The sequence below is a fragment of the Gottfriedia sp. NPDC056225 genome (assembly GCF_042267765.1).
In the GTDB taxonomy this organism is placed as follows: domain Bacteria; phylum Bacillota; class Bacilli; order Bacillales; family Bacillaceae_G; genus Gottfriedia.
This window is the reverse complement of the sequence record NZ_JBHJTJ010000017.1, coordinates 1-57,671: the sequence shown is the minus strand read 5'-3', so window position 1 is coordinate 57,671 and position 57,671 is coordinate 1. Positions and strand designations below refer to the sequence as shown.

Below are 57,671 nucleotides of genomic sequence, written 5' to 3'. Positions count from 1 at the left end.
AAAATTAATTGGCTTAATAAATCGACATCTTTCATCTATATGGGAGTTAGCTACATTATTCTTCATTTTCTTCTTTGTTGGTGTTGTTGGCATATTCCCAAGGGTTGCATATTATTACGGAGTTCCTTTATTAGTTCCTGGTAGTGTAGCGATGATTTTTTTAGCTGTTAGGGGATCGTTTTATACCTTTCAGCAATATGGAGGAAATAGAAGTAAGTTATTTCTAATTTTATATGGTGCTACAAGTTTACTAATCCCTGTTACTCTATCTACTGTATTAACAATATCTGAGGGTGGATTTATTATCGAAAATGGTACGGATATACGATTTTATCCATTTAAATTGATAACGAATTCCTATTCTTTATCCGTTATGCTTTTGGCAGTATGTTCAGTTTTATTTATAAGTGCAATGTTTTTAATCTACTCTGCAAAACTAATAAATGATTCTGAGTCAGAAGTAAAATTAAGAAAGTATGTACTAGTTTGGTCGGCTCCGACAATCATATCGAGTATTATTGTTTTTGCTTCAATGAAGTTACATAATAATGTTCATTTTGATCGAATGCATAATGTGTGGGAGTTTTTCCTTATCTCGTTCATTTGCTTTTGTATAGCTATTTATTTTGTTATAAAAGGAAAGAGATACGGATTAGCATTCATACTTGTATTATTACAATATTTCTTCGCATTTTTTGGATATGGAATCAGCCATTTACCATTTATTTTATATCCTTATTTAAGAATCGAAACAAGTTTTGCTAAGAGTACTTTGGCGATTGTATTGATTATCCTTTTTGTCATATTCTTTGTCGTATTTACAGTGTATTTTATATTTTTAGTTCTTAATAAACCTTTTTTTATAAAAGTTTTTTTAAAAAATAATGATAAAAATGATTTTCTAGATTGATATGAATCTTAGTGACCTAATATCAAAAAAGAAGAACATAGAATTCCACTACAGGTGCTCGATTTCCATGGGGCGGAACCTGAGATTCCTCTTTGGTGCAGGGTCTCAGGATTCGCGCATTCCCCAAAGGAGTCGAGTTCTCTTTTTTTTATAAACTATGGTAAATATTGCTCTGCCACACATTTACTTTCGGAAAATGAAGAAAAGGTGAAAGATGTACTAAAACGTTTAATCAGTAATTTGATGTTAAAAAGTTAATAATTGAGTGGGATAAAGGAAATTTATAGGAGTAACTTTATCTAACGTATAAATTTGTTCAATAAGAAATAGAGGATCATCATTAGATTCTCCTCTATTTTGTTATTTGGTCGTTTAATTCAATAAAGTAAATTAGAAGTGATATCTTTTCGCAAAATTAAAATCTCGGCAATTTACGATAAAATAAAAATAAGTAATTTAGTATTTATTAGGGGCACTAGAATTTTACGATTATAGAAATTCAGATACATAATTGGAGGAGTTGTATTGAAAAAAAAAGTTGGTGTAGTCACAAGTATCGCAGCAATCATCCTTTTTGTATGTGCATTGGTTATGCAAAAAATTATTTTATCATCCTATGGATTTATTTTTTTGGGGTTAACATTTTTGCTAGGATTTAATTTGAAGGGAAAAAAGAGAATTCCAGCTTTAATAATAATCGTTGTCCATGGAGTTGTAATTCTGTTATTTACGTTCTCTAACTGACGAATTGCATTAGTTGAACAATTTTTAAATTTCATCATTAGTTATTAGTAATGACAGTTTAGTAGCATAAGGATAAATTTAATTTCTAAGAAAGAATGAGTAATTAGCTTTGTTTAGAGTAATGGATTGTACCTGTATAATGTTAATTGTGGAAGTTACTGGAAGTAAAGGTCTACCAAAAAACAAAATAATAGGAGTAAAATTTATGAAAAACAAGAAAATCTTTTTACCTCTTTTTTTATTATTAGTTGCTGGAGTATTCATTCTAATCTATCAGCGCCAAACAGATGCTAATACTAATTCAAATTCAAATTCTAGTACGTATACGTATATGGATGCTGACAAAGTAAAAATAAAAATAGGACAATCTAAGCAGTACTCTAAAGATGAACTAAATGCAGCGGTTAAAACTGTAAAGAAAGAATTCAAGGATTATGAAGGGTGTACACTGACAGATATATGGTATTCAGAAAAAGAATCTCATTCAATTAGCAAAGATTATATGCAATATGGTTCGGGGATGGATAATGGTGTAAACGAAAAAAATGTACTTGTTTTACTTTCTACATTCAAAGTCGATTCTACTGGGGGTGATGGAAGTTGGGAACCAAATTCAACTCAGTCTGATTTTAGTTGGACTCTGATTAGAGATAGTAAAAAGGGTAAATGGAGAGTTGATGATTCTGGATATTGATGAACTAGAATCACCCATGCAACTAACGCATACGAAGGTTGACTAAATTAAATTTAACAGAGTATACATAAGGATTAAATGATATGTAGTGGAGTGAAATAAGTGGAATATCTTGAAAAATAAACGGAAAAAGGAGCTACCTTAGAAGTGATTTCACTTTTGTGGCAGCTCCTTTAAATTATGTCATTATACTTCCATGATAATTGGAAGTATCATTGGTTTACGTTTTGTTTTTTCGTATAAGAAAGGAGATAAAGTATCTGTAATCTCATTTTTAATTTCAGACCATTGAGACGTTTTACGCTCCATGATTTTGTTTAAATGAGTAGAAATCATTGCTTGTGCTTCATTTATTAAATCGCCGCTTTCTCTCATGTAAACAAATCCACGTGAAATAATATCTGGACCAGCAGAGATTTTAAATTCCTTCATATCGATGCTTACGACAACAATTACAAGGCCTTCTTCAGATAAAATTCTACGATCTCTTAATACGATATTACCAATATCACCGATACCGCTTCCATCAATATAAACATTGCCAGAAGGTACTTTTCCTGCAACCATCGCTTCATCCGAACGAAGAGCTAATACTTCACCATTATCCATGATAAAGCAGTTTTCTTCCGGAACTCCACAATCCATTGCAAGTTTAGCGTGCATACGTTGCATTCTATATTCACCGTGAATTGGCATAAAATACTTAGGCTTCATTAGTCGAAGCATTAATTTTTGCTCTTCCTGACCACCATGACCGCTAGTGTGAATGTCATTTAATGATCCGTGAATTACTTCTGCGCCAGCACGATACAATAAGTTGATCGTACGATTTACACTCATTGTATTACCTGGAATTGGTGAAGAAGAGAATACTACTGTATCTCCAGGGATAATTTGGATCTGACGGTGTGTACCATTAGCAATACGTGATAATGCAGCCATCGGTTCACCTTGACTACCTGTACATAAAATAACAAGTTGATTTGCAGGTATACGGTTAATTTGAGAAGCTTCAATAAATGTATCTTTAGGACATTTAATATAACCTAAGTCATGTCCAATCTCGATATTTGCTTCCATACTTCTTCCGAAAACAGCAATTTTACGTCCAGTTGCAATAGCAGACTCAACTACTTGCTGAAGACGATGAATATTTGAAGCAAATGTTGCAAATATAATTCGACCGTCTACTTTACGGAAAATTTCATTAATCGTATCGCCGACTTTTCTCTCAGACATTGTAAAATGTGATACTTCACTATTTGTACTATCTGAAAGTAAGCATAAAACGCCTTCTTTACCAATTTCAGCCATTTTTGTTAAATTAGCTGTTTCTCCAACTGGTGTAAAGTCGAATTTAAAGTCTCCTGTATGAACAACTTGTCCTTGAGGAGTTTTTACAACGATTCCGTAACAGTCTGGAATACTATGTGTAGTACGGTAGAATGTTACGCTTGTTTTTCTGAATTTGATGATATCGTCTTCTTTAATTTCAATTAATTTAGCTTTTCTTAGAAGACCATGCTCTTCAAGTTTGTTTTTAATTAAACCAAGAGCAAGCTTACCACCATAGATTGGAATATTTAATTCTCTTAATAAATATGGAATACCACCAATGTGGTCTTCATGTCCGTGAGTGATAAATAAACCTTTAATTTTTTCCTCATTTCGAACTAAATAAGAATAATCAGGTATTACATAGTCTATTCCTAATAGTTCATCTTCAGGGAATTTGATTCCGGCATCGATTAATATAATTTCATCTTGATATTGTACTGCGTATGTATTTTTTCCAATTTCCCCTAAGCCACCTAGTGCGAATACGGCAGCTTGATCATTTTTAAGAAATTTCATATGTTTACGCTAGCTCCAGAACTTTAAAGCTTTCACTTTGTTTTTCGAATTCAAGATGAGCACCAGTTAAAGCTTGAACAAGCTCAATATTATAATTGAAAGGTAATAATTTCGCACGAACTTCTCTTTCACTTTCAGCTTCTACATAAACTGTTTTAGTTTTTTCTCTTACAGGTACCTCTAAAGGTAATTCCTGATAGTATACTTTAAAAATCATTTAAATCTCTCCTTGTCAATTCACTATCTTCTCAATATTATAAGTGATTTTTTATATATTTTCATTCTTTTTATTGAAGATTACCTAAAATACGGTTTAATTTAAAAATATATTTGAAATTATTGAGATGTATTTTTTCTTTTTTAATAATAGTTTTAGCCGTTTTTTTAATTTTTTTCTAAGTTTACGTAACATTAGTTTTACCTCCTATACAAGAAATTAAACTTGCTTATAAACAACACGGACATGGTATATTTATGTGTAGTATTGATCGAAAAGGCATTTTCATACAATATATTCAGAAAAGACGTTAAAATAGAGGGAATCTTTTAAGGGATAGGGGAGAAATATGTGAAAAAATTATACACAGCCTTGTTTTTATTAAGTATTATTTGGAGTACATCGTTTTTATTTATTAAACTCCTTTTAAATGACATTGGCCCTGAAGCAATAGTGTTTTATCGTTGTTTCTTTGGTGCGGTTACTTTATTAATCATTATGCTAATAAAAAAGGTGAAAATTGATTTTAAAAATTTACCGAAAATGAGTCTAATTATTATCATCTCATTATTTAATCACGCAATTCCGTGGTTATTTCTTTCTTTTAGTGAAACACATCTACAAAGTAATGAAGCTGCAATTTTAAATGCGTTTACTCCAATAGCTACACTTCTAATCGGTTATTTTTTCTTTTCTCAAAGGATTAAAAGGATGCAAGGGATCGGGCTTTTTATTGGGATTATCGGACTTATGATTATGATGAATATTAACCCATCAACAATTTTCTCCAATAATATAATTTATTCATTATTAATGTTATTTGTTACATTTTGTTATGGGCTTGGTTCACATTTAACGAAAAAGTATTTACAAAAAATTGATGTTTTAACAATTTCGTTTTTAACGCTTGCTATATCTGGTGTTTTCAGTTTTATTTATATGTGTTTTGTAGGAAAGGGAACGGTAAAACCTTTTGTAAATTTAGAAGTTTTTAGTGGTGTATTTGGACTTGGTGTTTTATGTTCGGGGTTGGCATATTTACTATTTTATTATATGGTTAAAGAAGGTAGTGCAGAATTTGCAACTATGGTTACTTATATAGTTCCTGTTTTTGCTTCAGTTTGGGGATTTTTCTTTTTAGACGAACCTTTAACATATAAAATGGTTATCGGATTATTAATCGTACTACTAGGTGTATTTATTACAAATAGCAAGAAGAAGTCAAAAATTAGTAACTCAAAAGCAAATGCAGCATCTTAGTGAGTGAGGAGAGTAAAATATGACTAAACCAATTGTTTTTTTCGATATAGATGGAACGATATTAAATCATGATAAAGAAATTCCAGAAAGTACAAAGAAAGCTATTTCAGAACTACAAAATAAAGATATTCATGTTGGGATCGCAACTGGTCGTGCACCATTTATGTTTAAAGAAATTCGTGAAGAATTAAACATAAATACTTTTGTTAGTTTAAATGGACAATATGCTGAATTTGAAGGTGAAAGAATTCACAGCCATGCATTAAATGAAGAACAACTTCATCTATTTACTCAAAAAGCAAAAGAGCTTGATATTCCGCTTATTTATTTAAACAATGAGACGATGAGAGCATCGACAGATACAAATCTCCATATTAAAGAGGCGATGGCTACAATTAAAATGGTTCATCCTGAAATACAACATGATTTTTATCAAAATCGTGAAATTTATCAAGTGTTATTATTTTGCGAAGAGCATAAAGAGTCTTTATTAACAGATGGTTTTAATCAGTTTAATTTCATTCGTTGGCATGATTACTCATCAGATGTCTTACCAATCGGGGGATCAAAAGCAAATGGAATTTTACAAATGGTAAATCATCTAGGGTTTGATATGCAAAATGTATTCGCATTTGGTGATGGATTAAACGACTTAGAAATGATTGAAAAGGTCGGTACTGGTATTGCTATGGGGAACGCAGTAGAACCTCTTAAAAAGCTAGCAAATCATATTACAACGAATGTTGATGAAGATGGTATTTTAAACGGTTTAAAATGGGCAGGGTTACTTTAATAAAAATGGGATGTCTTAATGGCATCCTCATTTTTTTTTGAAAAACCCGCACGAATGTCTTTACTAAGCTTTAACAATATTTCTTATACATAAATAGGGGCGACCTAATTGTCAGTTAGCTGACTTTTAGGACGACCCCTGTTTTTTTTATGAATTTCTCTCTAAAGGTGCTGCACCTTCTGGAGGAGAGAATGGATTCGTTTTATTAATATGATCATAGAACATTACACCATTTAAATGATCAATTTCATGCTGGAAGCAAATTGCTGGTAAACCTTTTAATCGTATTTTCACTTCACCAAGTCTAGTGTCAAAACCACTAACTGTGATTCTTGCATAACGTGGAACATATCCAGGAACATCACGATCAACTGATAGACAACCTTCACCACCGGATAAGTAAACTTGTTCTACAGAGTGGCTTATAATTTTTGGATTTAATAAAGCATAACTAAATAAATTGCCTTGTTGGTCAGTTACATGAACACCAATCGCTCTTTTTAAAATGCCTATTTGTGGTGCTGCTAAACCGATACCTGAACGTAATCCGTATTCTGTAGCAATTTCTGGGTTTTGGCTATTAATAACATACTCTAATAATGAATTAGCTAAATTTATATCATCAACCGATGGTGGTAAAATTACTTCCCTCGATACTTCCCTTAATCTAGGGTCGCCCTCTCGAATTATATTTGTCATTGTAATCAAATGAACTTCACTCCTTCATTTTTTCAAAAAATAAATATGTACTATTGACTAGTATTATTAGTTTAGTCTAACAAATCTTTTTTAAATTGTCAGTAAAGGGGCGATGATTGAAATTGAAAAAGGAGCGATATAAAATCGCTCCTAAAGTTTGTGGTTATACATTTAATAATAGAGGCTGTGTCAGTGTGAATTATAAAACGAAAGCTGCACCAACGATAATTAATAAAATGAATAGAACAACGATTAATGCGAAACCACCGTAACCGCATCCGCATCCGCCGCCATAACCAGGGTATCCACCTTTTCCGTATCCGTAACCGTACATATAATAACCTCCCTTTAAACTGTTTCCGCATATAGCGGATACTACAAATTATGAAAAAGTACATAAAGTGTGTGGGTATGTGACCATATTATTTTTGAGGACGTATAAAAAGTATGAAAAGATGCAATATGAAACTAATCATGACAAAAATTTGGGTGGAATTATGTATAAAAAAATCTATTCTTTATTTCTTATAGTAAGTCTTTTATTAATCTTTTGTATGGGCTGTACTTCTCAAGCAAATCAAAGAAAATTAGTTATAAATAAATTAAGTGAAATTGCGAAAAAGGAGCAAAAATTTCAAAAAGCTGGTGAGAAAATCCAAAAATTAGAAATTAAAGAGCTGGAGTATTATGAAAAAATTTATTTATATAAAATTAATGAAGTAAATAAAAGACAAGAGTCGGCTAAACTTGCGATTAATTTATTAAATGAACGGAAAGAAGGCGTAAAAGAGGAGTCAAAATTAATTCACGATATAGACATAAAAATTGAAGAACTTCAAACAATAAACATTGAAACAAAAGATGAAAAGTTTCGCAATGAAGTAAATAACTTCATTAAAACCTGGAGAGAGAGAACAAATTTATACGATAAATTGAATTTGAAATATAAAGAAGCGATTGAAACAGATCTTTCAATTTATCAGTTATTATCTCAGAAAAAAGTTGATTTAAAAAATGTTAAGAGTAAGACAAAGAATACAAATAAGAACTATAAAGATGTCATTAAATATAATGATCAATTAAATCTTTATACTCAAAAATTAAATGATCTACAAAAAGACATATATGAAAAATATGGTAAATAAATGGAATTACCTAGATATATTCAATAAAAATCGTTGTAGTACAGTTTGGGAATTTATATTAAAAAATTTAAGTTATTAGCTATTTAAGTATAATTTTAAAGAGTTTCTATTATTGTATAACAGATTGCTGTTTCAAAGGTAGTACAGGGTGAGAAAAATGAGAAAAGTTTTCCGAAAAATCATGAATAAAATAATACAACAAAATATTTGACGTGTTTGTGAACGTGTTATAAACTGTACTAGTGTTCAATGTTGTACTAGTGTAATACACAAAACGTATAAGTACAGTTTTTAATTACAAGTTTTCATTACTTGTAATTATTCCTAAGAAAATACACATGATGGATATAGTAAATAAATCCTCGATAATTAAAGAAGGGTGTGGGTTAAGTGGCAACTACTACTAAGAAAGTAGATGGAAAGGAAACAAAAGAAATGAAGAATACACAAACTGTTTCTGAATTAATGAATCATATGCTTCAATTTGGTGATTCAGTTGGAACTCTTCAAATTTTAAACGAAGAGGGCGAAATCGTTAACGAAGCAGCGATGCCAGAATTATCTGATGAAAAATTAAAAGAATTAATGAAGCGTATGGTATGGACTCGTGTCCTTGATCAACGTTCTATTTCATTAAACAGACAAGGACGTTTAGGTTTCTACGCTCCTACGGCTGGACAAGAAGCTTCTCAATTAGCAAGTCAATTTGCTCTTGAAAAAGAAGACTTTATCCTACCTGGTTACCGTGATGTACCTCAAATGATTTGGCACGGTTTACCTTTATATAAAGCATTTTTATGGTCACGTGGACATTTCGTTGGAAGTCAAATTCCTCAAGATGTTAACGTAATCTTCCCACAAATTATTATTGGTGCTCAAATTATTCAAGCTGCTGGTGTTGCGCTTGGTATGAAATTAAAAGGTAAAAACTCTGTTGCTATTACATATACAGGTGACGGTGGTTCTTCTCAAGGTGATTTCTACGAAGGATTAAACTTTGCTGGTGCTTACAACGCTCCTGCAATTTTCATTGTACAAAACAACAGATACGCAATCTCAACTCCAGTTTCTAAGCAATCAAAAGCTAGAACAATTGCTCAAAAAGCAATCGCAGTAGGTATTGCAGGTATTCAAGTTGATGGTATGGATCCTTTAGCAGTTTATGCAGCTACTTCTGAAGCTCGTAAACGTGCAGTAAATGGTGAAGGTCCAACATTAATCGAAACTTTAACATTCCGTTATGGTCCACATACAATGGCTGGTGATGATCCAACTCGTTACCGTACAAAAGATACTGAAAATGAGTGGGAAGCAAAAGATCCAATCGTTCGTTTCCGTAAGTTCTTAGAGAAAAAAGGTCTATGGACTGAAGAAGAAGAAAATGCAATTATCGAAGAAGCAAAAGAAGCGATTAAAGATGGCATTAAACTTGCTGACCAAGAACCAAAACAAAAAGTTACTGATTTAATGGAAAATATGTTCGAAACTAAAACAAGTAATATTGAAGAGCAATATGCAATTTTCAAAGAGAAGGAGTCGAAGTAAGTCATGGCGCAAATGACAATGATTCAAGCTATCACAGATGCATTACGCGTTGAAATGAAAAACGATCCTACAGTAATCGTATTCGGTGAGGACGTTGGAGTAAACGGTGGTGTATTCCGTGCAACTGAAGGTTTACAAGCAGATTTCGGCGAAGAGCGTGTATTCGATACACCACTTGCTGAATCAGGAATTGGTGGACTAGCAATCGGTCTTGGTATTGAAGGCTTCCGTCCAGTAGCAGAAATTCAATTCTTCGGATTCTTATTCGAAATTATGGACTCAATCGCAGGCCAAGCTGCTCGTATGCGTTACCGTACAAGTGGTCGTTTTACTTCTCCAATTACTTTCCGTTCACCATTTGGTGGTGGGGTTCATACTCCAGAAATGCACGCGGATAGTTTAGAAGGATTAATGGCTCAAACTCCAGGATTAAAAGTAGTTATTCCATCAACACCTAAAGATGCAAAAGGTCTTTTAATTTCATCTATTCGTGATAATGATCCAGTTATCTATTTAGAGCACATGAAATTATATCGTTCATTCCGTGAAGATGTACCTGAAGGTGAGTACACAATCGAATTAGGTAAAGCTGATGTTAAACGTGAAGGTAAAGACGTTTCTGTATTTGCTTACGGTGCAATGGTTCACACTGCATTAAAAGCTGCAGAAGAATTAGAAAAAGAAGGTGTATCAGTAGAAGTTGTTGACTTACGTACTATTCACCCATTAGATACTGCTGCAATCGTTGCGTCTGTTGAGAAAACTGGCCGTGCAGTTGTTGTACAAGAAGCACAAAAACAAGCTGGTATTGCTGCAAATATTGTTGCTGAAATTAATGATCGTTGTATCCTTTCATTAGAAGCACCAGTTGTACGTATTACTGCAGCTGACACTGTATACCCATTCTCAGAAGCAGAAACTGTTTGGTTGCCAAACCATAAAGATGTAGTTGAAGGTATTCAAAAAGTTTTAAACTTCTAATTATTTAACAAAAATAGAGAAAGGTATTTGATGAATTCATCAATACCTTTCTTACATTATAGATAGATAAAATTTAAAAATTAATTTAATTTTGTTCGGAGGTAGAAATCTGTGTCAAACTCAGTGGCAAGTCTATTTGAATTTAGATTACCAGATATCGGTGAAGGTATTCACGAAGGTGAAATTGTAAAATGGTTTATTAAAGCAGGCGACGAAGTAAATGAAGATGATATCATTTGTGAAGTACAAAACGATAAATCAGTAGTAGAAATTCCATCACCTGTTAAAGGTAAAGTTTTAGAAGTGTTAGTATCAGAAGGAACAGTTGCAGTTGTTGGTGACGTATTAGTACGTTTAGATGCTCCTGGTTATGAAAACATTAGCTTTAAAGGTCAACATGCTGAAGAAGCTCCAACTACTACTCCAGTACCGGAAGCTGCTGAAGCAGTTCAAGCAAAAGTACAAGAATCTTATGAGCAAGCAGAACCAAAAACAGATGCTGCACCACTATCACCAGTTGCTGCAATTGAGCCAAAAGCACATGTAATTGCAATGCCATCTGTACGTAAATATGCTCGTGAGAAAAACGTTGATTTACGCATTGTACCAGGTTCAGGTAAAAATGGCCGTGTTACTAAAAATGACGTAGATGCATTCTTATTAGGTGGAGTAGCACCAGTTGCTCAAGCACAAAATGAGGTTGCTGTTGAGGTTGTTTCTGAGGCACCAGCTGCTAAAGAAGCTCCAAAAGCAATGCCAATCCCTGAAGGTGCATACCCTGAAACTCGTGAAAAAATGAGTGGAATTCGTAAAGCAATTGCTAAAGCAATGGTTAACTCTAAACACACTGCTCCACACGTTACATTAATGGATGAAGTAGATGTGACTAAGCTTGTTGCTAGCCGTAAAAAGTATAAAGAAGTTGCTGCTGCACAAGGTATTAAGTTAACATTCTTACCTTATGTTGTTAAAGCTTTAACTTCTGCATTACGTAAATTCCCAGCTTTAAATACATCAATCGATGATGCTACTAGCGAAATCATCCACAAGCATTATTATAATATTGGTATTGCTGCAGATACTGATAAAGGTTTATTAGTACCAGTTGTTAAAGATGCTGATCGTAAAGCTATCTTCTCTATTTCTGCTGAAATTAATGAGTTAGCTACAAAAGCTCGTGATGGTAAATTAGCTCCTGCAGAAATGAAAGGTGCTTCATGTACAATCTCAAATATCGGTTCAGCTGGTGGACAATGGTTTACACCAGTAATTAACCACCCTGAGGTAGCTATTTTAGGTATTGGTCGTATTGCTGAAAAACCTGTTGTATTAAATGGAGAAATCGTTGTTGCTCCAGTATTAGCGTTATCTTTAAGCTTTGACCACAGAATGATTGATGGTGCTACAGCTCAAAACGCATTAAACCACATTAAACGATTATTAAATGATCCAGAATTATTATTAATGGAGGCGTAAGATAAATGGTAGTAGGAGATTTTGCAATTGAACTAGATACGGTCGTTATCGGTGCTGGTCCTGGTGGATATGTTGCAGCAATTCGTGCAGCACAACTAGGACAAAAAGTTGCGGTAGTTGAAAGAGGTAATCTTGGAGGAGTATGTTTAAACGTAGGTTGTATTCCTTCAAAAGCATTAATTACAGCTGGTCACCGTTATGAGACTGCTATGCATTCTGAAGATATCGGTATTACAGCTGAAAATGTAAAAGTTGATTTTACAAAAGTTCAAGCTTGGAAAAGCAGTGTTGTTAATAAATTAACTGGCGGTGTAGCTGGTTTATTAAAAGGAAACAAAGTTGAAGTTATTAAAGGTGAAGCTTACTTTAATGATGCAAACACACTTCGTGTTATTACAGAAGACTCAGCTCAAACATATACATTTAACAATGCGATCATCGCAACAGGTTCAACTCCAATCGAAATCCCAGGATTTAAATGGAGTAACCGTGTAATCGATTCAACTGGTGCATTAAACTTACCAGAAATTCCAAAGAAATTAGTTGTTATTGGTGGCGGCTATATCGGTATGGAATTAGGTACAGCTTATGCTAACTTCGGTACTCACGTAACAATTCTTGAAGCTGGTGATGAAATCTTAAATGGTTTCGAAAAATCAATGAGCTCAATTGTTAAACGTGGATTAAAGAAAAAAGGCAATGTTGATATCGAAACAAAAGCTTTCGGTAAAGGTGTTGTAGAAACTGCTGATGGCGTTACTGTTAAATTTGAATCAAATGGCGAAATGAAAGAAATCGAAGCTGATTACGTATTAGTAACAGTTGGACGTTTCCCTAACTCTCGCGATATGGGCTTAGAAAATGTTGGTGTTGAAATTAACGAACGTGGTGTAATTACAACTGACAAACAAGCTCGTACAACAGTTAAAAACATTTTTGCAATTGGTGATGTAATTGCTGGACCTCCATTAGCTCACAAAGCTTCTTATGAAGGTAAAGTGGCTGCTGAAGCAATTAGCGGTATGCCTAGTCAAATTGAATACTTAGCAATCCCTGCAGTAGTATTCACTGATCCAGAACTAGCAACTGTTGGTTATACTAAAAAACAAGCGGATGAAGAAGGATTAGCTGTAAATGTTGCAAAATTCCCATTCGGTGGAAATGGTCGCGCATTATCACTAAATTCAACTGACGGATTCGTACAATTAGTTTCTCGTAAAGAAGATGGAGTACTAGTTGGTGCTCAAGTTGCAGGTGTAAATGCATCAGATATTATTTCTGAGTTAGGCCTTGCAATTGAAGCTTGCATGAGTGTTGAAGATATTGCTCAAACAATTCATGCTCACCCAACATTAGGTGAAATCTCAATGGAAGCTGCAGAATTAGCGATGGGTCATCCAATCCACGTTCTAAAATAATATTAATAAAAAAGCTGTCTCAAAAGAGGCAGCTTTTTTTTTGATAGATGTTTGTATATGAATTTTAAACACGAACACTTTGTTTATTTTGTTGATAAAGCTGTGAACTTTATTGATTTAACAGTATTTTTGTTTATAAAGTAGTTATTTTTATTGATAAAAGACAAAGTTTTGTGGATATAAAATAGATTTTCGTAGATAAATGCTTTTTGTTTAGTGTTTATTTTGACTTTAATGCCCTTTTTTAGCGTGTGTAAGGTAAGAATATCTTGGAGTGTTAAAAAGGATGATAGCAAGCAAGGAAGGAAGGGAAATGAGGTTTTTTGTGGCAAGATGAAAGCTTTTTGTACAAGTTTTTTTGCATGATTAAAGCATGTTTCGCATAACTTTTAAGAAACACATATTCTAGTATTGGATAGACGATTGGTGGGAATATAAATGCGAAAACAATTAATAGTATTAATGATCCATCAATTTTTTTGGGTAGGTTTTTCATTTGTATTGTTATTGTCTAAAAGAGATCAAGTTTATTCGAAAGTCATTTTGTTTTTAGTCTTTTTCTACCAGCTGTATTTAATTGCAAAATATGTTGGAAATACAAGAAAAGCAAGTATTGTTATTACTTGCTTTTATGCTTCGATCTTTTTCTTTTGTCAAGTAATTGTTAAATTATTTTAAATTATCTTTTATAAAAATACATGATTCGTTTGTTAAATAGTTCAAGCTTTGCTTCAATTTTTTGAGCTAAATATCTACAAAGTTCATTTGCTTTACCTTTATCTCCATAAGTTGAGTTTGGTAATAGTGTAATCACTATGTTTTTATAGTCTTGAATTGAAACAACAAAATGTTTATATCGTGAATCTTCACTTTGTAAATAAAGAGCATCTTGGTCATCTAATTTTTTATTTGAAATAGAATAAGGAAATGAAGCCCTTTCATAATTCCAGTCAACTTGTTGACCGATTTTAGTAGAAGATTGTATGTAATCATTTATTAAAGTATTTAATAATTCTAAGTTTGCTTCTTCATATTTTGATTTATCCACTAATTGAATAGTAGCTTGCTGAACCATTTTTATATTTCCCCCTAAGACGTTTTTTTGAGAAAAACATCACTTTTAATCATTTTTATCATAACACTATTTCAAATTTTTAGACAAGTATTCGGTATTAATTTAATTTTTTCTTCATATGTATTAATTTACAACACTTAAGAAGAGGAGTGGGTGATACTATGTTTGAAAAATTATATGACGATCATGAAAATGCAAGAGTGAGATTTGTAGGGTTTGTCGCTCATGATGTAAGATACGATATTGGCATTGTATATACGAACATGTTCTTTGGGAAGCCACTCGTCATTTGTATGCAATCAAGGCAATGTATCGTATTAGATCGCCAAGATGTATCGTTTCCTAATCAATTAAAATTTTTGTGTAAACTAAAAACAGAGGAAGAAGCAATGCAGCTTGCAGATTATTTAGCCGACTGGCTTCCGTCACCAAGTATAGAGGAGAGTTATGAATAAAAAATAAATGTGTTATACTAATTAAAACATTTTCACGTTCCTAAACCTTTTGAATAATGTGGTACTAGAAAAATAAAGTTATACTTATTTGCCTGTTGCGTAAATAAGTATAACACTTTATAATGAAATCAGTTGATTAATACAACATTATGAAAGGGGTTACATCATGGGGACGTTCGTGTGCAAATGTTGTGATAAAACAGTAGGACATTTTGAGGATGAAAAAGTAACAACACTTTATGTAAAAGATTGCGAAGAGTGTCAATCAGCAGAAAATGAAGGTTGATCAATAATAATATAAAATTAATGTCTAAGAATGGAACTAAAAAGGCGTTTATATAATGAAGTAAAACTCACAAGGAAGTATTTTTTTCTTGTGGGTTTTTTGTATTTATCTTCTTAATAATAGGCAATTACTATTAATCTTTTAAAATTCAGTAAAGTTTTATGTTATTTTAATGAGACATACTGATTTACCAATGAAATTAATCATTGTTTCATCGTAATTAGGCTTTTATCAACGGAATTTATCAAGATATCAACGAGAATTATGCTTTTATCAACGAGAAACATGCTTTTATCAACGAGAATTATGCTTTTATCAACGAGAATTATGTTTTTATCAACGAGAATTATGTTTTTATCAACGAGAAACATGCTTTTATCAACGAGAAACATGCTTTTATCAACGAAGTTCACAACTTTATCAACGAAGTTCACAACTTTATCAATAAAGTTCACAATGTGTTCGTTTGTCCATGGCGTAGTTTTATAAACGTAAATAAAAAAGGCTACTCAAAAGTCCTTTGACTTAAGAGTCGCCATAATTTTTAATTATGCAATTTGAGTTTGATCTCCAATTCTTGCTGTTACTACATCAGATGAAACTTCTCGCGTTTTTACTGGTATTAATTTTGAATTATCTTTTAAATATTGAGCCATTTCATTAGAGTCAATTCTTGTATTCAAATTTGTTAAATAAGCAGAAACCATTGCAAAAGGATATCTATGCATATTTAAATGGTAAATGATCTCTTGAAGCCCCCGTATGCCGATTCCGTGGCCATAATAATAATTACTTCCCATACAAACTGTGTTTTCCCCTTGCCATTCTGGAGTCATTGGATCGACTTCTGGATTTTTTATATAAACTACATCGCCTGGTGCTGGGCGATCAACTTCTGCCGTTAATATGGCTAATTTAGGGTCATAATTCCAAGTGTATAAGTAAAAACCGTTATCGAAAATTTGGTCAAAAATTTCATAGCCGTATAAATCTAATAGGGCTTTATAAAAGACCATTATGATTGCAGTAGCACATTCAGTTGCATAAAATTGTCCGTTTCGAAATATATCATAAATTCCCATTGAAGCTCTTATGCCTGGCCTAAGTCTGAATCCTCCCATTGGTGTGCGAATCCAAAACATTGGATTACAATAAGCTCTTCTAAAAACTCTAAATTGCATACCACTTGTTAAGAGTTCTTTAGACGCCTTTAGGACATAAGTTCGAAGTGTTACATCAAATGATAATTCTCGCTCTGATTTATAAATATGTGATTTTTTACTAGTCGTTAAATTAGACAATATTTCTTGGTAAAGCTTATTATTTGAATCTTCGCTATTTTTTAATGAAGCATGAACAATTTTATTATTCACGACTATCAATGAGTCCACATCCTAACATAAAAACAATTTTTAATACGCATCAGTATAATTACCTTACCTATCATATGCCTATATGAGTTAGATGTGATTTATAATACAAAAAAACTAGGTTTCATTTCCTAGTTTTAGTGTGAAGTCATATTATAAAAATACTTAATTTCTTTTTGTGAGTTTATTTATTTTAATACTTTTAAAGTTAATAATTCTTCATCTTCTGGACCTTGGACAGGTAGTCCTGCTTCAATATTCTTTTTAATATAAACGAGATTTTCAAGTGTAATCTCTTCACCAGGTAAGAAGATTGGAATTCCAGGTGGATAAACCATTACAAACTCAGCGATAATTCTACCTACAGAATCCTCTAATGGAACAGACTCTGTTTCTGAATAGAATGCATCTCTTGGTGAGACTGCTAAATTTGGAATAGTAGGAATCTCAACGTTTAAATTTGTATTACGCTCTGAAATTTCAAATTCAGTTCCTAATATTTCAAGTGCGTGTATTAACTTCTGAATATCTTCTTCGCTGTCTCCAGGAGTTAAAATGCAAAGAACATTATACAAATCAGACATTTCTACTTCAATATTAAAACGCTCTCTTAACCAAACTTCAACATCATGACCAGTTACACCTAATTTTTTTACACTTATTAATAATTTGGTAGGATCAAAATTGAATGTTGCTTCATTACCTACTAAGTCATAACCAGGACAATAAAGACCATTTATTGAATTAATTTTATTTCGTGCATTATTTGCTAGTCTAATAGTGTTTGTAAGTAATTCTTCACCGACAGTCGCTAATCTTTTTCTTGCAACATCTAATGAAGCAAGTAATAAATAGGAAGTGGACGTAGTTGTCAGCATACTTAAAACAGATTGTACTCTGTGAACATTTACAATGCCTTCTCTTACATTTAAAATGGAACTTTGAGTCATAGACCCTCCAAGCTTATGTACGCTCGTAGCGGCCATGTCAGCCCCTGCTTGCATCGCAGACATCGGTAATTCATTATGGAAATGAATATGTACACCGTGCGCTTCATCAACTAAAACGGCAAGGCCATGTGAATGTGCTAAGTCAACAATGCTTTTTAAGTCAGCTACAAATCCAAAGTATGTAGGGTTAATGACTAGAACTGCTTTAGCATCCGGGTTATTTAAAATAGCCTCTTTAACTGCATTTGTTGTAATACCGTGAGAAATACCTAATTCACTATCAATTTCAGGATGAACAAATATTGGTGTCGCTCCTGAGAAAATGATTGCGGATAAAACAGATTTATGAACATTTCTTGGTACGATTATTTTATCGCCAGGTCCACAAACACTCATTACCATTGTCATAATAGCACCGCTTGTGCCTTGTACCGAAAAGAAAGTGTGGTCTGCATCGAAAGCTTTAGCTGCAAGATCTTGTGCTTGTTTTATTTTACCTTTTGGATGATGCAAATCATCTAAAGGAGCAATGTTGATTAAATCGATTGATAATGCATTGTCACCAATAAACTCTCTAAAAGTAGGATCCATTCCATTTCCTTTTTTATGTCCAGGAATATGGAATTGAATAGGGTTCTTCTTTGCATGTTCTAATAAAGAAGAAAATAACGGTGTTTCATTTTGTTTCATTTAACATACACCCCATTTAATGAATAATAGTGTTTTTCGGAAGTGATATGTTTGTAAACAATTCAACTGTTTACTCTCATTAAGTTAAAAACTGTCTTATCTTCATTTGAAAAACAAAAAGATTATATCATTCTATGAATTTTCTGTATAGAAAAATATTACAAATTTATGAAATTTTATTCATTAAGATGGAATTATATCAATTTTTAAATAAAGAATGAAATTTGAAAAATGTGTTAAAATGGAATTAATTACATAAAAGTAGGAGTGAATTGAATGGATTACCAATACCCAATTTCATATGATTGGTCAACAAGTGAGACAATCGAAGTAATTGCGTTCTACACATCAGTAGAAAAAGCATATGAAAAGGGAGTAGAACGTGAAGAACTAATGACTGCGTATAAACAGTTTAAGTCAATCGTACCAAGCATTGCTGAAGAAAAAAAATTATGTAACGAATTAGAGGAGCTATCGGGCTATTCTGCATATCGAGTAATACAAAAAGCTAAAAAGGGTGCACCTGGCGATAAGATTAAAATGTAATCTAGATAAAACTAATATCTTAAAACAAAAATAAAAGCCCATTAAAGGTTTATTAGCTACCTTAAATGGGCTTTAAATGTACATCCCTAGACTTTTGAAATTAATTTCATAATTCGTCCTGTCGAAAAATGTGTAAAGAATGGGCATAGACTTTTGATTTTGACATATGTATAATTAAACAACACTTATATTAATTCATTTTACACTTATATTGTATAATGGAATTAAAGTATTATATGTTTCTATAATACGTTGGATTAGTTGATCCTTTGTAAGTGTAATTGCTTCATCTTTAGGAATCGTTATTCCACAAAGAAATTCAGCTTTTTTTACATCATGAAATCTTTTTATAACCGCACTGAAATCATCTTTTTTCATTTTACTTTTTTGAATTACATCAGGTTTCATGTGATCGTATGAAACAACAAAATCTTTTGGAATTATTTTGTAAAGTTTATTTTTATTTTTTTCAAAATTAATTGCAATCGATTGCTTATTTGGACTTTCGTAAATAATGCCAAAATAGACAAAAAGATGTGTACCCCACAGTCCAAATTGGAAATGAGGAAGCATTTTGTATCCACGATTATTTGTAGCAAACGCAATCCAAGTATCTTTTGGAGGATTCACAGTTCGACGAGCATGTTTAGCGATATGAGCAAAAAAGGTTTGATCAGATTGTACATTTAAAAATGGTAATATTTCTTCTTCAATTTCTTTAAACTTTGGTTGAATTTCATTTTGTATAGCACTCATTCTATTTTCTAAATTTGAGTCAGTTGTAAATATTTCAAAATCACTTTCTTTAAAAAAAGTTTGAACCATGTTGGAACCCCCTAGCTATATTTCTCTGATTAGTATACCATGTTTGTCCAAAACAAATGGGTAATATGTTTCTGTATAATTTAGTTACATTATAAGCTTAAATAACATATATTAGTAGCAAGATAAAAATCAGAAAATTTTGTTAATTAACTTTTACAATTTGTTTTGCAACTTATATTCTATGGAGGGATAACGATGAGACAAGTGATTAATGCGTTAAAAAGAACTGATGCTGAAAAGAGAATACCTGTACTTAGATTAGAATTAGATTACGAATTAGCTACTTTATTTGATGCTATGACAGTGAATGATAGTGATGCAATGATTGAATCAAAGAAGAAATTAGAATTATTAAGATTAGAATTAATTCGTCTAGAAGCTTAGCGAATTTTATTTACCGAACCTTTAAATAGGTTCGTTTTTCTGTGTGCTCATTCTTCTAAGCGCCCGCCCAATGATTTATCGTATGCCCACCCTCTAAAAAAGTTCCTCAATTAAATAAAAATCATTTCATTAGGTTTTTTTAGGATAAAATTGGTAAACTGATATACAGGACCATAATATAAATAGTTCAGCACGAGAGTTTGGAGTGTTAAAAATGAATGAAGACTGGAAAGAAATTGAACAATTCGCAAGAAAATTGCTTCAAGAGGCAGCTGAAAATATTAAAAGCTCTTTATACGACTCGATTACAATCAATACGAAATCGAATGAAAATGATTTAGTAACAAATAAAGATGAAGAAATTGAAAAATTCTTTTATGAAAAAATAAAAAAGAAGTTTCCGAATCATTACTTGCTAGGTGAAGAAGGCAAAGGCGATGAATTGAATCAAGTAGATGGAATTGTATGGATTCTTGATCCGATTGATGGAACAATGAATTTTGTCCATCAAAAACGTAATTTTGCAATTTCATTAGGTATTTATGACAACGGAATCGGTAAAATGGGATTTATTTTGGATGTAATACATAACGAACTATATTTCGCTAAAAAAGGTGAAGGTGCATTTTTAAACGATTTAGAAATAACTCCTTTGAAAAATATTGTAATCGAAGAGGCTATAGTAGCTGTAAATGCGATTTGGTTAACAAAAAATCGTTATTTAAACCATGAAAAATTAGGAGAGCTTGTTCGTAGAGTTAGGGGAAGTAGATCTTATGGAACTGCTGCGATCGAAATGGTCTATGTAGCAATGGGACGAATCGATGCATATATTACACCAAGATTATCTCCATGGGATTTTGCTGCGGGTAAGATTATAGTTGAAGAGCTAGGTGGAATATGTACAACGCTAAAAAATGAAGAACTTTCGATATTGAAAAAAAGCTCAGTACTAATAAGTAATCCTTCTATTCAAAAAGAATTAATGAGCGACTATATCGAATTTTTACAATAAAGAAAGAGAAGGTAAGATATTAAAACTTACCTTCTCTTTTTAATTTAGCACGTAATGAAAAACCATAACCAACTAATGAAATTGAAATAATTAGTGAAATGACAGCCCCTATAATACTTAGTTCTGCTAGCATAATACCAACTAGAATTAAGAAGATTACGGATAAAAGTGCTACGCAGAAAAGCCGAAACTTAGTGTTAGACATGATGAATCCTCCTGTTCATATCTTATTTTACTCTCTGTCCAATCGGATGTAAATTTGAAAAAAATAAAACTTTACTAATTATTTATTAATAAATTATATTTTTGATTAAACATTTTATTGATAAATTTCGCCATGCATGTGCTATAATGTTTTAGTTAATAATGAAAACAGATGTGTAGACATTTTAGGAGTGAATATATTTTGAAAAAAAGAGAAGATTTACGCAATATCGCAATTATTGCTCACGTTGACCATGGTAAAACAACGTTAGTTGATGAATTATTAAAACAATCAGGTACATTCCGTTCAAACGAAAACGTTAATGAGCGTGCAATGGACTCAAATGATATAGAACGTGAACGTGGAATTACAATTTTAGCTAAAAACACAGCAATCCAATACGAAGGTAAACGTATTAACATCATGGATACTCCTGGACACGCCGATTTTGGTGGAGAAGTAGAACGTATCATGAAAATGGTTGATGGTGTTCTTTTAGTTGTAGATGCATATGAAGGATGTATGCCTCAAACTCGTTTCGTACTGAAAAAAGCTTTAGAACAACATTTAACACCAATCGTAGTTGTAAACAAAATCGACCGTGACTTCGCACGTCCTGATGAAGTAGTAGACGAAGTAATCGATTTATTTATTGAATTAGGTGCAGACGAAGATCAATTAGAATTCCCAGTTGTATTCGCTTCAGCAATCAACGGAACTTCTAGCTTAGAGTCTGATCCTTCTAAACAAGAATCAAATATGAATGCGTTATTCGATACAATTATCGAGCACATTCCATCTCCAATCGATAACAGTGAAGAGCCTTTACAATTCCAAGTAACATTATTAGACTACAATGACTATGTTGGACGTATCGGTATCGGACGTATTTTCCGAGGAACTATGCAAGTTGGTCAATCAGTTGCATTAATGAAACTTGATGGATCAGTTAAGCAATTCCGTATCACGAAAATGTTTGGATTCATTGGATTAAAACGTATTGAAATCCAAGAAGCAAAAGCTGGTGATTTAGTAGCAGTATCTGGAATGGAAGATATCAACGTTGGTGAAACAGTATGTCCTGCAGAACACCAAGAAGCACTTCCAATCTTACGTATTGATGAGCCAACTCTTCAAATGACATTCTTAGTTAATAATTCACCTTTTGCAGGTCGTGAAGGTAAATTCGTAACTTCTCGTAAAATTGAAGAAAGATTATTACAAGAACTTCAAACTGACGTAAGTTTACGTGTAGAAAACACAGATTCTCCTGATGTTTGGATCGTTAGTGGACGTGGAGAGCTTCACTTATCAATCTTAATCGAAAACATGCGTCGTGAAGGTTATGAGCTTCAAGTATCAAAACCAGAAGTTATAATCCGTGTTATTGATGGAGTAAGATGTGAGCCGGTTGAGCATGTACAAATCGACGTACCAGAAGAATACACTGGTTCAATCATGGAATCAATGGGTGCTCGTAAAGGTGAAATGAGAGACATGGTTAATAATGGTAACGGTCAAGTTCGTTTAACATTTATGGTACCAGCTCGTGGATTAATTGGTTACACTACTGAGTTCTTAACATTAACTCGTGGTTATGGAATCATTAACCATTCATTCGATAGCTACCAACCAGCTATTCAAGGTCAAGTTGGTGGACGTCGTCAAGGTGTATTAGTTTCAATGGAAACTGGTAAATCTTCAACTTACGGAATTATGGGTCTTGAAGACCGTGGTGTAATTTTCCTTGAGCCAGGTGTAGATGTATACGACGGTATGATTGTTGGTGAGCACAACCGTGATAATGATTTATCAGTAAACGTTGTTAAAGTTAAACATGCAACTAACATCCGTTCAGCTAACAAAGACCAAACAACAACAATGAAAAAACCACGTATTATGACGCTTGAAGAATCTTTAGAATACTTAAATGATGATGAGTACTGTGAAGTTACACCAACATCAATTCGTTTACGTAAAAAGCTTCTTGATAAAAGCGAGCGTGAGCGTGCAGCGAAAAAGAAAAAATTCGCTGAACAAGAATAATTAAATTTTAAAATAATTATGATATAATAAAACCGACTATTATTTAGTCGGTTTTATTTTGTCATTTAATAGGGGGATATGGATTTGGAAAAAGCTCCAAAGGGATTCGAATTTGTCATCACACAACTAATAAATACAACTCATGATGTAAAACTTTCAATGTGGATACTATATGCTCTAATTGTAGTGCTTTGTATTGTAGTATATCATTTAGGATTTGCCAAAAAATTAAGTATCCTTAAAATGCTAGTCATTTATATTTTACTAATGCTTGGATGTAGCTTGCTAACTTTCCTAGCTCTTAGAATACCAATTGTAGAGGCACTACTAGCAAGTGTTTTTGTATTAGGTGTTTATAAGATTCGTCTACATCAATCAAAAAAGAGTAAAGCTACTACATAACGTAACAAGTTATAGAAAGTTGGTATAAGATGAAATCTGTTCAGGACGCTTTATATAATTGGTTAACGATTAAAGTAATTTATGAAGGCAGACCATCTGATGAAGCTGCTAAAGAGACGTATGAGATGTTTGATTCGATTTTAAAAGAGGATCACCAAGTATCAAACGTAAAAATTGATAAAATGGAAGATTTTTATTTAATTACATTTACTCAAGCTGAAAAAGAACGTACAACTCGTTTTCCAATTGAAATGATTGATTGTTTCTTAGATCAAGTGAAAGTAAATCCGGAAAAGTATTAAAAACCTAGATATTTATCTAGGTTTTTTTACATAGTGGGAAAAAGAACTTGTCAATTAATCAATAATTTTTTTATATAAAGGAAGCGGTATGTGGTTGATTTCCACTACAGGATTCTCGCTTTCCATGGGGCGAAAACCCCTCCGTTCCAATCAACTTATTCAATTCTAAAGTTTGTTGGTATGCCCAAACGAATTATCTATTAAAACAAATCAATAACAACATTAAAAGAAATATTACCATAAAATAAATCACTTAGTAACATTTCAACAATTGACTATTTTATATTTCAACACTTTGAAAAACCTAGAAATTAATCTAGTTTTTTGTTATGGAAGCGAAAACCCTAGGCTTAGCCTAGGGTTCTAAAAAGCTTACAGCGTGGTATTATAAAAATTGCCCCGAGGTGCTAAACTATTTTTGGTTTGCCAACCAAAATAGCAGCAGCTCACCAGTTTTTGAACCAAACTACCCCATTTATGCACAAAGACAGTTGCTTCACGAATAAAGTTCACACCTTTAATAAACATAGGACATATTTCTTCATGTTTTTCATTGGATTGCAATCATAATTTAGTGTGGAAAGGCCTTTATGAACGAAAGTCCGCGGTTTATGAACGTAATCCACCAGTTTATGCACGAAACTCACCGTTTTATGAACAAAAGTCACCCATTTATGCACAAATACAGTAACTCACAAAAAAAAAGAAACCCATTAGGTTTCTTTTTTCATGTTCAGATCACCACTCGTCATTATCCTTTACAGGTTTTAAGAAACGGAACTTTCCTGTTGCAATTCTTTGTTCTGTTTTAATTTTAATTCGATCGTAGCATTCGGAGCATGTATATGTATGGATTGGACGATTTCTTAGTTTTTTAGCAATAGGGGACTCATCGCTAATTGATTCGCTTTTATCACAAATCATGCATTTAACTCTCATGTGAAATTTCTCTCCTTATATATGTAACTTAAGTTAACATAATTATAACAGGTTTTAGAATATATTTTTAGAAAACAGTGGTTTTAGCAGGAAGTTTTAAAAAAACTTTGAATTATATTAGTATACTCTTTATTTAAAGGAGATGAAATAGTGATGGCAAACAGTATTGAGAAAAGATTGTCACCAGGTTTGTTTGAAGACTGCAATAAAGAAAAGATTGTTTTTTTAAGTACTTTTAACACCGAAAAGAATGTTCCAATTATGAATGCAATTTCTTGGTTTACTGCTTTAGATGAAAAAACAATTCGATTTGCTGTAGACCAAAGATCCGCAATTTTATCGAATATAGAAGCAGTTAGTGGAGTGTCATTCAGCTTATTTTCAAATGAGACAGTTTATAATATTTCTGGTAATGCAACAATTCTAACGAAACAAATGCCTGGGATACCGTTAAAATTGGCATGTATAGAAGTAGAAATTAATGAAGTGAAAAATATATTGTTTTATGGCTCTAAAATAACAGCCGAACCTGAATATGCAAAAACATACGATGAGAGGGCGGCAAAAAAGTTAGATGTAGCTGTTTTAAACGGACTAAGATCCTTTGAACACTAAAAACTATTCTAAAGTAGAGAGAGTTTCATATAATATATAAACGGTTCGTCCATTCTTCGACAATTAACAAAAGGTAAGAACAATCAATTTAGAAATAAATTTAGTGATTCTATTCTGAGTTATTTGAGTCAGGAGGTTAAGGATTGAGTAAAATATATGTTCTCGACACCAATGTACTATTGCAAGATCCACTAGCAATCTTTTCATTTGAAGATAACGAAGTAGTTGTTCCAGCTGTTGTATTAGAGGAAGTAGATTCAAAGAAGAGATATATGGATGAAGTAGGTCGTAATGCTAGGTATGTATCCAAATTAATTGATAGCTTTCGAGAACTAGGGAAATTACATGAAAGTATTCCTCTTGAAAATGGTGGTTCGTTTAGAATTGAATTAAATCATCGTTCGTTTCAGCAATTACAAGAGATATTTGTTGAAAAAACGAATGATAATCGCATTTTAGCTGTAGCGAAAAATTTATCTCTTGAAGAAGAGGCAAAAGAAAATGGAAAAACTGTCATCTTAGTAAGTAAAGATACACTAGTTCGTGTTAAAGCGGATGCCCTTAATTTATTTGCTGAAGATTATTTAAGCGACAGAGTGGTTGAAGTGGACCATATTTATACCGGATATTTGGAGTATTACATAAATACAGATTTATTAAATAAGTTTTACGAGAAGACTGAGCTACCTGTTTCGGATATTGCAAATCATCCATTTTATCCTAATCAATTTATCGTATTAAAGGATGCTCTAGGCGGTAAAAGTTCAGCACTTGGCGTTGTTGATAAAACGGGAACAAAAATTAAGAAATTCGTTTTTTCAAACGAACATATTTGGGGTATAAGACCTAGAAATGCTCAACAATCAATGGCCTTAGAATTACTATTACGCGACGATATCCCACTTGTAACATTAATCGGTAAAGCGGGTACTGGAAAAACATTATTAGCTTTAGCGGCAGGATTAATGCAAAGTGAAGACCTACAAAGTTATAAAAAATTATTAGTAGCTAGACCAATCGTTCCAGTAGGTAAAGATCTTGGTTATTTACCAGGTGAAAAGGACGAAAAACTAAGACCTTGGATGCAACCGATATATGATAATCTAGAATATTTGTTTAATACTAAAAAACCTGGTGAACTAGATGCTATCTTAGCTGGAATGGGCTCAATTGAAGTAGAAGCTTTAACTTATATAAGAGGGAGAAGTATCCCAGAGCAATTTATTATAATTGATGAAGCACAAAATCTAACAAGACACGAAGTAAAAACGATTTTAACTCGTGTTGGTGATAAGAGTAAAATCGTATTAATGGGAGACCCTGAACAAATTGATCATCCTTATCTAGATGAATACAATAATGGATTAACATATGTAGTTGAAAAATTTAAGGATCAAAAAATAAGTGGTCATGTAAAATTAATTAAAGGTGAACGTTCTTCAATCGCACAGCTTGCAGCTGATCTTTTGTAGAACCACTAGAATAAAAACTAAAACATCTTACCAGTTATATTTGGTAAGATGTTATTTTTGCTACAATATAATTTTCACTATTGAAGTAATCGGGTTATCCTTATTTGAACCATCAACAAAATACAAATGAACTGGCCCATTTTCAGAAATTCGTTTACCATTGTATGAAAAGGCTAAATAACTTTCATATAGCACTTCAAAAGGTAATTTGATTGCTCCACGTTCTGTTTCAACTGTAACTTCGAAATCGCGACTTTTAGGTTTACTATTATCGATAAAATACGAAAATGGCATTGCATACGATTCCTTAAGCCATTCTTTTTTCTGAGTAGCAAATAAAGGACTATTATCAACCTTCGCACCTTCAACAATTTCACGATCCCAATGCTTTGAAACACTTTTAGTATATTGTTCAAGCTCATCAACCTTTTTTAATTCACCAGCTAACAAACTCTCTAATTTAACTTTTCTCTCATCAAAAATCCAAACACTTGGATCGATTGTCAACGGAAATTCCACGTTACCAGTTAATTGAAAAACTTCACTCATACTATAAAACCCCTTCTATGTACTAAGTCTCTTTATAGTGTACGACTATTCGATGAAAAAAGACAATCAAATGAACGGAAATAGGACTGAAATTCGTTTAAGTTCTTTATGCTAGTTAAAATACTCGAGCATAAAAACAGGTTTTTTATTATAAAGTGAATTCTATAGGTGTCATAAGATTCTCAATGCATTTATTGAGCATGGTTCCAAAATGTTACTTGAAATCGAACAAATTACTTTGGAAAATAATTGCGATTTCATAAAAGTGGATACTTTAAGTTTTCAGGCTTTAGATTTTTATAAGAAATTCGGTTATGTAGTGTATGGAACTCTTGATAAAGTTGGGAGAGATTTCAAGCATTACTACCTAAAAAAGATTTATCTCTTTAGAAATACAAATAAAACATTTATTAGTTGAATATTACTATTAAGCTAATTTTGATTTTTGATGGTGTAATTTACTGTTGATTGATTTAGACATTCATTCTTCAAATGATTTATTTCAACATTTACAATAACTGAACCAATAATTTGAATGTAGAGTTTAATAAGAGAAGTTGATTGGAGTGTAGGTTATTAGACTCCTTAGTGAAATGAGGAAAGACTAATACCCCGCAGGCATACCGAGCCGAGATCAATATACATCTTTTTTAAGAAAACTAGCTTATTAAAATTTCAGCGTTTTATTTACTAAGAAAACTTTAATAATTAAACTGTTGCAATAATAAAATTTTCAATAATACATATGTGCAAAACTTTTTATTTAAGTTGATTTTTCCTTAAAAGAACTATAATATTAAATAGATAGCTTGTACGGAAGCGGAGGGAGAAAATTGAGGTCTGATGCTGTAACAGATTACAAAGATAAAGCATTTGAATTATTAAAAAAAGATGCTGAAAAGATTTTAAAATTAATAAATGTGCAACTTGATCATTTAACAATGCCACAATGCCCTCTATATGAAGAGGTTTTAGATACTCAAATGTTTGGTTTATCAAGGGAAATTGACTTTGCTTCTCGATTAGGTTTAATTGAGGTAGAACAAGGTAAAGAACTTCTTTCTGAACTAGAGCGAAGACTATCTGCTTTGCATGAAGCGTTTACAGATCAAAAGAATAAATAATATTAGTAACAAAAGTTCAAACAATTAATGTTTGGGCTTTTTTTTGTGAATTTTTTTAATTGTTATAAGTATTAAATCTATTAATCTATGTTACAATGTTTTTATTTATAAAGGGAATTTAGGAAAATAGTTGAATACATAAAGTATAATTAATCAAAGCAGGGATGATTAAATAATGTTAAAAAAATATTTAAAAAATATTGATTATATGATTTTTGTTCCATTAATCATTTTGTGTTTATTTGGTTTAATCATGGTGTATAGCGCTAGTTCGCCGTTACCGTCTATTCGTTATCAAAGCGAACATTGGCCAGATGATTATTTCTTCAAAAAGCAATTAACTGCATTTGAAGTAGGGATGGTTGCGTGTTTATTCTTTATGTGTGTACCTGCAACTTTCTTTAGAAAGCGAATTGTGATCATTTTAAATGTGGCAATAAGTATTGGGCTACTAGTAGCCGTTTTACTATTTGGTGAAGTTAGAAATAACGCTAAAAGCTGGGTTTTTGGAATACAACCTGCTGAGTTAATAAAATTAGGATCTATTATTCTATTAGCCAGTTGGTACTCAAAAAGACAAAAGGGAATTACAAAAAACTGGAAAATGCTATTTGCCCCTTGGGTAATTGTAGCAATTTATATTATCTTATTACGATTACAGCCTGATACAGGTACAGCTTTATTAATTATAGGAACCTGTGCAGTCGTATCGTTTTGTAGTGGTTTTATTGTTAAGAGACTAATCCTCTTATTCGTAGGTGGGATTGGATTACTCTATCCATTAATCAGTATTTGTATTAGTTTAGGAATTGGATTAACAGATGTACAAGTTAACCGATTTTTAGCATTCCGAAATCCTTTTGACTATGCTCAAGGGATTGGATTTCAAATCGTAAATTCATTAATTGCATTTGCAAATGGTGGTTTTACTGGTGTTGGATTAGGAAAAAGTATCCAGAAATTAGGCTATTTACCTGAACCACATACTGATTTTATTTTAGCGATTATCGGCGAAGAAACAGGTTTGATAGGCGTTATTGTTGTTATTTTATGTATATTTATTATTGTTTGGCGAGGATTGCTAATTGCTCATAAATCAAATGATTCATTTGATTCATTATTAGCTACAGGAATTAGCGCGATTATCGTGATTCAATCATTTGTAAATATTGGAGGAGTTACATCGTTAATTCCTCTTACGGGTGTTCCTTTACCATTTGTAAGTTACGGGGGGACCTCATTAATCGTTATGCTCTCTATGGTTGGTATTTTAATGAATATTTCAATACGTAATAAGATTAACAAAGAAACTTTATAAATTCTTTAATCATGCATTTTTAAAAAGTTTATTCTTAATTTATTGATAATTATCTTTCATATAATACAGGAGGCTTAAAAATGACTTACACGAAACAGATTAAAAAAGTTCTAGTAGCTAACCGAGGAGAAATAGCAATTCGAGTATTTCGAGCATGTACTGAGTTAGGGATTAGAACAGTTGGTATTTATTCTAAAGAAGATGAAGGGTCATATCACCGTTATAAAGCTGACGAAGCATATATTGTTGGTAAAGGTAAAAAGCCAATTGATGCTTATCTAGATATTGAAGGTATTATTGAAATAGCAAAGAAAAACAATGTTGATGCAATCCATCCAGGTTATGGATTTTTATCTGAAAATATTAAATTTGCCGAGAGATGTGAAGAAGAAGGAATTACTTTTATTGGACCTTACTCAAGACATTTAGATATTTTTGGCGATAAAATTAAAGCAAAGCAGCAAGCACTTAAAGCAAATTTACCAATTATTCCAGGAAGTAATGGTCCTGTTGAGTCATTGGATGATGTTAAGGGATTTGGTGAGACTTTTGGATTCCCAATTATCATTAAGGCTGCTTTAGGTGGTGGCGGTCGTGGTATGAGGATTGTACGTACAAATGCTGGTGTAAAGGATGCATATGAACGTGCAAAATCTGAAGCAAAAGCTGCTTTTGGTAATGATGAAGTTTATGTTGAAAAATTTATTGAAAACCCTAAACATATTGAAGTTCAAATAATTGGGGACAATCAAGGGAATATCATTCATTTATTTGAACGCGATTGTTCTATTCAAAGAAGACATCAAAAATTAGTTGAAGTTGCACCTTGTACTTCTATTACTGAAGAGCTTAGAACGAGAATTTGTGATGCAGCAGTTCAACTGATGAAAGAAGTAGGTTATGTAAATGCTGGTACTGTAGAATTTTTAGTTTCGGGTAATGAATTTTATTTTATTGAAGTAAATCCTCGTGTTCAAGTTGAACATACAATTACTGAAATGATTACAGGCGTTGATATTGTTCAAACTCAAATTTTAATAGCACAAGGAAATAGTATACATAGTGATAAAATTGGCATTCCATTACAAGAAGATATTCCAAGAATTGGATTTGCCATTCAAGCACGTGTTACGACAGAAGATCCACTAAACAATTTTATGCCAGATACAGGTAAGATTATGGCATATCGTTCAGGTGGAGGATTTGGTGTACGATTAGATACTGGTAACAGCTTCCAAGGTGCTGTTATTACACCATATTATGATTCGTTATTAGTAAAAGTAACTACACATGCTTTAACATTTGATGGTGCAATTGCAAAGTTAAATCGAAACTTAAAAGAGTTCCGTATTCGTGGGATTAAAACAAATATTCCATTTTTAGAGAATGTAACGACACATCCAGATTTCTTGTCTGGTGAATATAATACTTCATTTGTGGATTCATCTCCGGAATTATTCGTATTTGCAAAACGAAGAGACCGTGGAACAAAATTATTAAATTATATTGGTAATGTGACTGTTAATGGATTTCCTGGAATATCTGTTAATGAAAAACCTACTTTTGATGAGATTATTTTACCAAATGTAGAGCATATTAAAGAACCTGAAGCTGGAACGAAACAATTATTAGACAAATTAGGCCCAGATGAATTTTCAAAATGGTTAAAAAATCAATCAAATGTGTTATTTACTGACACTACATTTAGGGATGCTCATCAATCGCTTCTTGCAACGAGAATTCGTTCAAAGGACTTAACTACAATAGCAGAACAAACGTCTAAATTATTACCTAACTTATTCTCTCTGGAAATGTGGGGAGGCGCAACTTTTGATGTTGCTTACAGATTTTTAAACGAAGACCCATGGGAAAGACTATTAAATTTAAGAAATCAAGTACCAAATGTTTTATTCCAAATGTTATTCCGTGGATCGAATGCAGTTGGTTATAAAAATTATCCAGATAATCTTGTTAGAAAATTTATTGAAGCATCAGCTCAAGCTGGAATTGACGTATTTAGAATATTTGATAGTTTAAACTGGGTTAAAGGTATGGAAGTTGCGATCGATGCAGTCCGCAATAGCGGAAAGCTTGCTGAAGCATCAATTTGTTACACAGGTGATATATTAGACCCAACAAGAACAAAGTATAATCTAGCTTATTATAAAGAGCTTGCAAAGGATTTAGAAGCAGCTGGTGCGCATATACTTGCGATTAAAGATATGGCTGGTTTATTAAAGCCTCAGGCAGCTTACAATCTAATTAGTGAATTGAAAGATACAGTAGATTTACCAATCCACTTACATACTCATGATACGAGTGGAAATGGTTTATATACTTACGTTAAAGCAATTGAAGCTGGTGTTGATGTAGTAGACGTTGCAATTGGAAGTATGTCTGGATTAACATCTCAGCCAAGTGCAAATAGTTTATACTATGCTCTTCAAGGTTCAAATCATGAGACGAATTTAAATATTAATGGTTTAGAACAATTATCAACGTATTGGGAAGGCGTACGTAAATATTACACTAGTTTTGAAAGTGGAATGGTCTCTCCTCATACAGAGGTATACCAACACGAAATGCCAGGAGGTCAATATTCTAACTTAAAGCAACAAGCTAAAGGTGTTGGCTTAGGAGATCGATTTGAAGACGTTAAAGATATGTATGGCAGAGTAAATCAACTATTTGGAGATGTAGTTAAAGTTACACCTTCTTCTAAAGTAGTTGGAGATATGGCGTTGTTTATGGTTCAAAATAATTTAGATGAGGATTCAGTTTACGAAAAAGGTGAAAACATTGATTTCCCAGACTCTGTAATTGAATTTTTTGAAGGTCAATTAGGACAACCTCATGGTGGATTTCCAAAGAGTTTACAACGTATTATCTTAAAAGGTAGACAACCATTAACAGAACGAGCTGGGGAGTCATTAAAACCGATTGATTTTAAAGATGTTGAGGAATATTTATTCCGTTCACTAAATCGTCAAGTTACAAACTTTGATATATTGGCTTATTGTTTATATCCAAAAGTGTTTATGGATTATCAAAAAAATGTAGAAAGCTATGGTGATTTATCAGTATTAGATACACCAACTTTCTTCCATGGCATGAAATTAGATGAAGAGATTAAAGTTGATATTGAGCGTGGTAAAACGTTGATCGTTAAATTAGTTTCAATCGGACAAGCACAGGCTGATGGAACAAGAGTGATCTATTTTGAATTAAATGGTCAGCCTCGTGAAATCGTAATTAAAGATTATTCAATTAAATCAACTGTCGTTCAAAAACGAAAAGGGGATGCTAATAATCCGAACCATATAAATGCAACAATGCCAGGTACTGTTTTAAATGTACTTGTTAAAAAAGGCGATGTTGTTGAAAAAGGTCAAACATTAGCAATAACTGAGGCAATGAAAATGGAAACAACTGTACAATCACCATTTACAGGCGTTATAAGAGACATTTTAATTGCTTCTGGAGAAGGTATTTCTACAGGTGATCTATTAATTGAGTTAGAACAAAGATAATTAATGAACGAGTTTAAGAGTACTTGGGGGAGGAACTTTACACCCGAGTACTCTTTGCTTTGTCAATTTTTGTAATGAATGAAAAAAGGTATTTCTTCTACGTAACTGTAGAAGAAATACCTTTTTTATGAGATGTTTTTATTTTGAAGTAAATGTGCATCTGAGCTTTTACTTCTAGTACAAACTAAGCTTTGGAAACTAAAAATCGCAAATAAGCAGGAAATTAAAATAACATGTGTTAAAGCTACATAAATGTTTAGGTTTGTATAGATAATCATAGCTCCGCAAATCACTTGAAGTATAACTAGGATAAGAGAAACAACCCATCCAAGATAAATGCCACGTTCGTTTCGATAGTACTTAAATGCATGTACAAATGCGATCACAATCCATACGAATAGAAGAAAGGCTGCAAAACGATGGCCCATTTGAATCCATTCGTGGAGTTGAGTTGGAATTCCATTGTTTGCTTTACTGCAAAGCGGCCAGCTAGGACATGCTAAACTAGCATTTTCATGTCGAACAAGAGCCCCTGTATAAACTACTAAGTATGAATAAATCCACAATCCATAAGTATGAAATTTCATTTTTTTTCCGACATAAAAAGTATTTCTTTGGTAATTACGGTCTTGTTCGAAAATTAATAAAGTCAACATAACAACTGCTGCAAAGCAAATTAGAGATATACCAAAATGAATTGCTTTAACTGCAGGGATTTGTCCCCAAACGACAGCAGCAGCTCCGATTAATGCTTGAGCAACTAAAAAAATACAAGATATAATTGCTAAAAACTTTGTTTCTCTTTTATGAGGAATGGTAATCCAAGCAAGCACTGCCAATAATAAAACAAATATTCCGGCAAGGCCTGATGCAGCTCGATGAGATAACTCAATTACAGTTTGAATCGTTAAATGATCAGGAATAATTTGGCCTTTACATAGCGGCCATGATCTACCACAGCCAAGTCCAGAATTAGTCTTTGTTACGAGTGCCCCACCCAATAAAACAATTAAAAGTATGAATGAGGTTATTAATGATACCCCTTTTAAAACACGTAGCAAAGTATACACACCCACTTTTATAAAATAATAATAATTTTAAAATTTATTTATTAAAAAAATAATTCTGCAAATAATACTTCTATATCATATAAGATTACGACATAAAATTCAAAGGTAACCTTCATATTTAGACATAATATTTGTTTTTTCTTCGCATTGAATGTATTCATTTGAAAAATATAGAAATAATTAATTTTATAATTAAATAGTATTTAGTATTGAAAAGATATGCTGTTTACGTTAAAATTTTTTTGAAACGTACACAATTTTGTCACATATTTATCACAAAAATTTCATTCAATTTAGTTTAATAGAAGTATATTTAAATTAATATTTCATTTTAACCATAAAAAAATGGGTATGAAAAATGAAGTTTTGAAAAAAAGAGGAGGATTGACTTGGAACAATTAGCTAATAATGTTTCTAACAACGGAGAAACTAATCATCCTTCTAGTTCACTAAAGAAAGACTTACTTTCTTTAATGAAAATAGGGATCGTAAACTCTAATATACTTACAACGTTTACAGGTATATGGTTAGCAATCCAGATTAATGGATTAGATATATTGGATTCTTTACCAAAGGCGATCATAACAGTAATTGGATCGTCGTTAATTATTGCAGGATCATGTGTAATCAATAATTATATTGATCGCGATATTGACCCGTATATGGAGCGAACAAAAAATAGACCAACTGTAACTGGTAATATCAAACCAAGTGTTACTATATCGATTGGTATTATTTTATTAATTCTTGGCTTTACATGTATGGCTTTCACAACTTTAATGGCTGTTGTATATGCATTTATTGGTGCATTTACATATATCGTACTATACACTCTTTGGACGAAACGTAATTACACGTTAAACACAGTAGTAGGTAGTATATCTGGTGCAGCACCCCCATTGATTGGATGGGCAGCAATCGATGCGAACTTGCATCCAATTGCTTGGATGCTGTTTTTAATCATGTTTATATGGCAACCACCGCATTTTTTAGCACTTGCGATGAGACGTTCTGAAGAATACAAAAGAGCGGGAATTCCAATGCTACCAGTGGTTTACGGATTTGAAATGACGAAACGTCAAGTGATGATCTGGGTATTATGTTTATTACCACTGCCATTTTACATGCAAGCTCTAGGTTTACCATTTATTATTTTTGCAACAATATTGAATATTGGATGGGTTATTTTAGGATTATATTGTTATAAACAAAAGGACGATCAAAAGTTCTCGAAATTAATGTTTATATACTCGATTAACTATTTAACTCTTCTATTTATGTCAATGATTGTGTTTACAATTTCGTTTTAATTAGGGGTATTACGGGGGATTTTTTTATTGTTTGTTTAATCTTATTTTTAAATAAGAGTGAAACACTTTAAATTGAAAGAGGGGGAAGTATACTTATGAAACATTGGCGATTAGTCTCGCTAATTTCCTTGATAGCAGTTATTTTGAGTGCATGTGGACATGCAAATCAATCTACACTGAATCCTCAAGGTGAAGTAGCAAAAATGCAATACGATCTAATGAAGCTAAGTACGACTATCATGGTATTCGTTGTTGCTGTTGTAACAGTACTTTTCCTTTACGTGATCGTGAAATATCGTCACCGTAAAGGACAAGAAAATATTATTCCAAAGCAAGTAGAAGGAAATCATATCTTAGAACTTCTTTGGACTATTATTCCTGTTATTTTACTTATCGTATTAGCAGTACCAACAGTATCACAGACGTTTAAGCTTTCAGATGAGAAGCAAATTACAAAAGATGAGAAGAAAAAGGATGCAATTGTTATAAATGTAAACGCTCATCTTTTCTGGTGGGAATTTGAGTATCCTAATCAAAAATTTGTAACTTCTCAAGACATGTATATTCCGGTTGGGAAAAAAGTTATCTTAAACCTTAAAGGTCAAGATATCAAACACTCATTCTGGGTTCCATCATTAGCAGGTAAACTTGATACAAACGTTGAAGGTGTAAACAAAATGTGGCTTTCAGCTGATAAAGAAGGTACATATAATGGATTCTGTGCAGAGTTTTGTGGTCCTTCACATTCATTAATGCAATTTAAAGTTAAAGTTGTAAGTCAAGCTGCCTACGATAAATGGTTGGTTGATATGAAAAATCAAAAAGGTCAAGCTGTAACAGCAGATGCTCAAGAAGGTGAAAAAATCTTCAAACAAAGCTGTATTGGTTGTCATGCTGCAGATGCAAATGATACTAGACCACCAGCTGCACGACTTGCTCCAAACTTAGCGAACTTCGGTGATCGTGATATGGTTGCTGGTATTGCTAAAAATAACGAAGCAAACATCAAAAAATGGTTAACTGATCCAGAATCAATGAAACCAGGTAACCTTATGGCAGGTAAATATGGTGATTTAACTTCAGATCAGATTGATAAGTTAACTGCATACTTAACTAGCTTGAAAATTGCAAAATAATTTAATGGATATGAAGCAAAGGGGGTAATACTGTGAGTTCTGTAGCGAAAAAGAAACCACTATTGTGGGACTACTTAACGACAGTCGACCATAAGAAAATTGCTATCCTGTATTTAATCGCAGGCGGATTCTTTTTCTTAGTTGGTGGAATGGAAGCGTTATTTATTCGTATACAATTAATTAAGCCAGACAACACCTTTTTAGTAGGTGATGCTTATAATCAAGTATTAACAATGCATGGTACAACAATGATTTTCTTAGCGGCAATGCCGATGATTTTTGCTTTCTTTAATGCGGTAGTACCTTTACAAATAGGTGCTCGTGACGTAGCATTCCCGTTTTTAAATTCTTTAGGTTTCTGGTTATTCTTCGTAGGTGGAGTATTCTTAAACTTAAGTTGGTTCTTAGGTGGAGCACCTGACGCAGGTTGGACATCATATGCGACACTAGCTCTACAAAGTAAATCTCATGGTGTAGACTTCTACTTATTAGGTCTACAAATTTCAGGTATTGGTACATTAGCAGGTGGTATTAACTTCTTAGCAACGATTATTAACATGCGTGCTCCAGGGTTAACTTACATGCGTATGCCACTATTTACTTGGACTGTATTTGTAACATCAGCACTTATTTTATTCGCGTTCCCGGCTTTAACAATCGGGTTAGCATTATTAATGTTTGATCGCCTATTTGGAACAGCATTCTTTGATGCTTCATTAGGTGGAAACTCAATGATCTTTGAACATTTATTCTGGATCTTCGGACATCCGGAAGTATATATTCTTATTTTACCGGCATTCGGTATCTTCTCTGATATCATCCCGGCATTCTCAAAGAAACGATTATTCGGATATTCTTCAATGGTATTCGCTACAGTATTAATCGGTTTCTTAGGATTCATGGTTTGGGCTCACCATATGTTTACAGATGGTCTTGGCGCAGTAGCAAATGCAATCTTCGCTGTTGCAACAATGGCAATTGCAGTTCCTACAGGGGTTAAAATCTTTAACTGGTTATTAACAATGTGGGGCGGACAAATTCGTTTTACAACTCCAATGCTTTGGTCAGTGGCATTTATTCCATCATTCGTACTAGGTGGGGTAACAGGTATTATGAACGCTGCAGCTCCTGCTGACTATCAGTTCCATGATAGTTATTTCGTAGTAGCTCACTTCCACTACGTAATCGTAGGTGGGGTAGTATTTGGTTTATTTGCTGGTGCACACTACTGGTGGCCAAAAATGTTTGGTAAAATCTTAAATGAAAAATTAGGTAAACTTACATTCGCTTTATTCTTTATCGGTTTCCATTTAACATTCTTTATCCAACATTTCTTAGGTTTAATGGGTATGCCTCGTCGTTACTTTACATACTTACCAGGACAAGGTTTAGATACTGGAAACATGATCAGCTCAATCGGAGCTATGTTCATGGGTCTTGCGACAATTGTAATGTTAATCAATGTAGTTTATACAGCAATTAAAGGTGAGAAGGCTGCTGCAGATGCTTGGGGTGTAGGTCGTACACTTGAATGGACAATCTCTTCTCCACCACCAGAATATAATTTTGCTCAAATTCCATATGTACGTGGATTAGACGCTCTATGGGTAGAGAAAATGGAAGGAAATGGCAAAATGACACCTGCTGAACCACTAGGTGATATTCATATGCCAAACTCATCTATTCTACCGTTCGTTATGTCAATAGGCTTATTTATTGCAGCATTTGGTGCAATGTATAATGACGAATTAAAGAACCATACAGCAGTTGGAGTATTAGTTCTTGGTTTATTTATCACTTTCGGTTCAATGTTCTTACGTTCTTGGATTGATGATCATGGATTCCATATCCATAAAGAAGATATAGCAGATGAGGGGGTTGAGGCATAATGGAAATGCAAAAGTTTACAGCTGAGACGTTTCCTCATAACCCTGAAAAAGCTACAGAAGAAGGTAAAAATAAATTCTTAGCATTCTGGCTATTTCTTGGTGGAGAAACTGTATTATTCGCATCATTATTTGGTACTTTCTTAGCATTAAGAAACTCTACTGCAGGTGGAGCTAGTGCTTCAGAAATGTTCGAACCTAAATTAGTATTCATTGCAACTATGTTACTTTTAACATCATCACTTACAAGTGTTTACGCAATGTATCACATGAAAAACTTTGAACACAAAAAAATGATGTTATGGTTAGGAATTACTGTTTTATTAGGTCTAGGATTTTTATTATTAGAAATTTACGAATTTAGACACTATATGCACGAATATCATTTTACAATTAAGAGTAGTGCATTTGGTTCTTCATTCTATACTTTAGTAGGAACGCATGGTGCCCACGTATTCGTTGGTTTACTATGGATCACTACTTTAATGCTTCGCAATGGTGGAAGAGGTTTAAATTTACACAACGCTCCAAAGTTCTATGTAGCTAGTTTATACTGGCACTTTATCGACGTAGTGTGGATTTTCATCTTTACAGTAGTATACTTAATGGGAATGGTGGGATAAGAATATGGGTGCAAGCTCTCATCAAGAACGAAATCAAGTTGAATTAAAGTATCACCGTCGTAAACATGCAGAAGAAATGAAGCAACAATTAATTTCATTCGCTTTAATGATTATATTAACTCTTGCATCATTTGCAGCAGTAATTTACCGAGATAAAATGGATCCATATTTTACAGTACCATTTATTTTATTACTTGCTGTTGTTCAATTAGTGTTCCAACTTTACTATTTCATGCACATGAAAAATAAAGGTCACAGCACACAAGCTTTCTTCCTATATTCAGGACTTACTGTTGCTGTTATTACACTATTGACATTCTTAACACTTATCTGGTTATGATGAAAAAAAAGGAAGTGAATTTTATTCACTTCCTTTTTTTATTTTTAGATTTTTAAAGAAGATTTTTAAAATGCTATATTGAAGTTTAAATGAAGGACTTCATGGTTTAATCGTTTTTCTTGTTAATTGAACTACTCCAACTTTAGTTGCATAATGAATGTGTTCATTTATAATACACCACTTTTTCCTTTTGAGAATGTATACAGTTTCAATTGAGTGAAAAAATAAATGTGTAAACTAGTATCAGAGGAGAAATTATGAATTTTGAGCAGATGGAATATATAGTGAAAGTTGCAAGCTAGAAATCTATTCTTAAATCTGCAGAAAAATTATATATAACAAGTTCGGGACTTAGTCAATCAATCTCTCAATTAGAGACCGAATTGGGAATAACTATTTTTAACCGTTCAAGAAAAGGAACATTTCCTACTGAAGAAGGAAAGATTTTAATTAATAGAGCTAGTGAAGTATTACAAATTATTAGTAAGTTAAATGAAGAGTTATTTGATTATAAAAACAACAAAAAGGTACATTTGAAAATAGTAGCTACTCCTACTTTCTCAACTGTACTTCAACGTGCATTGAACAGAATTAATGTTGAGCACCCTAACGTAACAATTGATATCGAGGAAAAAGATCCAGCATTAATAATGGAAACGATTAAACACACTGAATATGACTTTTGCTTTTTCCCTCAAGATTTAGAAATATTAGAGAGTGAAAAAAATATTAACTATGATTTAATTCGGACTGATCAAGTTCATGTTATTGTTAGTAAAAACTCCCCACTCTATCATTTTCAATTCGTAACACAAGCTGATGTATTAAACATGGAAACAGCATGCTATTCAATCTATTCTAATTATTATTATTCTAAGTTAATTAAGAAGAATAAAAATAAAATCAAGTTTACTACAAACAGCATGAGTATTCTTACAGAGGCTGTTAAAGAACATAAAGTATTTGTCTATTCAAACGAGTCAGGAGCTAAATTCCATCCGGACATTATCAGTGGTATTATAAAATCTATACCTTACAAAGAAAACAATGAATTCGTTTTTAAAGATTTGTGGGTGGTCTATCCTAAAAATAAAAAACTTACTGACATAAGCAAAATATTTATCGAAATCGTTAAAGAATTAGCCATGTAATGATACGTGGCTCAAGTTGTTGAAAAAAGAGCTTGGCAATTTATTATGATGTTGATTTCCGCTACAGGATGCTCCCTTTCCATAGGTCGAGACCTTGAGCCTCCATTAGCGCGCCTACGCGGGGTCTCAGGCTTCCCGCATTTCCCATAGGAGTCGAGCACCCTTTCGTTCCAATCAGCCTCGGTAAAGAACTTTATTAATACCCTTTAATTTGAGAAAAATAGTATTTAATTACTCCGACTGTTTGCCAACCTCTATTTAATAAACAAATAATTTGAACGTAGCCTTCTAACATTTATCTTCCTGAATATTTAAAAATAAAAAAAAATAATAGAAATAAATATTTAACTATTGACCGTTATATATATAATCACTTTAGATACGTATCTCTTGTTTTATTTAATATTTTTCAAGTCAAACTAGCCATACTTTATTTAATTTAATAAAGACTAAATTGCATCTAACCTAGTTTGTTCAAGACATGTAATCTAACTTGGTTAGCAAGATACTATAAATCATTTAAATAAGCATAACGTTTTCACATAGTATTTTAATTTGAATAAAACGTTATTACTGTTATAATTTAGTAGTATAATAGTTTGGATAATTTCATCAAATATTATATGATAGTCATAATGCATAAATTTTTTTTGCCTTGTAAAGGTTTTTGTGAAAAGCCCCAAAAACTATAATAATTTTACATAGTCCAATATTAATTTAAGCATTAGGTAAAAATAATAAGTGTGAATAGAATAAATAAAGGGTGTGCATTCATGATTAACTTAGGGATGTTCGGGTTTAAAGCACTTTGGAGTCCGTATTTATTTGTGTTTTTAGTTTTAGTCACTTTGGGGTATTTTTACATAATTAATAAATACAAAGATAAAGAACACATAACTGAAACTAAGCAAAAAGTGTATTTTATTCTTGGAATTTTGTTAGTTTATATTGCCCAAGGTAGCCCAATTGATTTAATAGGTCATATTATTTTTAGTGCTCATATGACTGAAATGGCTGTTTTATATTTAGTTGCACCAATCTTTTTAATTATTGGTATTCCAAATTGGTTATGGAGTAACATACTTAAACCAAAGATCGTTAATGCTTTCTTTACGATTGCTACCAAACCATTAATTGCTTTAATTATTTTTAATGTAGTATTTTCTATTTATCATTACCCACTTGTATTTGATACTGTAAAAACGAATACAGTCTATCATTTCTTATTTACAAATATATTATTTTTCATGGCAGTATTTATGTGGTTTCCTGTTATTAATAACTTACCAGACAGACAAACTTTATCCGATATTCAAAAGATCGGTTATATGTTCGGAAATGGTATTTTATTAACACCAGCATGTGCACTTATCATATTTGCAGGACATCCATTTTACGCAACTTATAATGATCCGGCAGTGTGGAGTAAGGCGATGCAATTGTGCGTATCACCTGATTTACTAAAATCGTTAAATATATCTGGTCCAGAAGTATTTAACTTTATGTCTGCTAGAGAAGATCAGCAGGTTGGCGGGGTTATTATGAAAATTATCCAGGAAATAGTTTATGGCTGTGTTATAGGGTATAATTTTTTCAAGTGGGCTAGAAGAGAACAAAATGGAAATAAAATTGATCCAATCAGTAGTAATCCATTATTGCTTAAAAAATCGTAGGGGTGGAAATTTTGAATTCGTTACCAATTTTACCGACAATAAGTACAAGCTTTATTGTCATTAGTGCTATATTTGTTGCAATTGGCTGGTATCTTATTGCCAAAAGAAAAGTAGAGGCACATAAGAAAGTTATGTTCTTCGGTGGAGTTTTTGCACTTGCATTCTTCATTATATACGCAACACGAACAATCTTTATTGGGAATACTTCTTTTGGGGGACCAAAAAGCTTAAAACTGTATTACCATCTATTTTTATTTTTCCATATATTCTTAGCTACTACAGGCGGGGTATTTGGTCTAGTATCAATTATTTCAGGGTATAAAAACAAATTGAAGCTTCATAAAAAAATTGGTCCAGTTACAAGTGTTATTTGGTTTTTTACAGCAATTACTGGAGTGATCGTATATAGCTTACTGTACGTATTCTACAAAGGCGGAGATACTACTTCAGTTATTAAAGCTGTTTTAGGATTTTAAAAAAATAAAAGAGTGAGTAATGGAAGTTGTACTTCTTTTTACTCACTCTTTTTAATAATTATAGAATAATGAACTTACTTACAAGAGAAATTTGCTCTTCTGCTTTTTTAAGTAAGCTTTCACTTTTTTCAACGATACTTTCTGGGAAGTTCTCACCTTCACCGTATTCTACACCGTGCGGATAATAGTATTTACCTAAAAGTGGAGTAAGTAATTGGATTTTACCTTTACTTGACTCAACATGTCCTTCAACAGCGTACCCTTGAACACGTAGGTAGTATATTTCGTTACGTTGTTCAAATTTATAATCGTAAGTTACTCTTTGGTAATCCCATTGACCTGCAAGGACAAAGCCTAGTTCTTCCATGATTTCAGTTAATAAATTTACATTTACTACATGATTTTCTAAATTTGTATTCTCAAATTTCATGTTATTACCCCCTAAATTACTTAGAAAAAATCCCTACTAATATAATATTATCAATGACAATAATTAGCAATGAAAAGCTGATAAATGTATTTTAACTAATTTATATATTTTTTTGAATAATTTGGCTACAATGGATATATAAAGTTAGAGTTAACAATTGGGAAGGGAAGATATTAATGGAAAAGCTTATAAAACTTTTCTTTTTTACAATAAGTTTTATAACGGTTTTTATGTTCAGTCCACTTATTAAAGAGTGGATAACCAATGTGTCCTCGTTAAAACATTATCAAAGAGTAGAAGATGTGAATATGCCAATGATTGAAAACGCAAGTACTAAAAATGTAAAATATTCTGTATCTCAGTATATTGGTAAAAGCGAACAAGAAATCATAAAAAATTTTGGAAAACCGTCAAGAAAAGTTCCCTCTCAATATGACTATGATTGGTTAGTTTATGATTCAAATGCTTCAAAGTATACTCAATTTGGTGTACTAAACGGTAAAGTAGTAACAGTTTTTGTTGCCGGTAATGATGTAGATATCTCACCATTTATAATGGGAAGCCACTATGAAGAAACAATGGACAATGTGACAGTCCACGATAAAGTTTCATTTTCGATTTTAAATAATCAATATACTTTTAAATTAACACCGTCAGATTTACATGAACGACCTCTAGTATCATTAAGTAATTGTTTTGCTCAACTTTATTTTGACCGTTTTACTGGCAGTTTATTAGGTATTCGTTATTTATCACCTGAAACTTTAGTTAAACAAAAACCGTACGAGCTAATTTATAGTGGAAATTTAATAAACGCTAAAAAATTAAATACACTTCAAGAAGCAATTGTAGATCGTGAAGAGGAAAAAATGATATTTAATTTGACGAACGTCTATCGAAAAAGAATGAATTTAAGTACTTTAAAATGGAATAGTGAGGCTGCTAAAGTAGCTCTAGGTCATAGTAAAGATATGGTTCAAAATAAATATTTTGATCACTATTCAAATTTATATGGCAGTTTATCTGATCGCTTAAACGATGCAAATGTTCCATATAGATTAGCTGGTGAAAATATTTCAGCTAATTATGTAGACGGTATTGCATCTGTTTATGGATGGATCAATAGTAAAGGTCATCGAGAGAATATGTATAAGAAAGAATATTCTACACTTGGTGTTGGTGCCTTTAATAAATATTACACTCAAAATTTTATAAAATAATGACTAAAATCAAGCAAAAGCGAAAGTTGGTGCTTGATTTTTTTATTTCCATACAAGCACAAAATTATTCATTAGACATAATTTTGTAGTAAATGCTTTTAATTGGAGTGATACGAATGGGAAATGAAAATAGTCGTCCATCGATCGAACAATTTAGGCAATTCGTTATGGAGCATCCGAAACTGCGAGAAGAAGTAAAAACAGGAAATAAAACATGGCAGCAATATTTTGAGGACTGGTACTATAAAGGTGAAACCGATGAGATGTGGGATGATTTTAGGAATGATGGTAGCAAAAAGTCCGAAAAGAAAACTGCCAAAAAAGAAGAATCAGAAGAAGGGTATGTTGGAAAGGTCATTTCATTTGTAAAAAATTTAGATCCAGATCAAATACAAGACCATCTATCAAATGTAAATTCAACATTATCTAATATACAACAACTAATTTCGCAATTTAAATCTCCAGCTACTTCAACTAGTCAAAGAGAAGAAAAGCCAGCTTCACAACAATTTAATTTTAGACAGGATTGAGGAGATCTCTAATGAGAAAAGATATTTTAGAATTTCTTCAGAGTGAAGAAGATTATATTAAATATATTAGACAACAGCCTAAATGGTATCGCAAACTTGCTAGAAATCCTGAGCTAACAAATGAATTTAGACTGGCATCACTTGAATTCTTTGGTAAAACAATTCCACAACGAGTTGATAAATTGTCAAATCAAGTTCAAATGGCATCATTTATGATTGACATGTTCCAAGTATTTAAAGAACAGCAAGATGTAAGTAGCGAAACTTCGGATAATGAACCGAAGGAAGATAAAAAAGATTAATAGTTCAATCTGTCATAGCTTTTTGCTACAATGGAGAAAGCAAGTTTCGAAAGGAGTAGTAGTTATGACAGAAATTTGTTTAGTAAGACATGGACAAACTGATTGGAATTTTAACAATATTATTCAAGGAAGAGAAGATATTCCTTTAAATATGATTGGTAAGCAGCAGGCTAAGGATAGCGCACTATACTTAAGTAATCAAAAGTGGGACACGGTTATAACAAGTCCGTTAGTTAGAGCGAAGCAGACTGCAGCGGCAATTGCGGAGTTTGCTAAAATTGATGAAATAATTGAAGATGAGCGATTTTTGGAAAGAGAATTTGGTGAAGCGAGTGGAAAACCTGTTTCCGATTATCACGAAAACATTTATAATAATAATGTAGAAGGAATGGAAACAAACGAGGAATTAATTGAACGAGCATTTAATGCATTAAAAGAAATTGCTCAAACCAATGAAGGAAAGCGTGTTGTGATTGTTGCCCATTCACATACGATCAAAGCGATTCTACATGCGATTGATCCTGAAAAAGTTACTTTTAGGACAACTTTAAAAAATGCATGTGCGAATTTTATAGAATTCAAAGATGGAAAATGGAAGATAAATGAATTTAATATTTCTGATCATATAAAAGCTTAGGTCAAGTTCTTTTATTTAAGGATTTAAATGTGATATAGTTTACTCTTGGAGGTGTAAGGAAATGTATGCAACAATGGAAACCTTGCAACTTATTTCAGTCTCAGAAGAACTTGCTTCAATGATCGTACACTCAGATGTTGCAGATCAATATCGGGCTTCATATATTGCTTTAAATAATGATCTAACTGCTCAAGAGATCATTAGTCGTTTTACGAAAATGAAAGATTTATACGAGGATGTCCAACGATTTGGAAAATATCATCCTGATTATAAAGAAATTCGTAAAAAAATGAGTGAAGTGAAAAGAGAACTTCAATTAAATGATACAATCGTTGCTTTTAAGCAAGCGGAAGATGCAGTTCAATTACTTTTAGATGAGACAAGTTATTTAATTGCTCAGTCTGTATCACCATCAGTAAAAGTTCCTGCGGGAAATCCATTCTTTGTAAACACTGGTGGAGGATGTAGTACAGGTGGCTGTGGTACAGGTGGAAAGTGTGGATGTAAAACGAAGTAATAACATATTGATAGGCTCATTATTAAAGATAGTGAGTCTTTTTTTATTTACGAAACCTAGTGCAATTGGCACAGTTATTTCCACAACAAAACATTTTTTTATTTGGAACGTAAAATCGATGACTAAAAACATAATTGTTGTTGTCTTTTCTGACAAACTCGACTCGATAAATTAGTTTGAACTGTTCAGTAATTTTTTTCGAGCAAGAAATAAGGTGTTTTTTTATGGATTCATCAGTAAGTAAGTTGTCGGATTGGATATATATAAAATTTGTGCCACAAATTAGTTTGTTTGAATAGTTGGTAATTTGTTTATAATTTGAAATACAGCTAAAAAATTGCTCCCAAACATCATCTAACATAATTTTCAATCCTTTCTAAAAACTATTTATGAAAGTTTCGTTGCAAAAGAAATTTGGGATATGATATTCTATTTTTAACGGATTTTTAAAGGAGAAAGCTATGTTCGTGCAAAGACAAGGTATTATTATTTATTTACAATCATTAAAACAAGCAAAAATGTTACGTAAATTTGGAAATATTCACTTTGTCTCTAAACGTTTGAAATACGTAGTCCTATATTGCAATATGGACGATATAGATCGAACTGTAGAGAGATTGAAAAAATTTCATTTTGTAAAACGAATTGAATTATCATATAAACCTTTTATTAAGACTGAGTACGAAAACGCAAAACCAGATGAAGCAAAGGAATATGATTATCAAGTAGATTAAAAACGATTGAATGGTATTGATTAATTTAGGAAGGGAAATCCCAAACTTAAATTAAAAAACCGTTCAATCGTTTTTTTTTTTTAGGCAGGGATAAGGGTCTTAAACCCTATTCTTGCATGCCTTCTTTTACTTGCCCTAAGCCAATTACTTCATCGGTGGTATTAAGTGGTTTAATCGGAGTATACCGATTATGTATTGATGAAATAAATCATTTTCATGAAATGAACTAGAGTGTCTAATTTGTAATGTAATAATCTCTTTGTTTAAGGTTGTAGCTAATTCTTCACAAAGCTCTTCTCGCTTCGTTATTTTTTCTTCTTTTAGTGTAATACCCTCTCTACAATAATATATTGGTTGAAATTCCCCAATAGAAGTAGGGTTTAATATAACTGCAAATGAGCAGCATTTTGTGCCATTGTTTTCAGATGTAAATTTAAGAAGATGTTTAACTCGATCTTTTTGCGATGTAGCAATTTCAAAAAGCTCATATAGATCCGAGTATCCTTCTCCAATTTCAATCATGCGTTGAATCATGAGTGCTCCCCCTTAAAACATAAATACGTTTATGTGTGTCTAAAATAGTGATGATGACAAATGCAACATTTATTCTACAGGATTCAGGCATAAAAAAAAACCCCGCAAATGCAGGGCCCCTCTTATTAAAGTGTAATCACTAAAAAAGAAGGCAAAGGGAGAGGAGAAACCGGAGGAAGAACTTATGGGGAAACGTAAGTCTTCTCCGCGGTTGGCAACAACATCAACTGAGATGTTGTTAAAGTTAGTTATTACCAAAGTGAATGATTTTATACATTAGTAGGAGAATATGGAAAGAAATGTTTTTGTTTCTGGAAAATTGTGATAGGATATTTTCGTAAAAGAAATAAATAGTAGGTGTAAATTTATGAGAGTAGTGTCAGGTAAAAATAAAGGTTTAAGTTTAAAAGCAGTTCCTGGAATGAGTACTAGACCAACAACTGATAAAGTAAAAGAAGCAATGTTTAATATTATTGGTCCATATTTTGAAGGTGGTATAGCACTAGATTTATTTGGTGGAAGTGGCGGGCTATCGATTGAAGCTCTAAGTAGAGGGATGGAAAAAGCAATTATCGTTGACCGTGAAATGAAAGCTATTAAAACGATTAAAGAAAATTTAGCAACTTGTAATCTGTCAGATCGTGCGGAAGTATATAGAAATGATGCTGAGAGAGCTGTTAAAGCCATTATTAAAAGAGAAATTCAATTTGATTTAATTATTTTAGATCCACCATATAAAAAGCAACAAATTGTTTCATTAATTGAAACTTTTGAGGATAAAAATCTACTTGCTTTAGATGGGACTATTTTGGTAGAACATGCCACTGATATCGAATTACCAGAAAAAATAGGGAAATTTAAACGAACAAAAGCAGAAAAATATGGAATTTGTGGCGTATCAGTGTATCATAATTGTATGGAGTAATTTTAGGGGGTAAGAGATGAAACGTGTTGCAGTTTGTCCTGGAAGTTTTGATCCAATTACTTTAGGGCATTTAGATATTATTAAGCGTGGAGCAAGAGTATTTGATGAGGTCATTGTTGTTGTATTAAATAACTCTGCTAAAAATTCTTTATTTACTTTAGAAGAAAGAACAGAATTAATTGCTGAAGCAACTAAATCTATATCGAATGTGCGTGTTGATTCATTTAGTGGATTATTAATGGATTACGCGAAAAAAATAAATGCTTCTGCGATTTTGAGAGGTCTTAGAGCGGTATCAGACTTTGAATATGAGATGCAAATTACAGCGATGAACAAAAAACTAGTAGATGAAATTGATACTTTTTTTGTCATGACAAATAATCAATATTCATTTTTAAGTTCTTCAATTGTGAAGGAAGTCGCGAAATACGGTGGTAATGTTAAAGATTTAGTTCCTGAATGTGTGAACAATGCATTAACAGATAAATTTTTGAAACCTCAAGTTTAATTTAAACTGAGGTTTCTTTTTTTTCTTTTAGTTGGTTAAATAATTGCAATTATTATTTAAGATCATATCTTTTGTTGAGCGTTTTATAAATTAAGATGATGACATAAATGTAGAGGGAGATTAGTGTAATCATTGAACCTATTGAAATCATTGATTCAATATTAAGATGTTTCTCCGTAAAAATTTTAATAACAGGTAAAGTATTATTCGTAACATTAGCAGTTAGCTGATCAAGATAAAGTGGCTTCCAAAAAATAATTGCTAATATTGGTGCGATACCTGATTGCAGTAATCGTCCGATTAAATAAGGTTTAATACTCATCTTTACTTCGGAAATGATACTTGCTACTTGTGCTTGTATTGAAAATCCACCAAATCCTAATATGAAGCTTGTTAAAGCTACTTGCTGTAATAAAGTACTATTGTTTAATTCGCTTACTAATTTAGATCCTAAAGTAATTTCAAATAATCCAGATAAAAAAGGAGTAGATAAATTTTGATTTACGCTTAAATTTGAAAAACAATACGCGACTATTTTTCCTACATTCGTAATAAATCCAATTTTTAGTAAAAGCATATTTAAAACAGAAAAAACAATTATAAATCCACCAATCATTAATAATGTCTGCACGGAAGAAGCAATTGCATCACCAAGTATTTTTCCAATCGGTCGTTTTTCGCTTAACCGTTTCTCATGCATTACTTTAAAAGCGTATTTAAAGCGGTTAGAATGGATTCTTTCTGCGCGGGAGTAGTTAGGTTGTTTGCTACCGTAAAACCTCATGATGAGGCCAACAATCGCGTTAGATAAATAATGGCTTACGGCAAGTACGATTCCGATTTTTGCATTATGAAAAAAACCGACAGATATTGCTACAAAAATAAATAATGGATTAGAAGAATTTGTAAACGAATTAAGTCGCTCGGCCTCTAATTTTGTTATTTCCCCATCTTTATATAGTTTAGCTGAAAGTTTTGCACCAGAAGGAAATCCAGAAGCCATCCCCATCGCCCAAACGAAAGCTCCAACCCCTGGAACTCTGAATAGAGGCCGCATAATAGGTTCTAAAAATACACCTATAAATTGAACAATTCCAAAGCAAATTAGCAGTTCACTTAATATGAAAAATGGAAGTAAAGATGGAAACACAATTCCCCACCACATATTTAATCCTCTAACCGAACCTTTAAACGCAACATCTGGATGCAAAATAATCGTGGCTGTTAGAAATATGAGTATTAAAAAAATTAGAAAAGTAATGAAATAACTTTTTTTCACATATAAACCTCCAAAGAAAGATAGACTCAAAAAACATTTAGATTTTTGTCTATTGTAGTAGGACCAATAAAAAATAAATAAGATAGTAATATATGTATAAAAAAAACTTGTACAATTTAATATACGTTGATGGAATTCAATTTTAGACCAAAGAGTTTAATTGGAGGGGAAACAACTTGGAACCGAAAATTGGTTTAGCATTAGGTTCAGGTGGAGCTAGGGGGTTTGCGCATGTTGGTGTAATTTCGGTTTTAAAAAAGCATAATATTCCTATAGATTTGATTGCAGGGAGCAGTATAGGTGCTTTAGTTGCTGTATTATACGGGGCTGGTACGAATGTTGAGCGACTGTATAAAATTGCGAGAGTATTTCAATCAAAATATTATATTGACTATGTTGTTCCGAAGATGGGGTTAATTTCTGGAAACAGGGTAAAAGAACTAATCAAGGTGCTTTCTTTTGGTAGGAAGCTTGAAGATTTAGATTTACCAGTATCAGTTGTCGCAACAGACTTATTAACAGGAGAAAAAATCGTATTTCAAAAAGGCGATATTGCTACTGCGGTCCGCGGAAGTATTTCAATACCTGGAATTTTTGTACCCGAAACCTGGAATGGTAAACTTTTGGTTGATGGTGGAGTAATTGATCGTATCCCTGTTTCGGTTGTAAAAGAGATGGGAGCGGATTTTATTATTGGAGTAGATGCGTCACCAATTAAGGTTAGTGGCGAAGTTTCAACAATTTATGATGTCATCATGCAGAGTATTGAAATAATGCAACATGAGCTCGTTAGAAATAGAGAAGTCGTATCGAATATCATGATTAGGCCTAAATTAGATCATATTAATTCTAGAAACTTTACAGATCTCGAAAATGTAATCAAAATCGGAGAAGAAGCTACAGAAGCATTAATTCCAGAAATTTTTGAAAAGATTGAGCAGTGGAAGGAGAAAAATAGTGAAAAAAAGGATAAGAATTCTTAATGTACTATTAGTTGTTGGTATTACACTAATTCTATTGTATTTCATTCCTTTACATTATTATGTGACAAAACCTGGCTTAGCTGAGCCTCTTAGACCTTATGTTAAAGTTGATGGTGCTAAGAAAGATAAAGGTGAATTCATGCTAACTACCGTAGCAATGGGAAAGGCAAATATATACTCCTATATAGCTACAAAGGTAAATGATAATTATCATCTTTACAAAATCGATGAAATTAAAGTAAAAGGTGAAAGCGATGAAGATTATCAATTTCGTCAATTAAGATATATGGAAGAATCAAAACAAGCTGCAATATTAAATGCATATAAACAGGCTCATAGAACTTATAAAGTTACGGAAAATGGGATTGTTGTTGTTTCAGTAATACATGATATGCCTGCATTTCATGTTTTAAAGCTAGGAGATGTCATTACAAAAATAAACGGAAAAGAAATCCGTACTTTAACTGATTTTACAAATACGGTTCAAGCTAGTAAGCCTGGTACTAATTTTAATTTGGAAGTAAACCGTGAAGGTAAAATCGAAAATTTTAATATAAAAACAAAAACATTTAAGGACGAACCAAATCGTGCTGGAATTGGTGTCTCGATTGCCGAAAATTTAGAGCTAACTACAAATCCAAAAGTTAAAATAAACTCTGAAGAAATAGGGGGGCCATCAGCGGGACTAATGTTTGCGTTAGAAATTTATGATCAATTAAAAGATGAGCATCTTGCCAAAGGACATGAAATAGCTGGTACAGGGACAATTGATATAGATGGGGTCGTCGGTCCAATTGGTGGGATCTCTCAAAAAATAATAGCTGCATCTGATGCTGGAGCAGAAATATTTTTTGCACCAAATGAAAATGGTAAAAAGAATTCGAATTATAATGAAGCTGTTAAAAGTGCAAAAAAACATAAGTTAAAAATGAAAATTGTACCGGTCAATACTTACAGCGATGCTATAACTTATTTAGAAAAGCTAAAAACAAAAAAATGAGGCAGGATCTCTTAATTCCTGACTCATTTTTTCATATGTTCTATGACCTACTAAATTGATTTGTAGTTTCATTGTATATAATCGGATACATAGCGAATTCAGTTTTTATTAATTTTTGCTGATTGCTTATAGGAAGAATTGATGCATAAGCATAAGTTGCCTTTAAATCAGTACTTAATTCTTTTTGATTTTGTTGATTAATGGTCGTATAGATTGGCACATCAATTAGCTTCTTTTTGCTATTTAAATAAGTTTTACCCATAGAGCTCATCCCGAGTAAACGGATATATGGTACACGATCTTTCTCTAATATTGCAGACATTTCGTTTTTGGAAGTGTTTGTTAATAAATGTGTTAACAATCGCTGGATTCTAGTCCAAGTATATCTTTTTGTTTTAATTGCTGTCATTAGCTCTTCAAAATCAAGACAGTTTAAAACTGAATTTAAAACTCTTCTTTCTAATCCTTCAACAGCTTCGTAAATTTCTTCAAGTTCTTCTTTTTTTGCAGTAGTTAATTTGTATTTTAAATATGGGAAATATTCATTCCAGGAATGAATTGTCCCAAACTCATTAATATAGTCCTCAATGGAATCTTTCGTAAAACTTGGCACAAAATCAGAAATTGTTTGGTTGTTTCCTTTTAGTATTTTTCGAATTGCCGTGGCACTAGCGATACTTTGATGATTCGTTTCTTCGTCATGATAATTGGCAGCAATACGTTGAATTGTACTACCTTCCATTTTACTTTTGAAATGTTCTATTGCCTCCAAATAATGTATCCCTAATATATTATTTGGAAGTGAGACATCTAAGTTAGCTGTTTCTAGATTTGTTTGTAATGCAGTACTATATGCTGCAGGATAACTTAAACCTTGATCAAGATAAGTACGAATACTTGAATTAATAGAAGAAGTGAGTTGTTTCTTTTGCTTAATTAACTCGTAAAAAGTTTCAATCTTTCCCTCTTCACTACCAAAACAAACGTAATCGCATTTTAGCGAATCAAGAATTGAAATAGCTCCTTTTGCAAAAATACTAGCATGTTGAGTTGAATAGCTATACGGTAGCTCAATAACAAGATCTGCCCCGGCTTGTAAAGCTAACTTAGTACGCACATGCTTTGGGACGACAGCGGGTTCGCCTCTTTGTAAAAATTGCCCACTCATAACAGCAATGACAACATCTGCATTTGTTGTATTTTTTGAACTAGTTAAGTGAAAAACATGACCATTATGTAAAGGGTTATATTCAACTACTACACCAACTGAACGCACTAAAAATGCACCTCCAATATTTACTAATTTCACGAATTTATACACTAAGAATACCAGTTTCGAGAAATAATTCGCAACCTAGTGTGAATTGTATTGAATTTTGTTGTAGAAAATAATATATTAGATAGGTTACATATTAAGAGCAAGATACACGATTTTTAGGGAAAAGGGCGGACAATTAATAATGTTTCAGTAGATGATTTATTGCAATCTTAGAAGGGAAACCTCTAAATGCATGTCGGGGCAATCAGTTACTAAAATTATTGTGATGTATTGCACCTGCTCTAGAAATTAGGAAGTGGAACCATAGCTTAAAATGTTTTGTTGGATAAAAAGTTAGCACTTTTGTCGTAAAAAGAAGTATGTACGATGACTAGCTTCCCATAGATCATAAGCCAATTTTCGTCTAAGATTAAACTGTAAATCTTAGCCAAAAATCGTCTTATGCTTTTCGAAGCTGAACAGTCGCCTCCACTTTTCTAATGTGTAAAGAAAAAATATTGACAAATGGTTTTAAGGAATATATAATTTTCATTGTTGCCTTGAGGTGGTTATTTATGAAATGGTCAGTGCACCAGTTGCAGAAATTAAGACATAAAGGTTTAAATTTAGATGAGACAATTGATATTAGTCAAATAAAGGAACGTAATCCTGAGATTCGAGAAGTTTCTCCAATTGAAGTTACTGGACGAGTTGATTTTGGAACGAACCGATATACGTTTCATTTAACAATAACTGGATATTTAATTTTACCTTGTGTAAGAACATTAGTTGATGTAAAATATCCTTTGTCGATTACCACAACAGAAACATTTTTTACAACAACTGAATGGAAAAGTGAAGATGAGAATTTTCACATCCTAGAGGGTGATGTGTTAGACTTAACCCCAGTGATTGAGGAATGTATCTTAGCTGAAATTCCAATGCAAGTTTTTGCTGAGGATATTGAAGGGAAAGAAACAGCTCCAACATCAGGAACAGATTGGGAAGTTAGGGAACATGTCGAAGAAGAGCAAAAAATTGACCCTCGACTTGCTGGATTAGCAAAATTTTTTGACAAACAAGATAATTGAGAAGTACCGGATAACCGGCTTCATAACAAACACTCACTTTAAGGAGGTGGGATCAATGGCAGTACCTGCAAGAAGAACGTCCAAAACTGTAAAAAGAAAGCGTCGTACGCATTTCAAATTAGCGGTACCTGGAATGGTTGAATGCCCAAACTGTAGCGAATTAACATTAGCACACCGCGTATGTAAATCATGCGGTCACTACAAAGGAAAACAAGTACTTAGCAAATAAGCTAGTCTTTAAAGAGCACATAGGAAACTATGTGCTTTTCCTTTTGTCCAAAAATTTCATTTACCATAAAAACCCACTTTCCTGAAAACCTGCCCTTTTTTAATTGCTGTATAGTATAATATAAACTATCAGAAAATTAGGAATAGGAAGTGAGATTGCAATGTCTGAAGTAATTACATATCAACGTGATGAAATAGATTATATCTTTTTAAATAGGCCAAATTACGGGAATTGCATAGATGAAGATACTGTTGAAAAACTTTCTGAAATTATCCAAGAGATCCGAATGAAATCTCAAAGCAAACTAGTTATTTTAACTGGTGAAGGTATGAAATATTTTTGTACCGGTGGAGATTTAAATACAATCTTGAAATTTAAAAATAATATAAAAGGATTAGAGTCCTTTAATTTAAAAATGTGTGAGGTAATTTATCAAATTGCAATGTTACCTCAAATTACAATCTGTTTTATTAATGGGTATGCATTAGGTGGCGGTTGCGAACTTGCAAGTGCATTCGACTTTAGATACGCAAATGACAATGCAAAAATAGGTTTTATACAAGGTAGAATGGGGATCCCAACATCGTGGGGTGGAGGGACTATACTTCAAGAAAAAATGAATCATCAAGATTGGATTACGCTATTATCATCCTCAAATATATACACCGCATATCAAGCTAAGAAAATAGGGTTTATACATGAACTAGCAAAAGATTTAACTAGTTTACATAATGAAAGCTTTATCAATTTATCTAAAGGTATTCCAGCACAAATTCATCATCAAAATAAGAAAATACTTATTCGTAAATGGACTGAACAAAATCTTAAGAAGCGAATGGAAGAAGAAGTTATTTCCGCAATGCCACTATGGTTTTCAGATGAACACATAAAAAATATTGAACAATTTACAAAAAAATTGGAAAAGTAATCTTCTACCTTCATTTTTTTGTGCATATGAATTAGTAAAATCTGCTTAATGCATAAGAAATTGGAGGGGATTGCAAATGGTTGCAAATCGCCAGGATGCATGGACAAAAGATGAGGATAACTACTTAGCTGAAGTAGTTTTAAAATCGATAAATGAAGGGTCAACTCAATTAATGGCATTTAAGATTGTTGCAAAGAGTTTATCAAGGACAGCTGCTGCATGTGGTTATCGATGGAATTCTTTTGTTAGAAAGTTTTATAAAGAAGAGATTGAAAATGCAAAAAATAGTAGTAAAAAACAACCTATATCTGAATCTGAAACAGAACTCGTAGTAGAAGAAATAACTAATCAGACTAATGATGTAGAAGTAGTAGAACCAACATCTGAAAGAGTTCAATCAGAAATAACTTTTGAATCAGTTTATAAATTCCTTGAGTATTTAAGATTAAAAGTTGATGCAGGTAGTAAAATAAAAGATCTTCAATCTTTAGAGAAAAAACTATTGAAATATAAACAAGAAAATGAGCAGTTGAAAATCGAAAAACAACAATTAACTGAAAAATTAAGTGAACTTCAAAATGAATATGAACATTTATTTGATTTCTTAGATCAAAAAAGGAAATTAGTAAGTGTGAGTTCTAAAAATGACACAAAAGTAAAATAAAAAACTCAACATCTCCAAATCGGGGATGTTGAGTTTTTTCATTAAGTAAGTATTAATTGTAATATATTTGTATTTAGTTGGATTCAGGCTTCCAAATAACAAATTGAGAATCAGATTCTATGAAGTTTAGCTTTTTCCAAAACTCATTTGAATTTGCTCTTGGAATCGTTTTGATTGTTTTATTAAAGGATTTAGCGAATTTTACTAATTCTTTTCCGTAACCTTTCTTTTGATAATAAGGAAGAACTTCCATCTTATTGATCTCAATAATTTCTTCATTATTTTCATTATGTGTATATAAGCTCATTCTGGCAATTAGTGCTTTACCTAAATAAATCCCATAAAAAGGAGATTGGAATTCGTTGTCAATTAAATTTGATTCAAGGTCTTCTAACATTGATAG

Annotated in this window: 63 protein-coding genes and 1 pseudogene (1 of these 64 running past the window's edge); 47 read left to right on the top strand and 17 right to left on the bottom strand. The window is 32.3% G+C overall.

Annotated features, from left to right (window positions below):
* From ACFCYN_RS13110 to ACFCYN_RS13100, 3 genes are all read left to right on the top strand, one after another.
* Positions 1-910: the 3' portion of a cytochrome d ubiquinol oxidase subunit II gene (locus ACFCYN_RS13110; protein ID WP_375949720.1), read on the top strand. The gene continues 125 nt to the left of window position 1, outside the view; only the last 910 of its 1,035 coding nucleotides appear in the window; its start codon lies off the left edge, out of view; its stop codon occupies positions 908-910.
* A 525-nt stretch (positions 911-1,435) separates the two neighbouring features.
* A complete protein-coding gene (locus ACFCYN_RS13105; RefSeq protein ID WP_375949718.1) occupies positions 1,436-1,654 on the top strand; it encodes a hypothetical protein in 219 nt (72 codons plus the stop codon).
* 205 nt (positions 1,655-1,859) lie between these two features.
* Positions 1,860-2,348, top strand: a complete 489-nt coding sequence (locus ACFCYN_RS13100) for a hypothetical protein (RefSeq protein ID WP_375949716.1) — start codon at positions 1,860-1,862, stop codon at positions 2,346-2,348.
* Positions 2,349-2,534: 186 nt separating this feature from the next.
* On the opposite strand, the gene rnjA is transcribed toward ACFCYN_RS13100, so the two are convergent.
* Together rnjA and ACFCYN_RS13090 are read right to left on the bottom strand one after the other, a co-directional pair.
* Positions 2,535-4,202 (bottom strand): ribonuclease J1, encoded by a 1,668-nt coding sequence (rnjA, locus tag ACFCYN_RS13095; protein WP_098117731.1) that lies wholly within the window; start codon positions 4,200-4,202, stop codon positions 2,535-2,537.
* A 4-nt stretch (positions 4,203-4,206) separates the two neighbouring features.
* On the bottom strand, positions 4,207-4,419 hold the full coding sequence (locus tag ACFCYN_RS13090; protein WP_098117729.1) for a DNA-dependent RNA polymerase subunit epsilon: 213 nt from the start codon (positions 4,417-4,419) through the stop codon (positions 4,207-4,209).
* Between the two features lie 351 nt (positions 4,420-4,770).
* On the opposite strand from ACFCYN_RS13090, the gene ACFCYN_RS13085 reads away from it, so the two are divergent.
* Together ACFCYN_RS13085 and ACFCYN_RS13080 are read left to right on the top strand one after the other, a co-directional pair.
* A complete protein-coding gene (locus ACFCYN_RS13085) occupies positions 4,771-5,679 on the top strand; it encodes a DMT family transporter (protein WP_172445350.1) in 909 nt (302 codons plus the stop codon).
* A gap of 19 nt (positions 5,680-5,698) precedes the next feature.
* Positions 5,699-6,472, top strand: a complete 774-nt coding sequence (locus ACFCYN_RS13080; protein ID WP_098117727.1) for a Cof-type HAD-IIB family hydrolase — start codon at positions 5,699-5,701, stop codon at positions 6,470-6,472.
* 147 nt (positions 6,473-6,619) lie between these two features.
* On the opposite strand, the gene def is transcribed toward ACFCYN_RS13080, so the two are convergent.
* On the bottom strand, positions 6,620-7,180 hold the full coding sequence (gene def, locus ACFCYN_RS13075) for a peptide deformylase (protein WP_172445349.1): 561 nt from the start codon (positions 7,178-7,180) through the stop codon (positions 6,620-6,622).
* 190 nt (positions 7,181-7,370) lie between these two features.
* Positions 7,371-7,505, bottom strand: coding sequence for a YjcZ family sporulation protein (locus ACFCYN_RS13070; RefSeq protein WP_098117723.1), 135 nt, complete (start codon positions 7,503-7,505; stop codon positions 7,371-7,373).
* Between the two features lie 163 nt (positions 7,506-7,668).
* Between ACFCYN_RS13070 and ACFCYN_RS13065 the strand changes: the two genes are divergently transcribed.
* The 6 genes from ACFCYN_RS13065 to ACFCYN_RS13040 all read left to right on the top strand — a co-directional run bounded on the left by ACFCYN_RS13065 (position 7,669) and on the right by ACFCYN_RS13040 (position 14,414).
* A complete protein-coding gene (locus ACFCYN_RS13065) occupies positions 7,669-8,316 on the top strand; it encodes a YkyA family protein (protein WP_375949712.1) in 648 nt (215 codons plus the stop codon).
* A gap of 465 nt (positions 8,317-8,781) precedes the next feature.
* Positions 8,782-9,861, top strand: a complete 1,080-nt coding sequence (pdhA, locus tag ACFCYN_RS13060) for a pyruvate dehydrogenase (acetyl-transferring) E1 component subunit alpha (RefSeq protein ID WP_257131710.1) — start codon at positions 8,782-8,784, stop codon at positions 9,859-9,861.
* Positions 9,862-9,864: 3 nt separating this feature from the next.
* On the top strand, positions 9,865-10,842 hold the full coding sequence (locus tag ACFCYN_RS13055) for an alpha-ketoacid dehydrogenase subunit beta (RefSeq protein ID WP_098117721.1): 978 nt from the start codon (positions 9,865-9,867) through the stop codon (positions 10,840-10,842).
* Between the two features lie 111 nt (positions 10,843-10,953).
* Positions 10,954-12,318, top strand: a complete 1,365-nt coding sequence (locus ACFCYN_RS13050; RefSeq protein WP_375949710.1) for a dihydrolipoamide acetyltransferase family protein — start codon at positions 10,954-10,956, stop codon at positions 12,316-12,318.
* Positions 12,319-12,323: 5 nt separating this feature from the next.
* Entirely contained in the window at positions 12,324-13,736 is a 1,413-nt protein-coding gene (lpdA, locus tag ACFCYN_RS13045) for a dihydrolipoyl dehydrogenase (RefSeq protein ID WP_098117720.1), read from the top strand.
* 438 nt (positions 13,737-14,174) lie between these two features.
* On the top strand, positions 14,175-14,414 hold the full coding sequence (locus ACFCYN_RS13040) for a hypothetical protein (RefSeq protein WP_216854190.1): 240 nt from the start codon (positions 14,175-14,177) through the stop codon (positions 14,412-14,414).
* A gap of 1 nt (position 14,415) precedes the next feature.
* Here ACFCYN_RS13040 and ACFCYN_RS13035 read toward each other — a convergent pair whose 3' ends face one another.
* The gene (locus ACFCYN_RS13035; protein WP_172445347.1) at positions 14,416-14,811 is read right to left on the bottom strand and encodes a DUF1885 family protein; all 396 of its coding nucleotides are present in this window, start codon (positions 14,809-14,811) and stop codon (positions 14,416-14,418) included.
* A 161-nt stretch (positions 14,812-14,972) separates the two neighbouring features.
* On the opposite strand from ACFCYN_RS13035, the gene ACFCYN_RS13030 reads away from it, so the two are divergent.
* Both ACFCYN_RS13030 and ACFCYN_RS13025 read left to right on the top strand, forming a co-directional pair.
* Positions 14,973-15,266: a DUF3055 domain-containing protein gene (locus ACFCYN_RS13030; RefSeq protein WP_098117716.1), complete on the top strand. Its 294-nt coding sequence runs from the start codon at positions 14,973-14,975 to the stop codon at positions 15,264-15,266.
* A gap of 166 nt (positions 15,267-15,432) precedes the next feature.
* Positions 15,433-15,552: a GapA-binding peptide SR1P gene (locus ACFCYN_RS13025; RefSeq protein ID WP_098117715.1), complete on the top strand. Its 120-nt coding sequence runs from the start codon at positions 15,433-15,435 to the stop codon at positions 15,550-15,552.
* 548 nt (positions 15,553-16,100) lie between these two features.
* Here the strand turns inward: ACFCYN_RS13025 and ACFCYN_RS13020 are convergent.
* Both ACFCYN_RS13020 and ACFCYN_RS13015 read right to left on the bottom strand, forming a co-directional pair.
* Positions 16,101-16,925, bottom strand: a complete 825-nt coding sequence (locus tag ACFCYN_RS13020) for a protein-glutamine gamma-glutamyltransferase (protein ID WP_375949748.1) — start codon at positions 16,923-16,925, stop codon at positions 16,101-16,103.
* A 185-nt stretch (positions 16,926-17,110) separates the two neighbouring features.
* A complete protein-coding gene (locus tag ACFCYN_RS13015; protein ID WP_375949706.1) occupies positions 17,111-18,562 on the bottom strand; it encodes an aminotransferase class I/II-fold pyridoxal phosphate-dependent enzyme in 1,452 nt (483 codons plus the stop codon).
* A gap of 276 nt (positions 18,563-18,838) precedes the next feature.
* Here ACFCYN_RS13015 and ACFCYN_RS13010 point away from each other — a divergent pair, with 276 nt between their 5' ends.
* On the top strand, positions 18,839-19,108 hold the full coding sequence (locus ACFCYN_RS13010; RefSeq protein ID WP_172445344.1) for a UPF0223 family protein: 270 nt from the start codon (positions 18,839-18,841) through the stop codon (positions 19,106-19,108).
* Between the two features lie 195 nt (positions 19,109-19,303).
* On the opposite strand, the gene ACFCYN_RS13005 is transcribed toward ACFCYN_RS13010, so the two are convergent.
* Complete coding sequence (locus tag ACFCYN_RS13005) at positions 19,304-19,933, bottom strand: YktB family protein (RefSeq protein ID WP_375949703.1); 630 nt, start codon at positions 19,931-19,933, stop codon at positions 19,304-19,306.
* 195 nt (positions 19,934-20,128) lie between these two features.
* Here ACFCYN_RS13005 and ACFCYN_RS13000 point away from each other — a divergent pair, with 195 nt between their 5' ends.
* Both ACFCYN_RS13000 and ACFCYN_RS12995 read left to right on the top strand, forming a co-directional pair.
* Positions 20,129-20,317, top strand: coding sequence for a hypothetical protein (locus ACFCYN_RS13000; protein WP_098117709.1), 189 nt, complete (start codon positions 20,129-20,131; stop codon positions 20,315-20,317).
* A gap of 214 nt (positions 20,318-20,531) precedes the next feature.
* Positions 20,532-21,332 (top strand): inositol monophosphatase family protein, encoded by an 801-nt coding sequence (locus tag ACFCYN_RS12995; protein ID WP_375949701.1) that lies wholly within the window; start codon positions 20,532-20,534, stop codon positions 21,330-21,332.
* A 19-nt stretch (positions 21,333-21,351) separates the two neighbouring features.
* Here ACFCYN_RS12995 and ACFCYN_RS12990 read toward each other — a convergent pair whose 3' ends face one another.
* Complete coding sequence (locus tag ACFCYN_RS12990; RefSeq protein WP_098117706.1) at positions 21,352-21,537, bottom strand: DUF5325 family protein; 186 nt, start codon at positions 21,535-21,537, stop codon at positions 21,352-21,354.
* 198 nt (positions 21,538-21,735) lie between these two features.
* Between ACFCYN_RS12990 and typA the strand changes: the two genes are divergently transcribed.
* The 3 genes from typA (at position 21,736) to ACFCYN_RS12975 (ending at position 24,287) form a co-directional block, all read left to right on the top strand.
* On the top strand, positions 21,736-23,583 hold the full coding sequence (typA, locus tag ACFCYN_RS12985) for a translational GTPase TypA (RefSeq protein ID WP_172447657.1): 1,848 nt from the start codon (positions 21,736-21,738) through the stop codon (positions 23,581-23,583).
* Positions 23,584-23,667: 84 nt separating this feature from the next.
* Positions 23,668-23,985 carry a YlaH-like family protein gene (locus ACFCYN_RS12980; RefSeq protein ID WP_375949699.1) on the top strand — a complete coding sequence of 106 codons (318 nt, stop codon included), beginning with the start codon at positions 23,668-23,670 and terminating at the stop codon, positions 23,983-23,985.
* Positions 23,986-24,014: 29 nt separating this feature from the next.
* On the top strand, positions 24,015-24,287 hold the full coding sequence (locus ACFCYN_RS12975) for a hypothetical protein (protein WP_098171261.1): 273 nt from the start codon (positions 24,015-24,017) through the stop codon (positions 24,285-24,287).
* A gap of 738 nt (positions 24,288-25,025) precedes the next feature.
* Here ACFCYN_RS12975 and ACFCYN_RS12970 read toward each other — a convergent pair.
* The gene (locus ACFCYN_RS12970; protein ID WP_088013081.1) at positions 25,026-25,226 is read right to left on the bottom strand and encodes a YlaI family protein; all 201 of its coding nucleotides are present in this window, start codon (positions 25,224-25,226) and stop codon (positions 25,026-25,028) included.
* A gap of 153 nt (positions 25,227-25,379) precedes the next feature.
* On the opposite strand from ACFCYN_RS12970, the gene ACFCYN_RS12965 reads away from it, so the two are divergent.
* Both ACFCYN_RS12965 and ACFCYN_RS12960 read left to right on the top strand, forming a co-directional pair.
* Entirely contained in the window at positions 25,380-25,841 is a 462-nt protein-coding gene (locus tag ACFCYN_RS12965) for a PNPOx family protein (protein ID WP_172445341.1), read from the top strand.
* 143 nt (positions 25,842-25,984) lie between these two features.
* Complete coding sequence (locus ACFCYN_RS12960) at positions 25,985-27,313, top strand: PhoH family protein (protein WP_098117699.1); 1,329 nt, start codon at positions 25,985-25,987, stop codon at positions 27,311-27,313.
* A 60-nt stretch (positions 27,314-27,373) separates the two neighbouring features.
* On the opposite strand, the gene ACFCYN_RS12955 is transcribed toward ACFCYN_RS12960, so the two are convergent.
* Complete coding sequence (locus ACFCYN_RS12955) at positions 27,374-27,862, bottom strand: peptidyl-prolyl cis-trans isomerase (RefSeq protein WP_375949696.1); 489 nt, start codon at positions 27,860-27,862, stop codon at positions 27,374-27,376.
* A 199-nt stretch (positions 27,863-28,061) separates the two neighbouring features.
* Between ACFCYN_RS12955 and ACFCYN_RS12950 the strand changes: the two are divergent.
* The 4 genes and pseudogenes from ACFCYN_RS12950 to pyc all read left to right on the top strand — a co-directional run.
* Positions 28,062-28,280 (top strand): annotated as a pseudogene (locus ACFCYN_RS12950) (N-acetyltransferase); the annotation flags it as partial.
* 415 nt (positions 28,281-28,695) lie between these two features.
* Positions 28,696-28,986 carry an Fpa/YlaN family protein gene (locus ACFCYN_RS12945; RefSeq protein WP_172445339.1) on the top strand — a complete coding sequence of 97 codons (291 nt, stop codon included), beginning with the start codon at positions 28,696-28,698 and terminating at the stop codon, positions 28,984-28,986.
* Between the two features lie 175 nt (positions 28,987-29,161).
* The gene (locus tag ACFCYN_RS12940; protein ID WP_172445338.1) at positions 29,162-30,304 is read left to right on the top strand and encodes an FtsW/RodA/SpoVE family cell cycle protein; all 1,143 of its coding nucleotides are present in this window, start codon (positions 29,162-29,164) and stop codon (positions 30,302-30,304) included.
* Positions 30,305-30,384: 80 nt separating this feature from the next.
* Positions 30,385-33,834: a pyruvate carboxylase gene (gene pyc / locus ACFCYN_RS12935; protein WP_375949691.1), complete on the top strand. Its 3,450-nt coding sequence runs from the start codon at positions 30,385-30,387 to the stop codon at positions 33,832-33,834.
* Between the two features lie 125 nt (positions 33,835-33,959).
* Here the strand turns inward: pyc and ACFCYN_RS12930 are convergent, their stop codons facing one another.
* Positions 33,960-34,895 carry a COX15/CtaA family protein gene (locus ACFCYN_RS12930; protein ID WP_375949689.1) on the bottom strand — a complete coding sequence of 312 codons (936 nt, stop codon included), beginning with the start codon at positions 34,893-34,895 and terminating at the stop codon, positions 33,960-33,962.
* A 398-nt stretch (positions 34,896-35,293) separates the two neighbouring features.
* On the opposite strand from ACFCYN_RS12930, the gene cyoE reads away from it, so the two are divergent.
* The 8 genes from cyoE to ACFCYN_RS12890 all read left to right on the top strand — a co-directional run bounded on the left by cyoE (position 35,294) and on the right by ACFCYN_RS12890 (position 43,499).
* Complete coding sequence (gene cyoE, locus ACFCYN_RS12925; protein ID WP_375949688.1) at positions 35,294-36,214, top strand: heme o synthase; 921 nt, start codon at positions 35,294-35,296, stop codon at positions 36,212-36,214.
* A 95-nt stretch (positions 36,215-36,309) separates the two neighbouring features.
* Positions 36,310-37,350 (top strand): cytochrome c oxidase subunit II, encoded by a 1,041-nt coding sequence (gene coxB / locus ACFCYN_RS12920; RefSeq protein ID WP_172445335.1) that lies wholly within the window; start codon positions 36,310-36,312, stop codon positions 37,348-37,350.
* A gap of 32 nt (positions 37,351-37,382) precedes the next feature.
* On the top strand, positions 37,383-39,239 hold the full coding sequence (gene ctaD / locus ACFCYN_RS12915) for a cytochrome c oxidase subunit I (RefSeq protein WP_172445334.1): 1,857 nt from the start codon (positions 37,383-37,385) through the stop codon (positions 39,237-39,239).
* The gene (gene ctaE, locus ACFCYN_RS12910; protein WP_098117685.1) at positions 39,239-39,859 is read left to right on the top strand and encodes a cytochrome c oxidase subunit III; all 621 of its coding nucleotides are present in this window, start codon (positions 39,239-39,241) and stop codon (positions 39,857-39,859) included. The genes ctaD and ctaE overlap by 1 nt, the downstream gene beginning before the upstream one ends.
* 4 nt (positions 39,860-39,863) lie before the next feature.
* Positions 39,864-40,199, top strand: a complete 336-nt coding sequence (gene ctaF / locus ACFCYN_RS12905) for a cytochrome c oxidase subunit IVB (protein WP_172445333.1) — start codon at positions 39,864-39,866, stop codon at positions 40,197-40,199.
* Positions 40,200-40,507: 308 nt separating this feature from the next.
* Positions 40,508-41,350, top strand: coding sequence for a LysR family transcriptional regulator (locus ACFCYN_RS12900; protein ID WP_375949746.1), 843 nt, complete (start codon positions 40,508-40,510; stop codon positions 41,348-41,350).
* A 773-nt stretch (positions 41,351-42,123) separates the two neighbouring features.
* Entirely contained in the window at positions 42,124-43,023 is a 900-nt protein-coding gene (gene ctaG, locus ACFCYN_RS12895; RefSeq protein WP_375949684.1) for a cytochrome c oxidase assembly factor CtaG, read from the top strand.
* A gap of 11 nt (positions 43,024-43,034) precedes the next feature.
* On the top strand, positions 43,035-43,499 hold the full coding sequence (locus tag ACFCYN_RS12890; RefSeq protein ID WP_172445330.1) for a DUF420 domain-containing protein: 465 nt from the start codon (positions 43,035-43,037) through the stop codon (positions 43,497-43,499).
* Between the two features lie 58 nt (positions 43,500-43,557).
* On the opposite strand, the gene ACFCYN_RS12885 is transcribed toward ACFCYN_RS12890, so the two are convergent.
* Positions 43,558-43,929 (bottom strand): YugN family protein, encoded by a 372-nt coding sequence (locus tag ACFCYN_RS12885; RefSeq protein ID WP_098117676.1) that lies wholly within the window; start codon positions 43,927-43,929, stop codon positions 43,558-43,560.
* A 266-nt stretch (positions 43,930-44,195) separates the two neighbouring features.
* Here ACFCYN_RS12885 and ACFCYN_RS12880 point away from each other — a divergent pair, with 266 nt between their 5' ends.
* The 6 genes from ACFCYN_RS12880 to ACFCYN_RS12855 all read left to right on the top strand — a co-directional run bounded on the left by ACFCYN_RS12880 (position 44,196) and on the right by ACFCYN_RS12855 (position 47,869).
* Entirely contained in the window at positions 44,196-45,149 is a 954-nt protein-coding gene (locus tag ACFCYN_RS12880) for a CAP domain-containing protein (RefSeq protein ID WP_375949682.1), read from the top strand.
* A 116-nt stretch (positions 45,150-45,265) separates the two neighbouring features.
* Positions 45,266-45,679 (top strand): spore coat protein YlbD, encoded by a 414-nt coding sequence (ylbD, locus tag ACFCYN_RS12875; protein ID WP_172445328.1) that lies wholly within the window; start codon positions 45,266-45,268, stop codon positions 45,677-45,679.
* Positions 45,680-45,690: 11 nt separating this feature from the next.
* Positions 45,691-45,981: a YlbE-like family protein gene (locus tag ACFCYN_RS12870; RefSeq protein WP_098117671.1), complete on the top strand. Its 291-nt coding sequence runs from the start codon at positions 45,691-45,693 to the stop codon at positions 45,979-45,981.
* A 64-nt stretch (positions 45,982-46,045) separates the two neighbouring features.
* On the top strand, positions 46,046-46,618 hold the full coding sequence (locus tag ACFCYN_RS12865; protein ID WP_172445327.1) for a histidine phosphatase family protein: 573 nt from the start codon (positions 46,046-46,048) through the stop codon (positions 46,616-46,618).
* A gap of 61 nt (positions 46,619-46,679) precedes the next feature.
* The gene (locus ACFCYN_RS12860) at positions 46,680-47,135 is read left to right on the top strand and encodes a YlbF/YmcA family competence regulator (RefSeq protein ID WP_375949679.1); all 456 of its coding nucleotides are present in this window, start codon (positions 46,680-46,682) and stop codon (positions 47,133-47,135) included.
* 461 nt (positions 47,136-47,596) lie between these two features.
* Positions 47,597-47,869: a YlbG family protein gene (locus tag ACFCYN_RS12855; RefSeq protein ID WP_172445325.1), complete on the top strand. Its 273-nt coding sequence runs from the start codon at positions 47,597-47,599 to the stop codon at positions 47,867-47,869.
* Positions 47,870-48,013: 144 nt separating this feature from the next.
* Here ACFCYN_RS12855 and ACFCYN_RS12850 read toward each other — a convergent pair whose 3' ends face one another.
* Positions 48,014-48,403, bottom strand: a complete 390-nt coding sequence (locus ACFCYN_RS12850) for a DUF7147 family protein (RefSeq protein ID WP_375949677.1) — start codon at positions 48,401-48,403, stop codon at positions 48,014-48,016.
* Between the two features lie 367 nt (positions 48,404-48,770).
* Between ACFCYN_RS12850 and rsmD the strand changes: the two genes are divergently transcribed.
* Positions 48,771-49,328, top strand: coding sequence for a 16S rRNA (guanine(966)-N(2))-methyltransferase RsmD (rsmD, locus tag ACFCYN_RS12845; RefSeq protein WP_375949675.1), 558 nt, complete (start codon positions 48,771-48,773; stop codon positions 49,326-49,328).
* 16 nt (positions 49,329-49,344) lie between these two features.
* Entirely contained in the window at positions 49,345-49,836 is a 492-nt protein-coding gene (gene coaD, locus ACFCYN_RS12840) for a pantetheine-phosphate adenylyltransferase (RefSeq protein WP_172445324.1), read from the top strand.
* A 52-nt stretch (positions 49,837-49,888) separates the two neighbouring features.
* On the opposite strand, the gene ylbJ is transcribed toward coaD, so the two are convergent.
* Complete coding sequence (ylbJ, locus tag ACFCYN_RS12835; RefSeq protein WP_375949673.1) at positions 49,889-51,115, bottom strand: sporulation integral membrane protein YlbJ; 1,227 nt, start codon at positions 51,113-51,115, stop codon at positions 49,889-49,891.
* Positions 51,116-51,291: 176 nt separating this feature from the next.
* On the opposite strand from ylbJ, the gene ACFCYN_RS12830 reads away from it, so the two are divergent.
* Together ACFCYN_RS12830 and ACFCYN_RS12825 are read left to right on the top strand one after the other, a co-directional pair.
* Positions 51,292-52,098, top strand: coding sequence for a patatin-like phospholipase family protein (locus ACFCYN_RS12830; protein ID WP_375949671.1), 807 nt, complete (start codon positions 51,292-51,294; stop codon positions 52,096-52,098).
* Positions 52,073-53,098, top strand: a complete 1,026-nt coding sequence (locus ACFCYN_RS12825) for a SepM family pheromone-processing serine protease (RefSeq protein WP_375949669.1) — start codon at positions 52,073-52,075, stop codon at positions 53,096-53,098. The genes ACFCYN_RS12830 and ACFCYN_RS12825 overlap by 26 nt, the downstream gene beginning before the upstream one ends.
* A 40-nt stretch (positions 53,099-53,138) precedes the next feature.
* On the opposite strand, the gene ACFCYN_RS12820 is transcribed toward ACFCYN_RS12825, so the two are convergent.
* The gene (locus ACFCYN_RS12820) at positions 53,139-54,407 is read right to left on the bottom strand and encodes a nucleotidyltransferase (protein WP_375949667.1); all 1,269 of its coding nucleotides are present in this window, start codon (positions 54,405-54,407) and stop codon (positions 53,139-53,141) included.
* Positions 54,408-54,931: 524 nt separating this feature from the next.
* Between ACFCYN_RS12820 and ACFCYN_RS12815 the strand changes: the two genes are divergently transcribed.
* From ACFCYN_RS12815 to ACFCYN_RS12800, 4 genes are all read left to right on the top strand, one after another.
* A complete protein-coding gene (locus tag ACFCYN_RS12815; protein ID WP_172445319.1) occupies positions 54,932-55,447 on the top strand; it encodes a YceD family protein in 516 nt (171 codons plus the stop codon).
* A gap of 55 nt (positions 55,448-55,502) precedes the next feature.
* Positions 55,503-55,676: a 50S ribosomal protein L32 gene (rpmF, locus tag ACFCYN_RS12810; RefSeq protein WP_025672195.1), complete on the top strand. Its 174-nt coding sequence runs from the start codon at positions 55,503-55,505 to the stop codon at positions 55,674-55,676.
* A gap of 160 nt (positions 55,677-55,836) precedes the next feature.
* Positions 55,837-56,604, top strand: a complete 768-nt coding sequence (locus ACFCYN_RS12805) for an enoyl-CoA hydratase/isomerase family protein (RefSeq protein ID WP_172445318.1) — start codon at positions 55,837-55,839, stop codon at positions 56,602-56,604.
* 76 nt (positions 56,605-56,680) lie between these two features.
* Positions 56,681-57,268: an RsfA family transcriptional regulator gene (locus ACFCYN_RS12800; protein WP_375949665.1), complete on the top strand. Its 588-nt coding sequence runs from the start codon at positions 56,681-56,683 to the stop codon at positions 57,266-57,268.
* A 73-nt stretch (positions 57,269-57,341) separates the two neighbouring features.
* On the opposite strand, the gene ACFCYN_RS12795 is transcribed toward ACFCYN_RS12800, so the two are convergent.
* Positions 57,342-57,671: GNAT family N-acetyltransferase (locus ACFCYN_RS12795; protein ID WP_375949663.1), on the bottom strand; the 330-nt coding region annotated here is incomplete at its 5' end.

Bases quoted from the DNA above. Each gene is read 5' to 3' on its own strand.
- ACFCYN_RS13010 (WP_172445344.1), top strand. From the start codon at position 18,839: ATGGATTACCAATACCCAATTTCATATGATTGGTCAACAAGTGAGACA.
- ACFCYN_RS12865 (WP_172445327.1), top strand. From the start codon at position 46,046: ATGACAGAAATTTGTTTAGTAAGACATGGACAAACTGATTGGAATTTT.
- ACFCYN_RS12855 (WP_172445325.1), top strand. From the start codon at position 47,597: ATGTTCGTGCAAAGACAAGGTATTATTATTTATTTACAATCATTAAAA.
- ACFCYN_RS13080 (WP_098117727.1), top strand. From the start codon at position 5,699: ATGACTAAACCAATTGTTTTTTTCGATATAGATGGAACGATATTAAAT.
- coaD (WP_172445324.1), top strand. From the start codon at position 49,345: ATGAAACGTGTTGCAGTTTGTCCTGGAAGTTTTGATCCAATTACTTTA.
- ACFCYN_RS12850 (WP_375949677.1), bottom strand. From the start codon at position 48,403: ATGATTCAACGCATGATTGAAATTGGAGAAGGATACTCGGATCTATAT.
- ACFCYN_RS13070 (WP_098117723.1), bottom strand. From the start codon at position 7,505: ATGTACGGTTACGGATACGGAAAAGGTGGATACCCTGGTTATGGCGGC.
- ACFCYN_RS12800 (WP_375949665.1), top strand. From the start codon at position 56,681: ATGGTTGCAAATCGCCAGGATGCATGGACAAAAGATGAGGATAACTAC.
- ACFCYN_RS12805 (WP_172445318.1), top strand. From the start codon at position 55,837: ATGTCTGAAGTAATTACATATCAACGTGATGAAATAGATTATATCTTT.
- ACFCYN_RS12975 (WP_098171261.1), top strand. From the start codon at position 24,015: ATGAAATCTGTTCAGGACGCTTTATATAATTGGTTAACGATTAAAGTA.
- ACFCYN_RS13015 (WP_375949706.1), bottom strand. From the start codon at position 18,562: ATGAAACAAAATGAAACACCGTTATTTTCTTCTTTATTAGAACATGCA.
- ACFCYN_RS13035 (WP_172445347.1), bottom strand. From the start codon at position 14,811: ATGGTTCAGCAAGCTACTATTCAATTAGTGGATAAATCAAAATATGAA.
- ACFCYN_RS13000 (WP_098117709.1), top strand. From the start codon at position 20,129: ATGAGACAAGTGATTAATGCGTTAAAAAGAACTGATGCTGAAAAGAGA.
- ctaE (WP_098117685.1), top strand. From the start codon at position 39,239: ATGGAAATGCAAAAGTTTACAGCTGAGACGTTTCCTCATAACCCTGAA.
- ACFCYN_RS13090 (WP_098117729.1), bottom strand. From the start codon at position 4,419: ATGATTTTTAAAGTATACTATCAGGAATTACCTTTAGAGGTACCTGTA.
- pyc (WP_375949691.1), top strand. From the start codon at position 30,385: ATGACTTACACGAAACAGATTAAAAAAGTTCTAGTAGCTAACCGAGGA.
- lpdA (WP_098117720.1), top strand. From the start codon at position 12,324: ATGGTAGTAGGAGATTTTGCAATTGAACTAGATACGGTCGTTATCGGT.
- ctaF (WP_172445333.1), top strand. From the start codon at position 39,864: ATGGGTGCAAGCTCTCATCAAGAACGAAATCAAGTTGAATTAAAGTAT.
- ACFCYN_RS13065 (WP_375949712.1), top strand. From the start codon at position 7,669: ATGTATAAAAAAATCTATTCTTTATTTCTTATAGTAAGTCTTTTATTA.
- ACFCYN_RS13025 (WP_098117715.1), top strand. From the start codon at position 15,433: ATGGGGACGTTCGTGTGCAAATGTTGTGATAAAACAGTAGGACATTTT.
- ACFCYN_RS12940 (WP_172445338.1), top strand. From the start codon at position 29,162: ATGTTAAAAAAATATTTAAAAAATATTGATTATATGATTTTTGTTCCA.
- ylbD (WP_172445328.1), top strand. From the start codon at position 45,266: ATGGGAAATGAAAATAGTCGTCCATCGATCGAACAATTTAGGCAATTC.
- rnjA (WP_098117731.1), bottom strand. From the start codon at position 4,202: ATGAAATTTCTTAAAAATGATCAAGCTGCCGTATTCGCACTAGGTGGC.
- ACFCYN_RS12885 (WP_098117676.1), bottom strand. From the start codon at position 43,929: ATGAAATTTGAGAATACAAATTTAGAAAATCATGTAGTAAATGTAAAT.
- ctaG (WP_375949684.1), top strand. From the start codon at position 42,124: ATGATTAACTTAGGGATGTTCGGGTTTAAAGCACTTTGGAGTCCGTAT.
- rsmD (WP_375949675.1), top strand. From the start codon at position 48,771: ATGAGAGTAGTGTCAGGTAAAAATAAAGGTTTAAGTTTAAAAGCAGTT.
- ACFCYN_RS13040 (WP_216854190.1), top strand. From the start codon at position 14,175: ATGCGAAAACAATTAATAGTATTAATGATCCATCAATTTTTTTGGGTA.
- ACFCYN_RS12990 (WP_098117706.1), bottom strand. From the start codon at position 21,537: ATGTCTAACACTAAGTTTCGGCTTTTCTGCGTAGCACTTTTATCCGTA.
- ACFCYN_RS13030 (WP_098117716.1), top strand. From the start codon at position 14,973: ATGTTTGAAAAATTATATGACGATCATGAAAATGCAAGAGTGAGATTT.
- ACFCYN_RS12955 (WP_375949696.1), bottom strand. From the start codon at position 27,862: ATGAGTGAAGTTTTTCAATTAACTGGTAACGTGGAATTTCCGTTGACA.
- pdhA (WP_257131710.1), top strand. From the start codon at position 8,782: ATGAATCATATGCTTCAATTTGGTGATTCAGTTGGAACTCTTCAAATT.
- ACFCYN_RS13100 (WP_375949716.1), top strand. From the start codon at position 1,860: ATGAAAAACAAGAAAATCTTTTTACCTCTTTTTTTATTATTAGTTGCT.
- ACFCYN_RS12870 (WP_098117671.1), top strand. From the start codon at position 45,691: ATGAGAAAAGATATTTTAGAATTTCTTCAGAGTGAAGAAGATTATATT.
- ACFCYN_RS13005 (WP_375949703.1), bottom strand. From the start codon at position 19,933: ATGGTTCAAACTTTTTTTAAAGAAAGTGATTTTGAAATATTTACAACT.
- coxB (WP_172445335.1), top strand. From the start codon at position 36,310: ATGAAACATTGGCGATTAGTCTCGCTAATTTCCTTGATAGCAGTTATT.
- ACFCYN_RS12965 (WP_172445341.1), top strand. From the start codon at position 25,380: ATGGCAAACAGTATTGAGAAAAGATTGTCACCAGGTTTGTTTGAAGAC.
- ACFCYN_RS12815 (WP_172445319.1), top strand. From the start codon at position 54,932: ATGAAATGGTCAGTGCACCAGTTGCAGAAATTAAGACATAAAGGTTTA.
- rpmF (WP_025672195.1), top strand. From the start codon at position 55,503: ATGGCAGTACCTGCAAGAAGAACGTCCAAAACTGTAAAAAGAAAGCGT.
- ACFCYN_RS12860 (WP_375949679.1), top strand. From the start codon at position 46,680: ATGTATGCAACAATGGAAACCTTGCAACTTATTTCAGTCTCAGAAGAA.
- ACFCYN_RS12995 (WP_375949701.1), top strand. From the start codon at position 20,532: ATGAATGAAGACTGGAAAGAAATTGAACAATTCGCAAGAAAATTGCTT.
- ACFCYN_RS12970 (WP_088013081.1), bottom strand. From the start codon at position 25,226: ATGAGAGTTAAATGCATGATTTGTGATAAAAGCGAATCAATTAGCGAT.
- ACFCYN_RS13055 (WP_098117721.1), top strand. From the start codon at position 9,865: ATGGCGCAAATGACAATGATTCAAGCTATCACAGATGCATTACGCGTT.